The 55,235-nt window shown below is 65.6% G+C and carries 58 protein-coding genes, 1 tRNA gene and 1 riboswitch (2 of these 60 running past the window's edge); of the genes, 14 read left to right on the forward strand and 45 right to left on the reverse strand.

Annotation, left to right across the window (positions count from 1 at the left end; translation table 11 throughout):
• From ML401_RS33460 to ML401_RS33480, 5 genes are all read right to left on the reverse strand, one after another.
• Positions 1-9 carry the 5' portion of an MATE family efflux transporter gene (locus ML401_RS33460; protein ID WP_285808435.1) on the reverse strand. Its footprint begins 1,317 nt before the window's first position, so 9 of the gene's 1,326 nt are visible here — the first part of the coding sequence; the start codon lies at positions 7-9; its stop codon lies off the left edge, out of view.
• Between the two features lies 1 nt (position 10).
• Complete coding sequence (locus ML401_RS33465) at positions 11-745, reverse strand: MBL fold metallo-hydrolase (RefSeq protein ID WP_212065097.1); 735 nt, start codon at positions 743-745, stop codon at positions 11-13.
• A 21-nt stretch (positions 746-766) separates the two neighbouring features.
• Positions 767-1,072, reverse strand: coding sequence for a DUF6460 domain-containing protein (locus ML401_RS33470; protein WP_194404819.1), 306 nt, complete (start codon positions 1,070-1,072; stop codon positions 767-769).
• Between the two features lie 219 nt (positions 1,073-1,291).
• Entirely contained in the window at positions 1,292-2,953 is a 1,662-nt protein-coding gene (locus tag ML401_RS33475; RefSeq protein ID WP_285808436.1) for an ATP-dependent DNA ligase, read from the reverse strand.
• Entirely contained in the window at positions 2,950-3,987 is a 1,038-nt protein-coding gene (locus ML401_RS33480; protein ID WP_211416578.1) for a ligase-associated DNA damage response exonuclease, read from the reverse strand. The genes ML401_RS33475 and ML401_RS33480 overlap by 4 nt, the downstream gene beginning before the upstream one ends.
• Before the next feature lie 60 nt (positions 3,988-4,047).
• Between ML401_RS33480 and ML401_RS33485 the strand changes: the two genes are divergently transcribed.
• Together ML401_RS33485 and ML401_RS33490 are read left to right on the forward strand one after the other, a co-directional pair.
• Entirely contained in the window at positions 4,048-4,974 is a 927-nt protein-coding gene (locus tag ML401_RS33485) for a class I SAM-dependent methyltransferase (RefSeq protein ID WP_211415574.1), read from the forward strand.
• Between the two features lie 114 nt (positions 4,975-5,088).
• The gene (locus ML401_RS33490) at positions 5,089-6,318 is read left to right on the forward strand and encodes an ABC transporter substrate-binding protein (RefSeq protein WP_285808437.1); all 1,230 of its coding nucleotides are present in this window, start codon (positions 5,089-5,091) and stop codon (positions 6,316-6,318) included.
• Positions 6,319-6,415: 97 nt separating this feature from the next.
• Here ML401_RS33490 and ML401_RS33495 read toward each other — a convergent pair whose 3' ends face one another.
• The 11 genes from ML401_RS33495 to ML401_RS33545 form a co-directional block, all read right to left on the reverse strand.
• Entirely contained in the window at positions 6,416-7,267 is an 852-nt protein-coding gene (locus ML401_RS33495; protein ID WP_285808438.1) for an amidohydrolase, read from the reverse strand.
• Positions 7,268-7,270: 3 nt separating this feature from the next.
• Positions 7,271-8,248, reverse strand: coding sequence for an aldo/keto reductase (locus ML401_RS33500; RefSeq protein ID WP_259217947.1), 978 nt, complete (start codon positions 8,246-8,248; stop codon positions 7,271-7,273).
• 108 nt (positions 8,249-8,356) lie between these two features.
• Positions 8,357-9,289 (reverse strand): sugar-binding protein, encoded by a 933-nt coding sequence (locus ML401_RS33505; protein WP_211415570.1) that lies wholly within the window; start codon positions 9,287-9,289, stop codon positions 8,357-8,359.
• Positions 9,290-9,385: 96 nt separating this feature from the next.
• Positions 9,386-10,456 (reverse strand): ABC transporter permease, encoded by a 1,071-nt coding sequence (locus tag ML401_RS33510; RefSeq protein ID WP_259217949.1) that lies wholly within the window; start codon positions 10,454-10,456, stop codon positions 9,386-9,388.
• Positions 10,456-11,214, reverse strand: coding sequence for an ATP-binding cassette domain-containing protein (locus ML401_RS33515; protein ID WP_211415568.1), 759 nt, complete (start codon positions 11,212-11,214; stop codon positions 10,456-10,458). The genes ML401_RS33510 and ML401_RS33515 overlap by 1 nt, the downstream gene beginning before the upstream one ends.
• Positions 11,201-12,547, reverse strand: a complete 1,347-nt coding sequence (gene xylA / locus ML401_RS33520; RefSeq protein ID WP_285808448.1) for a xylose isomerase — start codon at positions 12,545-12,547, stop codon at positions 11,201-11,203. Before xylA ends, ML401_RS33515 begins: the two co-directional genes overlap by 14 nt.
• On the reverse strand, positions 12,548-14,002 hold the full coding sequence (xylB, locus tag ML401_RS33525; RefSeq protein ID WP_285808449.1) for a xylulokinase: 1,455 nt from the start codon (positions 14,000-14,002) through the stop codon (positions 12,548-12,550).
• Positions 14,003-14,083: 81 nt separating this feature from the next.
• Positions 14,084-15,124 carry a LacI family DNA-binding transcriptional regulator gene (locus tag ML401_RS33530; RefSeq protein ID WP_285808451.1) on the reverse strand — a complete coding sequence of 347 codons (1,041 nt, stop codon included), beginning with the start codon at positions 15,122-15,124 and terminating at the stop codon, positions 14,084-14,086.
• Between the two features lie 92 nt (positions 15,125-15,216).
• Positions 15,217-15,681 carry a GNAT family N-acetyltransferase gene (locus ML401_RS33535; RefSeq protein ID WP_212065086.1) on the reverse strand — a complete coding sequence of 155 codons (465 nt, stop codon included), beginning with the start codon at positions 15,679-15,681 and terminating at the stop codon, positions 15,217-15,219.
• A gap of 2 nt (positions 15,682-15,683) precedes the next feature.
• Complete coding sequence (locus ML401_RS33540) at positions 15,684-16,196, reverse strand: GNAT family N-acetyltransferase (RefSeq protein ID WP_285808453.1); 513 nt, start codon at positions 16,194-16,196, stop codon at positions 15,684-15,686.
• Positions 16,196-16,777, reverse strand: a complete 582-nt coding sequence (locus tag ML401_RS33545) for a helix-turn-helix domain-containing protein (RefSeq protein WP_194404833.1) — start codon at positions 16,775-16,777, stop codon at positions 16,196-16,198. Before ML401_RS33545 ends, ML401_RS33540 begins: the two co-directional genes overlap by 1 nt.
• 169 nt (positions 16,778-16,946) lie before the next feature.
• On the opposite strand from ML401_RS33545, the gene ML401_RS33550 reads away from it, so the two are divergent.
• Positions 16,947-17,939: an alpha/beta fold hydrolase gene (locus tag ML401_RS33550; RefSeq protein ID WP_285808455.1), complete on the forward strand. Its 993-nt coding sequence runs from the start codon at positions 16,947-16,949 to the stop codon at positions 17,937-17,939.
• A 5-nt stretch (positions 17,940-17,944) separates the two neighbouring features.
• Here the strand turns inward: ML401_RS33550 and ML401_RS33555 are convergent.
• Positions 17,945-18,018 (reverse strand) — tRNA-Gly (locus tag ML401_RS33555).
• A 174-nt stretch (positions 18,019-18,192) separates the two neighbouring features.
• Between ML401_RS33555 and ML401_RS33560 the strand changes: the two genes are divergently transcribed.
• From ML401_RS33560 to ML401_RS33585, 6 genes are all read left to right on the forward strand, one after another.
• Positions 18,193-18,771, forward strand: coding sequence for a methylated-DNA--[protein]-cysteine S-methyltransferase (locus ML401_RS33560; protein ID WP_285808457.1), 579 nt, complete (start codon positions 18,193-18,195; stop codon positions 18,769-18,771).
• A gap of 96 nt (positions 18,772-18,867) precedes the next feature.
• On the forward strand, positions 18,868-19,707 hold the full coding sequence (locus ML401_RS33565) for a helix-turn-helix transcriptional regulator (RefSeq protein WP_285808458.1): 840 nt from the start codon (positions 18,868-18,870) through the stop codon (positions 19,705-19,707).
• Between the two features lie 130 nt (positions 19,708-19,837).
• Complete coding sequence (locus tag ML401_RS33570; protein ID WP_285808460.1) at positions 19,838-20,197, forward strand: hypothetical protein; 360 nt, start codon at positions 19,838-19,840, stop codon at positions 20,195-20,197.
• 104 nt (positions 20,198-20,301) lie between these two features.
• Complete coding sequence (locus ML401_RS33575; protein ID WP_285808461.1) at positions 20,302-20,661, forward strand: VOC family protein; 360 nt, start codon at positions 20,302-20,304, stop codon at positions 20,659-20,661.
• A 146-nt stretch (positions 20,662-20,807) separates the two neighbouring features.
• Positions 20,808-21,209 (forward strand): SRPBCC family protein, encoded by a 402-nt coding sequence (locus tag ML401_RS33580; protein ID WP_211415558.1) that lies wholly within the window; start codon positions 20,808-20,810, stop codon positions 21,207-21,209.
• Between the two features lie 113 nt (positions 21,210-21,322).
• Positions 21,323-21,826 (forward strand): hypothetical protein, encoded by a 504-nt coding sequence (locus tag ML401_RS33585; RefSeq protein WP_285808462.1) that lies wholly within the window; start codon positions 21,323-21,325, stop codon positions 21,824-21,826.
• Here ML401_RS33585 and ML401_RS33590 read toward each other — a convergent pair.
• The 4 genes from ML401_RS33590 to ML401_RS33605 all read right to left on the reverse strand — a co-directional run bounded on the left by ML401_RS33590 (position 21,823) and on the right by ML401_RS33605 (position 26,250).
• Complete coding sequence (locus ML401_RS33590; RefSeq protein WP_285808463.1) at positions 21,823-23,268, reverse strand: MATE family efflux transporter; 1,446 nt, start codon at positions 23,266-23,268, stop codon at positions 21,823-21,825. The genes ML401_RS33585 and ML401_RS33590 overlap by 4 nt on opposite strands.
• Before the next feature lie 166 nt (positions 23,269-23,434).
• Positions 23,435-24,487 (reverse strand): hypothetical protein, encoded by a 1,053-nt coding sequence (locus tag ML401_RS33595; RefSeq protein ID WP_285808464.1) that lies wholly within the window; start codon positions 24,485-24,487, stop codon positions 23,435-23,437.
• Positions 24,488-24,591: 104 nt separating this feature from the next.
• On the reverse strand, positions 24,592-25,008 hold the full coding sequence (locus ML401_RS33600; protein ID WP_285808465.1) for a PAS domain S-box protein: 417 nt from the start codon (positions 25,006-25,008) through the stop codon (positions 24,592-24,594).
• Positions 25,009-25,113: 105 nt separating this feature from the next.
• Positions 25,114-26,250, reverse strand: coding sequence for a 2'-deoxycytidine 5'-triphosphate deaminase (locus ML401_RS33605; RefSeq protein WP_376717329.1), 1,137 nt, complete (start codon positions 26,248-26,250; stop codon positions 25,114-25,116).
• Between the two features lie 80 nt (positions 26,251-26,330).
• Positions 26,331-26,410, forward strand: a riboswitch (SAM riboswitch).
• A gap of 74 nt (positions 26,411-26,484) precedes the next feature.
• On the opposite strand from ML401_RS33605, the gene ML401_RS33610 reads away from it, so the two are divergent.
• Positions 26,485-27,672 (forward strand): O-succinylhomoserine sulfhydrylase, encoded by a 1,188-nt coding sequence (locus ML401_RS33610; RefSeq protein WP_194408487.1) that lies wholly within the window; start codon positions 26,485-26,487, stop codon positions 27,670-27,672.
• A 134-nt stretch (positions 27,673-27,806) separates the two neighbouring features.
• On the opposite strand, the gene ML401_RS33615 is transcribed toward ML401_RS33610, so the two are convergent.
• The 3 genes from ML401_RS33615 to ML401_RS33625 are packed head-to-tail and all read right to left on the reverse strand — an operon-like array spanning position 27,807 to position 30,853.
• Positions 27,807-28,805: an SGNH/GDSL hydrolase family protein gene (locus tag ML401_RS33615; RefSeq protein ID WP_194404866.1), complete on the reverse strand. Its 999-nt coding sequence runs from the start codon at positions 28,803-28,805 to the stop codon at positions 27,807-27,809.
• Between the two features lie 12 nt (positions 28,806-28,817).
• Positions 28,818-29,588: an SGNH/GDSL hydrolase family protein gene (locus tag ML401_RS33620; protein WP_211415552.1), complete on the reverse strand. Its 771-nt coding sequence runs from the start codon at positions 29,586-29,588 to the stop codon at positions 28,818-28,820.
• Entirely contained in the window at positions 29,588-30,853 is a 1,266-nt protein-coding gene (locus ML401_RS33625) for an OpgC domain-containing protein (RefSeq protein WP_194404868.1), read from the reverse strand. The genes ML401_RS33620 and ML401_RS33625 overlap by 1 nt, the downstream gene beginning before the upstream one ends.
• 236 nt (positions 30,854-31,089) lie before the next feature.
• On the opposite strand from ML401_RS33625, the gene apaG reads away from it, so the two are divergent.
• On the forward strand, positions 31,090-31,482 hold the full coding sequence (gene apaG, locus ML401_RS33630; RefSeq protein WP_028138966.1) for a Co2+/Mg2+ efflux protein ApaG: 393 nt from the start codon (positions 31,090-31,092) through the stop codon (positions 31,480-31,482).
• Positions 31,483-31,629: 147 nt separating this feature from the next.
• On the opposite strand, the gene ML401_RS33635 is transcribed toward apaG, so the two are convergent.
• From ML401_RS33635 to ML401_RS33645, 3 genes are all read right to left on the reverse strand, one after another.
• The gene (locus ML401_RS33635) at positions 31,630-32,649 is read right to left on the reverse strand and encodes an Hsp33 family molecular chaperone (protein WP_285808470.1); all 1,020 of its coding nucleotides are present in this window, start codon (positions 32,647-32,649) and stop codon (positions 31,630-31,632) included.
• A gap of 163 nt (positions 32,650-32,812) precedes the next feature.
• Positions 32,813-33,736: an ornithine carbamoyltransferase gene (gene argF, locus ML401_RS33640; protein WP_194404870.1), complete on the reverse strand. Its 924-nt coding sequence runs from the start codon at positions 33,734-33,736 to the stop codon at positions 32,813-32,815.
• Positions 33,736-34,941, reverse strand: a complete 1,206-nt coding sequence (locus ML401_RS33645; protein WP_259217963.1) for an aspartate aminotransferase family protein — start codon at positions 34,939-34,941, stop codon at positions 33,736-33,738. Before ML401_RS33645 ends, argF begins: the two co-directional genes overlap by 1 nt.
• Positions 34,942-35,398: 457 nt before the next feature.
• On the opposite strand from ML401_RS33645, the gene ML401_RS33650 reads away from it, so the two are divergent.
• The gene (locus ML401_RS33650) at positions 35,399-35,911 is read left to right on the forward strand and encodes a GcrA family cell cycle regulator (protein ID WP_014491301.1); all 513 of its coding nucleotides are present in this window, start codon (positions 35,399-35,401) and stop codon (positions 35,909-35,911) included.
• A 72-nt stretch (positions 35,912-35,983) separates the two neighbouring features.
• Here the strand turns inward: ML401_RS33650 and phoB are convergent, their stop codons facing one another.
• The 13 genes from phoB to ML401_RS33715 form a co-directional block, all read right to left on the reverse strand.
• A complete protein-coding gene (gene phoB, locus ML401_RS33655) occupies positions 35,984-36,691 on the reverse strand; it encodes a phosphate regulon transcriptional regulator PhoB (RefSeq protein ID WP_285808479.1) in 708 nt (235 codons plus the stop codon).
• Positions 36,692-36,728: 37 nt separating this feature from the next.
• Entirely contained in the window at positions 36,729-37,445 is a 717-nt protein-coding gene (gene phoU, locus ML401_RS33660) for a phosphate signaling complex protein PhoU (protein WP_194404872.1), read from the reverse strand.
• 11 nt (positions 37,446-37,456) lie between these two features.
• Positions 37,457-38,278: a phosphate ABC transporter ATP-binding protein PstB gene (gene pstB, locus ML401_RS33665; protein ID WP_211415548.1), complete on the reverse strand. Its 822-nt coding sequence runs from the start codon at positions 38,276-38,278 to the stop codon at positions 37,457-37,459.
• A complete protein-coding gene (gene pstA / locus ML401_RS33670) occupies positions 38,275-39,120 on the reverse strand; it encodes a phosphate ABC transporter permease PstA (protein ID WP_194404874.1) in 846 nt (281 codons plus the stop codon). The genes pstB and pstA overlap by 4 nt, the downstream gene beginning before the upstream one ends.
• Positions 39,121-39,124: 4 nt before the next feature.
• Positions 39,125-40,114, reverse strand: coding sequence for a phosphate ABC transporter permease subunit PstC (pstC, locus tag ML401_RS33675; RefSeq protein ID WP_194408488.1), 990 nt, complete (start codon positions 40,112-40,114; stop codon positions 39,125-39,127).
• A gap of 175 nt (positions 40,115-40,289) precedes the next feature.
• Positions 40,290-41,303 carry a phosphate ABC transporter substrate-binding protein PstS gene (gene pstS, locus ML401_RS33680; RefSeq protein ID WP_285808482.1) on the reverse strand — a complete coding sequence of 338 codons (1,014 nt, stop codon included), beginning with the start codon at positions 41,301-41,303 and terminating at the stop codon, positions 40,290-40,292.
• A 145-nt stretch (positions 41,304-41,448) separates the two neighbouring features.
• Positions 41,449-42,747: an ATP-binding protein gene (locus tag ML401_RS33685; protein WP_259217966.1), complete on the reverse strand. Its 1,299-nt coding sequence runs from the start codon at positions 42,745-42,747 to the stop codon at positions 41,449-41,451.
• A 42-nt stretch (positions 42,748-42,789) separates the two neighbouring features.
• The gene (locus ML401_RS33690; protein WP_259217967.1) at positions 42,790-43,848 is read right to left on the reverse strand and encodes a lysylphosphatidylglycerol synthase domain-containing protein; all 1,059 of its coding nucleotides are present in this window, start codon (positions 43,846-43,848) and stop codon (positions 42,790-42,792) included.
• 425 nt (positions 43,849-44,273) lie between these two features.
• Entirely contained in the window at positions 44,274-44,705 is a 432-nt protein-coding gene (locus ML401_RS33695) for a GNAT family N-acetyltransferase (protein ID WP_259217968.1), read from the reverse strand.
• Between the two features lie 11 nt (positions 44,706-44,716).
• Positions 44,717-45,622: a haloalkane dehalogenase gene (locus ML401_RS33700; RefSeq protein WP_259217969.1), complete on the reverse strand. Its 906-nt coding sequence runs from the start codon at positions 45,620-45,622 to the stop codon at positions 44,717-44,719.
• Entirely contained in the window at positions 45,619-46,209 is a 591-nt protein-coding gene (locus ML401_RS33705; protein WP_211415542.1) for a TetR/AcrR family transcriptional regulator, read from the reverse strand. Before ML401_RS33705 ends, ML401_RS33700 begins: the two co-directional genes overlap by 4 nt.
• A gap of 91 nt (positions 46,210-46,300) precedes the next feature.
• Complete coding sequence (locus ML401_RS33710; RefSeq protein WP_194404881.1) at positions 46,301-46,597, reverse strand: hypothetical protein; 297 nt, start codon at positions 46,595-46,597, stop codon at positions 46,301-46,303.
• Positions 46,598-46,599: 2 nt separating this feature from the next.
• Positions 46,600-47,994: an OmpA family protein gene (locus ML401_RS33715; RefSeq protein ID WP_211415541.1), complete on the reverse strand. Its 1,395-nt coding sequence runs from the start codon at positions 47,992-47,994 to the stop codon at positions 46,600-46,602.
• A 164-nt stretch (positions 47,995-48,158) separates the two neighbouring features.
• On the opposite strand from ML401_RS33715, the gene ML401_RS33720 reads away from it, so the two are divergent.
• A complete protein-coding gene (locus ML401_RS33720) occupies positions 48,159-49,217 on the forward strand; it encodes a polysaccharide deacetylase family protein (RefSeq protein WP_194404883.1) in 1,059 nt (352 codons plus the stop codon).
• A 252-nt stretch (positions 49,218-49,469) separates the two neighbouring features.
• Positions 49,470-50,270: an SDR family NAD(P)-dependent oxidoreductase gene (locus ML401_RS33725; protein ID WP_285808487.1), complete on the forward strand. Its 801-nt coding sequence runs from the start codon at positions 49,470-49,472 to the stop codon at positions 50,268-50,270.
• 83 nt (positions 50,271-50,353) lie between these two features.
• Here the strand turns inward: ML401_RS33725 and boxB are convergent, their stop codons facing one another.
• The 5 genes from boxB to ML401_RS33750 form a co-directional block, all read right to left on the reverse strand.
• Positions 50,354-51,805, reverse strand: a complete 1,452-nt coding sequence (boxB, locus tag ML401_RS33730) for a benzoyl-CoA 2,3-epoxidase subunit BoxB (RefSeq protein ID WP_212065071.1) — start codon at positions 51,803-51,805, stop codon at positions 50,354-50,356.
• 149 nt (positions 51,806-51,954) lie between these two features.
• Complete coding sequence (gene boxC / locus ML401_RS33735) at positions 51,955-53,643, reverse strand: 2,3-epoxybenzoyl-CoA dihydrolase (protein ID WP_285808490.1); 1,689 nt, start codon at positions 53,641-53,643, stop codon at positions 51,955-51,957.
• Positions 53,644-53,761: 118 nt separating this feature from the next.
• Entirely contained in the window at positions 53,762-54,286 is a 525-nt protein-coding gene (locus tag ML401_RS33740; protein WP_285808492.1) for a DUF309 domain-containing protein, read from the reverse strand.
• A gap of 18 nt (positions 54,287-54,304) precedes the next feature.
• Positions 54,305-55,123: an alpha/beta fold hydrolase gene (locus tag ML401_RS33745; protein WP_285808494.1), complete on the reverse strand. Its 819-nt coding sequence runs from the start codon at positions 55,121-55,123 to the stop codon at positions 54,305-54,307.
• Positions 55,124-55,218: 95 nt separating this feature from the next.
• Positions 55,219-55,235, reverse strand: partial view of a benzoate-CoA ligase family protein gene (locus tag ML401_RS33750; protein WP_285808496.1) — the 3' portion only. It continues 1,525 nt past the right edge of the window; 17 of the gene's 1,542 nt are visible here — the last part of the coding sequence; its start codon lies beyond the right edge, outside the window — the gene reads right to left on this strand; its stop codon occupies positions 55,219-55,221.

The following is a 55,235-nucleotide window of genomic DNA, read 5'->3' on the forward strand; positions in this document are numbered from 1 at the left end:
CGCGTGCATCTCAGAATACGAGGACCATGCCGTCTTCGGCGGCGAGATGCGCAATATCGTCCAGGCGCGAGAGCATGTCGTCGCTCATATGGGTGAGGACGAGGCGTTTTGCGCCGATGGCGGGCAGATGCTGTTCCAGGGTCTTCAGGCTGAGATGGTTCTTGACCACCTTCTCGTACATATAGGCTTCGGCGATGAAAAGGTCCGCGCCATGCGCCAGCGGAATGAGCGTCTCCGTCCATTCGGTGTCGGCGCTGTAGGCGAGCGTGCGGCCCTCGGCCTCGACGCGGTAGGCGAGGAAGGGGCCGCCGGACTCGCCGTGCACCACGGGGTACGGCGTCACCGTCACGGTGCCGAATGTCCGGCTTTGCCCGGGCGCGAGCTCGACGACATCGAGCTCGAAGCGCTGTTTTGTCTTCGATGAGTGCTCGAACAGCGCCTCCATGACGTCACGCAGCCGCCGCTCGATGCCTTGCGGGCCCGCGATCGTCAGGGGCCTCGTCCGCCGGGAGAATTGGGCGTCGAGCAGCAGGAACGGCAGCCCGGCAAAATGGTCGCCGTGGAAATGCGTGATGAGAATGAGGTCGATGTCGGCGCGATCAATCTCGAGCCGCTTCAGCGCCGGCAGAGCCGACGCGCCGCAATCGATCAGGAAGTTGGCCTCGCGCCCCGATATATGGAAGCAGGTATTGAGCCTGCCGCCGGAGCCGAAGGCGTCGCCGCAGCCGACGAAACGGAGTTGCATCGGCTGCGGACTCCCAATTCCTTACCGGCTGCGCGGCGCGCCGAACACGCGCGAGAGCAGCCAGATCGGGATCACGATGACCGCGCCAAGCAGGAAGTAGCGCCACAGCCAGTTGATGGTGTCGAAGCCGAGATCCCACAGCCGCTGGAACAAGAGGCGGATGCTATAAATGATGTTCCAAGGATCGAATCCGATCGCGGCGAGCACGACGCCGACCAGGATCGAGAGCAGGACCAGGCGGAACGCGACGGCCAGCGGCGAGCCGCCGAGAAAGCGGTTCAGGCCATCGCTGCGGCCGGCCGGCAAATCTCTGACGTCTTGGACCATCGCAAACTCCTCAAGCGGATTCGACCCCATTATAGGGCACGGCGAGGCAGATGGGGAACCCGCAAGGGCGCGTCAATCGGGTTACGGGAGTTTAATTCGGGCGAGCGGGCGAATTCGATGGTGATACGCTGCTCGCCGCGGGCTCTTTAGCCTCTCCCGCAAGCGGGAGAGGGAGCGCACCTCCGCCTTGGCGACAGTCGAGCCGGCTCATCACGCGCCTCACACCTCAATCTCCGCCGCCTCCGCCTTCAGCATCCGCTCCAGCGTCTCCAGCCGGTCCGCCTCCTTCGGCGGCTTGTCCCAGCGCAGGCGGCTGATGCGGGGGAAGCGCATGGCAACGCCGGATTTATGGCGCGGCGAGCGCTGCAGGCCTTCGAACGCGACCTCCAGCACCAGCCCCTTGTCGCCCTCGTGCACGACATGGCGGACGGGACCGAATTTCTCCGTGGTGTTGCGGCGAACGAAGCGGTCGATCTGCAGCAGCTCCTCGTCGGTGAAGCCGAAATAGGCCTTGCCGACCGGCACCAGTTCGTCACCGCCCTCGCCTGCCGTCCAGACGCCGAAGGTGTAGTCGGAATAATAGGACGAGCGCTTGCCATGACCGCGCTGCGCATACATCAGCACGGCGTCGATGATGTGAGGATCGCGCTTCCACTTCCACCATTGGCCCTTCGGACGGCCCGGCAGGTAGGGCGCATCGCGCCGCTTCAGCATTACGCCTTCGACGGCATCCGCGTCCTCACCGGCGCCGGCACTCGCGGGATCGGCGCGCGCGGCGGTCAATGCTTCCCAGCTTGCGAAGGGAACGGTCGGCGACAGATCGATGCGGGGATCGTCGAGTTTTGTGATGAAGGCCTCCAGCCGCTCGCGCCGCTCAGCGAACGGCAGCTCGCGCAGATCGTTCTCGTCGTCGCCGAGCAGATCGTAGGCGCGCAGATGGATCGGAAATTCCTTGATTAGCTTGGGCGAGACAACCTTGCGGTTGAGCCGCTGCTGCAGGACGTTGAAACTCTGCACGCGGCCCTCGCGCAGGATCAATAGCTCGCCGTCGATCGCACCCGGCAGCCGCAGCGACGGCACGAGATCGGGAAAGCTGCCCGTGATGTCCTCGCCAGTGCGCGAATAGAGCCGCGCGGTGATGTGGCCATGCTCGTCGCGCCCCGCAACCGCCTGCACGCGGATGCCGTCCCATTTCCATTCGGCGATGTAGTCAGCGGGATCGAGCGCGGCGAAATCGCTGTCCTCGATCGCATGCGCCAGCATCACCGGCCGGAACGGCGCGGGATCGCGGTTGACCGGTTTGTCGCCGCGGCCTTCCAACCAGGCGAACAGATCGAGATAGGGTGGTGCGAGGCCGGGCCAGATCAGCTCGACCTCATGCGGATCCTTGTCGCCGAGCGCGGCCGCCGCGGTCTTGGCGAGGCGCGCGGAGATGCCGATGCGAAGCGCGCCGGTGACGAGCTTCAACAGCGCCCAGCGCCCGGTCTCATCGAGCTCGTCGAGCCAGCGCTCGAGCTGCTTCGGCAACTCGGTCTTGCCGAGCGTGCGCAGCGTGGTGACGACTTCGGTGAGGGTTGGCGGCGGTGGATTGTTGTGCGCGGCAAGCTCGGCCTTCGGCCACATCAACGCCACCGTCTCCGAGAGATCACCGACATAATCGTAACTCAACCCGAACAGCACCTCATCCGTCCGCGACGCTATGAGGTCGCGGATCAGCGCCGGTTTCGCGTGCTTGAAGCTGAGCGCGCCGGTCAGCGCGGCCAGCGCGTAACCGCGGTCGGGGTCGCCGACCTCGCGGAAATAGCCGGTGAGCAGCCGCAGCTTGTTATTGCGGCCGGGCTCGTAGGCGAGACGGTCGAGCAGTTCGGCGAAGCGATTCATGCGTCGGCCTCGCCTGCGGCCGGCGCCTCGCTCTCCTCCTCGTCGCCATAGCCGACGAGATCGAGCGGCTGCGCTTTGAGGCCCTTGCTGCGGCACCAATGCACCAGCGCATCTTCCTGGCCGTGGGTGACCCAGATTTCGCCGGCGCCGGTGGCACCGATTGTGGCGGTGAGGCCATCCCAATCGGCATGGTCGGAGATCACCAGCGGCAGCTCGATGCCGCGCTGCCGCGCCCGGGCGCGTACCCGCATCCAGCCCGAGGCGAACGCGGTGACGGGATCGGGAAAGCGCCGCGTCCAGAGGTCTGATGTCGCCGAGGGCGGCGCCAGCGTGATGGTGCCGGCCAGCGCGGCCTTCTTGACGCCCTTCGCCGGCCTGAGCTCGCCGAGATCGATGCCGCGGCTCTGGTAGTAATGCGTGATCGTCTCCATGGCGCCATGCAGATAGATCGGCGCGTCATAGCCCGCTTGGCGCAGCAGCTTGATGACGCGCTGCGCCTTGCCGAGAGAGTAGGCGCCGACCAGATGCGCACGCTCCGGAAACAGCGCGACGGAAGCGAGCAGCTTCTTCACCTCGTCCGCCGCATCGCCATGCCGGAACACCGGCAGGCCGAACGTCGCTTCGGTGATGAAGACGTCGCACGGCACCAGCTCGAACGGCGTGCAAGTCGGATCAGGCGCGTCCTTGTAATCGCCGGAGGCGACGATGCAGGTCTCCTTGCAGGTGACGGCGATCTGCGCCGAGCCCAGCACATGGCCGGCCGGGTGAAACTTCACTTTGACGTCGCCGAGCCGGATCTCCTCGCCATAGCGGATGGCCTGCGTCGATCCGGCGAAATTCTCGCCATAGCGCAGCCGCATCATGTCCAGCGTTTCCTGCGTCGCCAGCACCGCGCCATGGCCGGCGCGGGCATGGTCGGAATGGCCGTGGGTGATCACGGCCCGCTCGACAGGGCGGACAGGGTCGATATGGAAGCCGCCGGGCTTGCAGCACAGGCCGGCAGCAGCTGGCAACAGGATGTCTTGGGGACGCATGCCTGCTATATAGGTTGCCACGACACATCTTCTACTCATCACCGCCTGCCCTGGTTCCTAATGCCGCTCCGCCTGTTCCTGACCTCCGGCGATCTCATGGCCGACCGCCGCTTCGAGTTCGCGCGCGACCTCCAGCTCAAGGGCGATCTGCCCGCGGCCGCCGACCTGATCGAGCAGGCGATCGAGCTCGCGCCGAACTTCACCTCGGCCTGGTTCACGCTCGGCGAGATCCGCCAGCAGCTCGGTGAGCGTGACAAGGCCATCGCGGCGTTTCGCGAAGCGCGGAGGTGCGACCCGGGGGACCAGCACGGCGCCGGCCTGCACCTGATGCGGCTCGGCGACGCCGAGATGGCGGAGATGCCCAAAGCCTATGTGCAGGCACTGTTCGACCAATACGCGCCGCGCTTCGAGCACGCGCTGATCAACGATCTCGGCTACCGCGCCCCCAGCATCATCTTCAAGGCGGTGCTGGCGGCGCGCGTCGCCGCCAAGAAGCCGGCCTTCTTCAAGCGCACCATCGATCTCGGCTGCGGCACCGGCCTCGCGGCCGCCGCCTTTGCCAAACAGGTCGACCATTTCATCGGCATCGATCTGTCGCCCGGCATGATCAAGGAGGCGCGCGCCACGGGCCTCTACGCCGAGCTCGAAGTCGCCGACATGATCGAGGGACTGCGCACCAAGAATGACGGATGCGCGAACCTCATCGTCGCCGCGGATGCCTTCGTCTATCTCTCCGATCTCGCACCGGTGCTGACCGAAGCCAGGCGCGTACTCGTCTCGGGCGGCGTGCTCGCCTTCACGCTGGAGACGCATGACGGCAGCGGCATCGTGCTCGGCGAAGGCCTGCGTTATGCCCACTCGGCGGAATATGTGCGCGCCGCCATCACCAGGGCTGGCCTGAAGCTGCTGACGCTGGAGCCGGCCTCGCCGCGCATCGAGAACAACGAGCCGGTGCGCGGCCTTGTCGTCGTCGCCGAGAAAACTTGAGTCTAGGCGCTAAGCCCGGCGATTTAAGCGTCATTGCGTCGCAAAGCTGCGACTTCCCACTTGCGAGCCATGCTGCGTTCCCAGCACAATGCGCGCACCAGGGAGAAAACAATAATGACGAAAAATCCATCGCGGCGCGATTTCAGCGCCGCCGCGCTCGCCACCATCGCCGCGTCCACCTTGCCCGCGCCTTATGTCTGGGCCGCGGAGAAGAAATACGACGCGGGCGCCAGCGACACCGAGATCAAGATCGGCCAGACCGTGCCGCATTCCGGCCCCGGCTCGCTCTACGGCGTGCTCGGGCGCATCGGCGAGGCCTATTTCCAGATGCTGAACGAGAAGGGCGGCATCAACGGGCGCAAGGTCAAGTTCCTGACCATGGACGATGCCTACAGCGCGCCGAAATGCGTCGAGGCGACGCGGCGCCTGGTCGAGCAGGAAGAGGTGCTCGCGCTCTACGGCTCGCTCGGCACCGCGCCGCAGACCTCCGTGCACAAATATTTGAACTCCAAGGGCGTACCGCAGCTGCTGCTCAACACCGGCGCGTCGAAGTGGAACAATCCGAAAGAGTTCAAATGGACGATGGCGGGCTTGCCGCTCTATCCGACCGAGGCGCGCATCCTGGCGCGGCACGTCGTCGCCGTGAAGCCGAACGCAAAGGTCGGCATTCTCTACCAGAACGACGATTTCGGCCGCGACTTCCTCGGTCCGTTCAAGAAGGTGCTGGCCGATGCCGGCGGCACCGCGCAGGTCATCATGGAGCAGACCTACGATCTGACCGATCCGACCGTCGATTCCCAGCTCATCAATCTCTCGAAGTCCGGCGCCGACGTCTTCTACAACATCTCCACCGGCAAGGCGTCGTCGCAGTCGATCCGGAAAGTCGCCGAGCTCGGCTGGAAGCCGCTGCAGCTGCTGTCCGCCGGCTCGACCGGCCGCTCGATCCTCAATGCCGCGGGCCTCGAGAACGCCACCGGCATCGTCGCCATCCGCTACAACAAGGAGGTCGGCCTGCCGAAATGGGAGAAGGATCCCGACGTGATGGCGTTCGAGGAACTGCGCAAGAAATACACGCCGGCGATCGATCCCGACAACACCATCGCCTTCGCCGGCTACGGCCAGGCCGTCACCATGGGCGAGATCCTGCGCCGCTGCGGCGACGACCTTACCCGCGCCAACGTGCTGAAGCAGGCGTCCAACCTCAAGGGCTTCCACTCGCCCTACTTCCTCGACGGCGTCACCTACGACTACACGGCCGAGGACTACACGCCGATGAAGACGCTGTTCATCTCCTCCTTCACCGGCAAGGATTGGGATATTTCCGACAAGCCGATGTCGGAATAGCACTCACCCGTCATGGCCGGGCTCATCCCGGCCATGACGGCCTCGGCTGAATGTTCAAATGCGATTGCCCACTCTCTAATAAATAAGGTGAGCACAGCTAACGCGCGATCGCCAATTGATACGCCTGCGCGGCGTTCACGCCAAAAGCCTTGTCCCGCACCTCCGGGCCAAGCTTCACCAGGCAGGCCTCCAACGCGCCCTTGATCTCGCCGTAGCTGCCCGCAAGCAGGCACACCGGCCAGTCCGAGCCGAAAATCAGCCTGCCCTCGCCGAAACAGCTCGCGGCGTGCGCGACGAATGGAAACAAGCGCTCCGCATCCCAGTCATTCCAGACCGCTTCTGTCGCGAGGCCCGAGATCTTGCACCAGACATTGCCGCAGGCCCCGAACGCCCTCATGCGGTCGAACCACTCGGAGCTACCGCCATCAGCGATCGGCGGCTTGGCCGCGTGGTCGAGCACGAAGCGCGCTTGCGGGAAGGCCTGCGCGGTTGCGATCGCGGCGGGCAGCTCGCGGCTGCGGACGAGGAGATCATAGGTGAGATCATGCGCGAACACCGCCGTGAGCCCGCGCTGGACATCCTCGCGCAACAGCCAATCGGGATCGGCCTCGTCATGCACCTGGTGGCGGATGCCGACGAGCTTGTCCCCGCCCGGCAAGCCGCGCAGCCGCTGCAGCGTGTCGCCCAGCGCGCCGTCCGTCAGGTTGGCCCAGCCGACGACGCCGATCACCGACGGTGTTTCATGCGCGATGCGCAGGAATTCCTCGGTCTCCTCCAGTGCTGAGCGGCATTGCACCACGATGGTGGCATCGATGCCGTTCGCCTGCAGCAGCGGCGCGAGATCAGCAGGACCGAACGCGCGGCGGATCGGCGTAAGCTCGTCCGCCGCCATCCAGGGATAGTCGGCACGTGCCGGATTCCAGAAATGCTGATGTGCGTCGATGATCATGGCTTATGCAGCGCCCGGCAGCGGCGCGCGGGCATCCACGAGGTTTCGCGCGCGCAGCTCCCGCCAGAAGGCTAGCGGCACCGTTTTCTCGGACATCGCGATGTTGTCGGCGACCTCGGCGGCATTGCGCGCGCCCATCACGGCGACGGTGACCGCCGGATGCGCCATGCAGAACTGCAGCGCGGCCGCCTTCAGCTCGGTGCCGTGCTTGCGGCAGAGCGCATCGAGCTCCAGCGCCCGCGCCACCAGCGAGGCATCGGCGTCCTGATAATTGAACTTCGCGGCGGTATGCGGATTGGCCAAAATGCCGCTGTTGTAGATACCGCCGAGCAGGATGCCGATGCGCTTCGCGGTGCAGACTGGAAACAGCGCATCCAGCGCGCCCTGGTCGAGCAGCGTGTAGCGCCCGGCGACCAGGAAGCAGTCGACCGGCACGGCCTCGGCGAAACGCGTCAACATCTCCGACTGGTTCATGCCCGCACCGATCGCCTTCACCGTGCCGTCAGCGCGCAGCCGCTGCAGCGCGCGGAAAGCTCCGCTAACGGCCTCGTCATAGTGATCGTCGGGATCGTGCACCAGGAGGACGTCGACGCGGTCGAGCCCGAGGCGGCCAAGGCTTTCCTCCACCGACCGCATCACGCCGTCATAACTGAAATCGAATACCGGCCGCTCGCGCGACGTGCCCTTGTAGTGCTCGTCCTCGGCGGCGCTGCCGTCCGGCGCGCGCAGCAGGCGACCGACCTTGGTCGAGATGGCGTAGGAGTTGCGCTGCTGCTGCCGCAGGAAGGCCCCTAGCCTCCGCTCGGCGAGGCCAAAGCCGTAGAGCGGAGCGGTGTCGAAGAAGCGCACCCCGGCCGACCAGGCGCGCGCAATCGTCGCTTCCGCATCGGCGTCGCTGACGGGGCTAAACAATCCGCCGAGCGGCGCGGAACCGAGCCCGAGTGAGGTGACGTCGAGCGGGCCCAGCCGCGAATGTTTCATTCCCATTGTCTTCCGCCAGTCTTCATTCCAACAATCCAGATCATCTCCCCCGCTTGCGGAAATCGCAAGCGGGGGAGGCACGCAGGAGCGCGGGGCTGGCGGACGCTCCTACTTCAACATTTGCGCGACGTTGTCCTTGGTCACGAGATCGAGGCCGGTGTAGACGATCTCCGGAACCTTCTCGCCCTTCTTGATGGCGAGCAGCGTGTCCATCGCCTTCTCGCCCATCTCGAACGGACGCTGGCCGACCAGCGCATTGGCATAGCCGTCGCGCAGCAGTTCGAGCTGCATCTTCAGCGTATCGGCGACGACCAGCGTGAACTTGCCGGAATCGATGTCCTTCTTGTTCCGGCTCGCGAACGCCTTGAAGCCCTCGGGAGCGAACATCGGCCAGCCGCCGATGGGAACGATGGCGGCGAGATCGGGCGTTGCGGTGCGCATGTCCGTCATCTGCTGCACCGCCAGCGCGGGATCGTCGTTGCAGAAGGTCGGGGAACCCGCGACCTCGGTCCATTTCGAGCCTTTCAGCGCCTCGCGAACGCCGTCGACACGCTCGGCGAGGTTTTTCGCGCCGGGGCCGCCCGAGACCATGGCGTACTTGCCGCCGTCCGGTCGCATCTTCACGAGCTCCTTGCCGAGCGCGACGCCGAACTCCTTGTTGTTGGTGCCGATATAGGCGATGCGCTTGGAGCCGGGCGCATCGGCATCGAAGGTGATGACGGGGATGCCGGCGGCGGTCGCCGCCTCGATCGACTTGGTCATGGCCGCGACGTCGGCGACCGAGATGGCGAGGCCGTCGACCTTCTGGGTGACGAAGTCCTGGATGATCTGCGCCTGCGTCGCCGGCTCGTGCTCGACCGGTCCCTTGTAGATGCACTCGATATTGCCGAGCTCCTTGGCGCGCTTCAGGCAGCCGTCGCGCGCGAAATCGAAGAACGGATTGTTCATCGCCTTGGGCACGATGACGAAGCGGTAGTTCGCGGCGAATGCCGGCGTCGCCATCATCGCAACGGCGATGCCGGCCAGAAGCAGTTTCCTCATTGTCTCCTCCACCCTTGTTTGGTGCCCGTCCTTTTCGAAGATCGTCCGGGAAGCGGACAGGCGGCGTTTTGTTTGCCTTCCCGAGATGACGTCATTTCAGCTCATCCGCGAACGGATACGGTCGACCAGCACGGCCAGAATGATGATCACGCCGACCAGCGTCTGCTGCCAATAGGAGGAGACCTGCGCCAGCACGAGGCCGTTGCGGATCACTTCCAGCAGCACGCAGCCGACGATCGCCCCGAGCGGGCCACCGATGCCGCCCGCAAGGTTTGCGCCGCCGATGACGGCCGCCGCGATCACGTTGAGCTCGTAGGAGGTCGCCATGTTGGCCGGCGCCGACCCGAGCCAGCCGGAGATGATGATGCCCTGCAGGCCCGCGGCGAGCGCGCAGATCACATAGACCTCGATCTTCACCCGCACGACCGGGATACCGGTCAGTTCGGCCGCCTTCTCGTTGCCGCCGAGCGCGAAGACGTGGCGGCCGAACGCGCTATGATGCAGCACCACCGCCATCGTCAGCGCAAGGATGACGAGATAGATGAAAGGCACGGGGACGCCGAGCACGTCGCCCGACGTCGCGGCGTAGAAGTAATCGGCATCCGGCCCGCCCGGGAAACTGCCGCGGCCGTTGGAGACGACATAGCCGAGGCCGCGCACGATCGAGAGCATGCCGAGCGTGGTGACGAAGGGCGACAGGCCGAGCACGGCGATGCAGAAGCCGTTGACGAGTCCGGCGATCAGCGCGACGCCGAGCCCGGCAAGGACCGAGACAAGCAGGATCAGCCCGGGCACGTTGGCCAGCACCGTCTTGCCGTCAGCCGCCATGTGCACCAGCGGCGAGCCGGGCGCCGACAGCTCGGTCATCACCATCGAGGTGATCATGGCGGAGAAGCACATCATCGATCCCACCGAGAGGTCGATGCCGCCGGTGATGATCACGAAGGTGACGCCGAGCGTCGCGACGGCGATGAACGAAAAGTTCTTCGCCACGTTCTGCATGTTGCCCTGGGTGAAGAAGTACGGGCTGGCGAAATGCATGATCACCAGCAGCACCGCGAGTGCGAGCAGCACATAGCCGGTCTGGGAGGCGAAGATGCCGCGCTGCCACCATTTGATCCGGCCCACATTGGTGAAGCTGATGGGAGATTCCATGGGCATGGCCATCACGCCGCCTCCTTCGCGCCGGTGATGAGAGCGGTGACTTCCTCCGGCGAGGTCTCGTGGATCGGCTTGTCGGCGCGCTTCTCGCCGCGGCGCATGACGATGACGCGATCGCACACCGCGAACACATCGGGCATGCGGTGCGAGATCAGCATCACGGCAACCCCCTGCTCCTTTAGCCGGTGGATCAGCCCGAGCACCTGCTCGACCTGACGCACCGAGATCGCTGCGGTCGGCTCGTCCATCATGACGAGCCGCGCATTGGAGAGCCTGGTACGCGCGATCGCGACCGCCTGGCGCTGGCCGCCGGACATCTGCTTGACGAGATCGTCGGGGCGCGTCTCCGAGCGCAACTCACCGAACAGCTCCAGCGCTCTCGCCGCCATCGCCTTGTGGTCGAGCAGAGCGATGGGTCCGAACTTGCGCTTCAGCTCGCGGCCGAGGAACACGTTGGCGGCAGCCGTCAGATTGTCGGCGAGCGCGAGGTCCTGATAGACGACCTCGATGCCGACGGCGCGGGCGTCGACGGGCCGGCTGAAATGGACCGCGCTGCCGGCGAAACGGATCTCGCCATGGCTGGGACGGAAATTGCCGGCGATGATCTTGACCAGCGTCGACTTGCCCGCGCCGTTGTCGCCCATCAGGCCGACGACCTCGCCGGGCTGGACCTGCAGATCGACACCGTGCAGCGCACGGATGGCGCCGAATTCCTTGCCGATGCCGGTGAGCTCGAGGACCGGTGTCGCATCAACCTGTGCCATCAGCGCTCCTCCAGACATGACGATTGACCAGGGATTCCAGATATTCCTGCCGACCCGAGCGCGGCTGCGGATCGAAGCCGGGCTGGAGCGCGCGGTCAGCGAGGTCGGCGAGCGAGCGCTGGCCGCCGAGAATCGCCCGGCCCTCGGGACCGGACCAGCCTTCGTACCGCTTCGCGAGCGGCGCGGTGAGAGCGCCGGCATCGAGCATGTCGGCGGCGGCGAGGAAGGCCCGCGCGCACGCATCCATCGAGCCGACATGGGCGTGAATGAGATCATCGGGATCGATCGACTGCCGCCGGATTTTTGCGTCGAAATTCAGCCCGCCCGAAGTAAAGCCGCCGCGGTTCAGGATCTCGTGAAACACCAGCGCCAGCTCCGGCACGTTCATCGCGAACTGATCGGTATCCCAGCCGAGCAGGTCGTCGCCACGGTTGATATCGAGCGAGCCGAACACGCCGAGCGCCTCGGCGAGCGCGACCTCGTGATGGAAGGAATGGCCGGCGAGGATGGCGTGGTTCTGCTCGATGTTGAGCTTGACGTCCTTGAGCAGGTCGTAGCGTTCGAGGAAGCCGTAGCAGGTGGCGACGTCGAAGTCGTACTGATGCTTGGTCGGCTCCTTCGGCTTCGGCTCGATCAGGATCGGGCCCTTGAAACCGATTCTGTGCTTGTGCTCGACGACGAGCGCGACGAAGCGGCCGAGCTGGTCGAGCTCGCGCTTGAGATCGGTGTTGAGCAGCGTCTCGTAGCCCTCGCGCCCACCCCACAGCACATAGTTCTGGCCGCCGAGCCGGTGCGTCACCTCCAGCGCGGCGCGGACCTGGCCGGCGGCATAGGTGAAGATCTCTGGGTCCGGGTTGGTCGCAGCGCCCGCCATGTAGCGGCGATGCGTGAATAGGTTCGCGGTGCCCCAGAGCAGGCGGACCTTGGCTGATGCCATCTTCGCTTCGAACAGATCAGCGATGGCGTTGAGATTGGCGACGGACTCGGCGAGCGACGCTCCTTCCGGCGCCGCGTCGACGTCGTGGAAGGTGAAGTAGGGCACATCGAGCAGGCGGAACAGCTCGAAGGCGACATCCGCCTTGGCCCGCGCCTGCGCCATTGCATCCGTGCCGTGGTGCCAGGGCCGCAGGAACGTCTCGCCGCCGAACGGATCGCCGCCGGGCCAGCAAAGCGAATGCCAATAGCAGACCGCAAAGCGCAAATGATCCTCGAGCCGGCGGCCGTGGACCATGCGATCCCTATCGTACCAGCGAAAAGCGGGGCCCTGTCCCGCGTTCTCGCCGGCGAAGGCGACGGGTGCGCTTGCATCGAAGAATTTGGCTGACGCGTTCACTTAATTCGTCTCCTTCAATGCGGGATAGAGCGCGCGCCATCGCCGATAGGCTTCGTCATAGGCCGCGGCGACGGAGGCGCGGGGCGTGAAGGTCGCGAGCCGCCGCGGGCGGGTGCAGACCGCCGAGGCGCTCTCGCCTGTCGCAGCGAGCCTGCCGAGCCTGGAGGCGCCGAGCGCCGCGCCCATCTCGCCCTCTTCGACCCGGTGAACGGGAATGCCGAGCACGTCGGCGCAGATCTGTGCCCACAATGGCGAGCGCGAGCCACCGCCGACGAGATCGAGCTCGGGAATCGGCCCGCTCGCCGCGCTGAGCGCCGCCAGATTGTCGCGCGCGGCAAAGGCGACGCCTTCGAGCACGGCTTGCACGATCTGGCTGCGACCGGTCGCACCGCGCAGGCCGACGAAGGCGCCGCTGGCAGAGGCATCGTTGTGCGGCGTGCGCTCGCCGTCGAGATAGGGCAGGAATTTGATCGGGCTCGGCGCATCGACAGATTCACCAAGCGGAGCCAAGAGCGCTGCGGCGGGCGTCTCCATCACCCCGGAGAGCCAGGCGAGCGACGCCGCGGCCGACAACATCACGCCCATCTGATGCCAGAGGCCTGGCAGCGCATGACAGAAGGCATGCACGGCCGACGTCGGCGCCGGCGCGAAGCGATCGGTGACGCGGAACACGACGCCGGACGTTCCCAGCGACAGGAACGCATCTCCCGGCGCGATCGCGCCGAGCCCGATCGCGCTCGCGGCGTTGTCGCCGGCGCCGCCCGCGACCACGACGGCTTTCCTCATGCCCCAGCGCTGCGCATAGTCCGGCGCGAGCGCGGCGCTCTCCGCACTGCCCTCGACCAGGCGCGGCATGTGGTGGAGATCGAGCCCGGTGGCGTGCAGCAGCAAGGCGGACCAGCGCCGCTGGCCGACATCGAGCCACAGCGTGCCGGCAGCATCGGACATGTCCTCGACCATCTCGCCGGTGAGGCGGTAACGCACATAGGCCTTGGGCAGCAGCACCTTTGCGACACGCTCGAAGATTTTCGGCTCGTGCCGCGCGATCCACAGCAGCTTCGGTGCGGTGAAGCCGGGCATCGCCAGATTGCCGGCGATCGCAGGCAGCGACGGACAACGCCGCTCCAGCACGGCGCATTCGGCCTGCGAGCGGCCGTCGTTCCAGAGGATCGCGGGGCGCAGCGGCTTGCCGTCCTCGTCCAGCAGCGTCGCGCCATGCATCTGGCCGGACAGGCCGATGCCGGCCACCTGCGCCACTTCGCGCGGATGGCGGCTGGCGAGATCGTCGACCGCGCCGATGGTCGCATCGACCCAGGAATCGGGGTCCTGCTCGGACCACAGCGGCGCCGGATGCGACAGCGCAAGCTCGCGCGTTGCCGTCGCGAGGATCGCGCCGGATTCGCTCACGAGCACCGCTTTCACGCCGGACGTGCCGATGTCCAGTCCGAGATACAAATCGTCCTCCTCATTGTCCATTGCGATGCGCGATCTTGACGTCGCGCTTTCCGTCACGGCCCGTTCGATAGCCGGCTGCCGCTAGGGCAGATTGTCCCGCATCACGATGTCGATCCTGATCTTCTCCTGCTCGCGCAAGATCGGCTCGCCGCGGGCGAGCGCGAGCAGCACGCGCACGGCGGCGCGCGCCTCATGTCCGGGGTTCTGCGAGATCGCGGCATCCATCACGCCCTGCAGCAGCAGGCGGCGCGTCAGCACGGTGACGTCGTGACCGACGAACACCACCTTGTCGCGGCCGGCATCGCTCAACGCCTTGGCGACGCCTTGCGTGCCGGCGCCGACGTTATAAAGGCCGACAATGTCGGCATGCTTGGCCAATAGCCGCGCCATCACCTGTTCCGAGCGGCCATCCTCGTCGCGCCCTTCCAGCACGGGCAGAACGCTGAGATCGGGGAATTCCGACGCCATCACCTGGTTGAAGCCGAAAATTCGCTCGGCATGGTCGCGCAAGCCCTGCGAGCCCGCGACGATCGCAACCTTGCCGGACTTTTGGCCGACCAGCCTTCCGACCAGCGCGCCGGCGGTGCGGCCCGCCGCGATGTTGTCGATGCCGACATAATGGTGGCGGCGCGACGACGGCACGTCCGACACCAGGGTCACCACCTTGGTGCCGGCATCGACGAGGTCGTTGATCGCGGCGCGAACGCTGGGGTGATCCAGCGCCACCACGGCGACGCCGTCGCAATCGCCCGACAGCGCCTCCAGCGAGGCCGCGAGCACCGATGGATCGAACACGTCGGTTGTAACGGTCTCCACGCTGAGGCGACGGGCCGAGAGCCAGGCGGACATCTCGCCGAGATAGGCCTCGATCTGCTGCATGAACGGGTTCGGCCCCGACGGCATCACGAAGGCGAAGCGGCGGGCGCGGCTGCGGGCGAGTTCGGCGGCGGCGACGTGGGGCTGGAACGAATTGCGCTCGATCGCCGCCTTGACGCGCCGCACCGTGTCGGGCCGCACGCCGGGCCGGTTGTGCAGGACGCGGTCCACCGTCGCCAGGCTGACGCCCGCCTCGCGGGCGATGTCCTTCAGCGTCAGCACCGTCGTGGTCAGGGTCTCGGCCATGGCTGAAGGCTAGCAGAGGTGTTTTGAGGTACGCAACTCATTTTGAGGGGCAGCAATGCGATTGTTGCCGGCTCGAGTCTTGGGTCCGGCAGTCACCCCTCGAGCAGGTCCAGCGTCAGGAACAGGCTGTTGGGATCCTCGGCATAGCCCTCGAACGGACCGCAGGGAACGAAGCCATGCGCCTGGTAGAGCGCATGCGCCGGCTTGAAATAGTCCCACGAGCCGGTCTCGAGGCTGAGCCGCTTCAGGCCCCGCGCGCGGGCCTCGGTGATGATGTGGCGGAGCATCTGGCCGCCATACCCGCGTCGCCGCGTGGTCTGGAGCGTGTGCATCGACTTCACCTCGCCATGGGTTGCCGAGAGCGTCTTCAGCGCGCCGGCGGCAACCAGCTGCTCGCCGTCCCATCCGGTCCAGAACGCGACGTCGCTGGCACGAAGACCGGCGAGATCGAGCGCATGCGCACTGCCCGGCGCGGTCTGCGCCCGCGCCGCCGTGACGTGATGATCGAGCAGCGCGATGACGCGGGGATCGAAGGTGTCGCCGGTCCGGATCTGCATGGTCAGGGCCTCACGCCGCTTGCAAGCTGCTTCTGCATGAAGACGAGATCGAGCCAGCGGCCGAACTTGCAGCCGACCTCCGGCATGCGCGCGACCTCCGCGAAGCCGAGCGAGGCGTGCAGCGCGATCGAAGCCGCGTTGGTGCCGTCGATGCCGGCGATCATGACATGCTTGTGCATGGCGGTGGCGCGCTCGATCAATGCGGCGACAAGACTGCGGCCGATCCCCGCCCTGTGGTGCCGCTCGTCGACATAAACGGAATTCTCCACGGTGTGACGATAGCCGGGAAAGGGACGGAAATCGCCGAACGAGGCGAAGCCGACGACATCCCTGCCCTTCATCGCGACCAGCACGGGATAGCCGGCGTCCTGTCGCGCGGAAATCCATTGACGCCGCGAGTCCAGATCGGATGGACCGTCGGTCCAGACCGCCGTGGTGTTGAGCGCGGCGTAATTGTAGATGGCGAGGATATCCTCGGCATCGTCCAGCGTAGCGTCCCGTACGATCAGCGACATCACATCTTCCCGTAGGAGGCGCCGCGCCGCGTGATGATGACGTAGCGCGCGTCCTGTTTGGTTTCGTTCTCGAAGGTCACCGCGCGCATCACGTCGAAATCCAGGCAGTCGCCCTCGCGCAGGCGCACCGTCTTGGCGTCGATGTACACGGCGATCGCGCCCTCCAGCATCAACAGCTGCTGGGTGAAGGCGTTGCGGCCCCAGGGGCTGTACGGCACCCGCGCGCCGGCCGGAAGGTCGACGACGATGATCTCGATGCCGCTCGCCGCGTCCGTCGGCGAGGCGTGCCGCCTTCGATAGCCGCTGTCAGGATCGCGCCAGTGCGGCTGGTCGGCAAGCCGCATCAGGCGCTCCGGCGGCTTCTCGGCGAGCGCGACGACGTCGCTGAGCGAGACGTCGAGCGCGGCGCACAGCCTGCCGAGCAGCGCAGCCGTGGCGCTGCTCTGCGCGCGCTCGACCCGCCCGATCATGGCTCGGCTGACACCGGAGCGCGTTGCAAGTTCGTTCAACGTCATCCCCGCCTGCGTCCGCAGCGTCTTCAAGCGGCGACCGATCGCACGGTCGAGTTTCTGCTGGTCCATGGCCCTCATCCCGACATCACCCGGCGCAGGGACCGCTTCCACCGGGCAAGATGAGCTTAAGGCGGGCAAGGCGGGCGTGCCGAGAGCGAGAGGCTAACATATTAGAATCTTTGCGCAGCCTGCAGGGCGGATTAGGATACGCCAGCCGCGATGACCGGGAGGCGATGACATGGGCGAGCCGACGCAGCGGACGATCAAGGCCAACGGTATCAGCCTCAACGTCGCCGAGCAGGGCGAGGGGCCAATGGTCCTGCTCTGCCACGGCTTTCCGGAAGGCTGGTACTCCTGGCGCCACCAACTCGACGCGCTGGCAGCGGCCGGCTACCATGCGGTCGCGCCCGACATGCGCGGCTATGGCAAGAGCGACCGGCCTGAGGCGATCGATCAGTATACGATCCTCCACATGGTCGGAGATCTCGTCGGCGTGCTCGACGCCTTCGAGGCGAAACACGCCGTCATCGTCGGGCATGATTGGGGCGCCACGATCGCCTGGCACACGGCGCGCCTGCGGCCGGATCGCTTTCGCGCCGCCGCCATCCTCAGCGTACCCTATCGGCCACGGAGTCCGGTGCGACCGACGAGTGTCATGCCGCAGACGGCGGATTCGCAGTTCTATCAGCTTTACTTCCAGGAGCCGGGTGTCGCCGAAGCCGAATTCGAACGTGATCCGCGCGCGACACTGGGCGCCATGCTCTATGGCGGCTCCGGCGAGGGAGCGGCGGCGATCCGCGCCAATGCCGAGCGTCAGGGGCGGACCGTCGGCGCCGGCATGGTCTCGCGCAAGGACGGGATACTGCCGAAGGTGCAGGTGCCGCTGCCGTCATGGCTGAGCGCCGCCGACCTCGACCACTACGGCGCCGAGTTTGCCCGCAGCGGATTTCGCGGACCGCTCAATTACTACCGCAACATCGATCGCAACTGGGAACTGATGGCGGCCTTCGAGGGCATGAGGGTGACGGTGCCCCCGCTCTTCATCGCGGGCGACCACGACATGGTCCTCGCTTTCCCCGGCAGCACCGAGCTTCTCGCCAACATGAAACAATGGGTGCCGCAGCTGCGCGAGATCAGGATGCTGCCCGGCTGCGGGCACTGGACGCAGCAGGAGCGGCCGGCGGAGGTCAACGCGGCGATCGTGGAGTTTCTGCGAAGCCTGTCGAACTAAGGGCTTGGAGCGGGCGAAGGGAATCGAACCCTCGTATGCAGCTTGGGAAGCTGCCGTTCTACCATTGAACTACGCCCGCGGATGCGCGAGGCCGCGCGCCTCTTGATTAGCCGAGACGGCGCCTTCCGCCAAGCGGTTTGGCGCGCCCGGCCGGGCGGTTGTTAACGCCCCAGTAAGATTCCAGGTGCGCCGGATTGTGGCGGTGTTATGATCGGATGTCTGGGGAGAGACGTGCACTGAGTGGGGCGTGTGCATGGTGGGGCGTGGCTATTCGATATTCGACACGGCCATAGGCCGCTGCGGCATCATCTGGAGCGGCACTGGCGTCGTCGCCGTGCAATTGCCGGAGGCGCGGGAGATCGACACCCGCCGCCGCATCTTCCAGGCCCATCCCGAGGCGCGCGAGCAGCGGGCATCCGAAAATGCCGAGCTTGCGATCGAGGGCATCACAGCCCTGCTGCAAGGCGGCGATCCCGATTTTTCCGAGGTCAGCCTCGATGCCGGCGGCGTGTCCGGCTTCAACCGGCGGGTCTACGAGTTCGCCTGCTCGATTCCGCGCGGCGAGACGCGGACCTATCACGAGGTCGCCAAGGCGCTGGGCGCTTCGGGCGCCGGGCATTCTGTGGCGCAGGCGATCGCGAAAAATCCCTACATGCTGATCGTGCCCTGCCACCGGGTGCTGGAGGCCGGCAATTACGCCGACCGGCTTTCGCCCTATGGCGGGGTGATCTCCAAGCGGCGGCTGCTGGCGCTGGAGGGCGCCCATCCCGTCGCCAGCAAGACGCTGTTCGAGGTGCTGCTGCCCGTTGCTCCGCCGCGCGCGCCTGGCTAAGGCGCGATCTCGATCGCACCTTAACTTTGGTTTTTTGGGCATGATCTTGTCGGACAACCGCTACACACTTGTCCGGATCATGCCTAGATAGGCGGCATGGACGCGACCACGCTGCTGACGACACAATCGATCACGGTCTGCGAGTTCCGCTGCGAAGCGGGACCGGACGACACGCCCTTTGCCGAATGCCGCACCGGGCATTCCATCGCCTATGTCCGCTCGGGCAGCTTCGGCTGCCGGTGCCGCGCCGGCTTCTTCGAGCTGGTGGCAGGCTCGATGCTGGTCGGCGCGCCCGGCGAGGAATACACCTGCACGCACGAGCATGTCAGCGGCGATGTCTGCCTGGGATTCTTCTTCAGCGAGGACATGGTCGATGCCCTGCACGGGCGGCGCGAGATCTGGCGGATTGGTGCCACCCCGCCGCTGCCCGAATTGATGGTGCTGGGCGAACTCGCCCAGACGGCTGCAGATGGCAACAGCGACATCGGTCTCGATGAAGTCGGCCAGATCCTGGCCGGCCGCTTCGTCGATGTCATCTCGGGCAAGCCGCGCAAGCCGGCCACGCCCAATGCGCGTGACCGCCGCCGCGCCGTCGAGGCCGCGCTGTGGATCGACGACAATTCGCATGACGAGGTCGATCTCGAACAGGCCGCCAAGCAGGCGGGCCTCAGCCCGTTCCATTTCCTGCGGCTGTTCTCCAGCGTGCTCGGCGTCACGCCGCATCAATATCTGGTGCGCTCGCGGCTGCGGCACGCGGCGCGGCTGCTCGCTGACGACGGCATCGCGGTCACCGAAATCGCCTATGACGTCGGCTTCGGCGATCTCTCCAACTTCGTCCGCACCTTCCATCGCGCTGCCGGGGTCTCGCCGACCAAATTCCGCCAGGCCTCGAAGGGCGCGCGCAGCATCTTCGCCGAACGCCTCGTCCTCAACTGAGACAGGTCCGCCGCCCTGCGGGGTAACAGTCTGTTGACCAGACGGCCGCGTCGCACTGGGCTTATCGCACGCCGCGCGATACTACAACCACAGAGCGAACAGGCGCTCTTTCAGTGCGGCGAGCCGGCAGATGAACAATGCTCCGAATGACGTGATTGCGGCCACATTGGTCGCGCTTGCCGTCGGCCTCGCCTTCATCGCCGGCTGCGCCATCTACTACGGCCGTCAGATCACCTCGCGCAGGATTCCGATGCAGTGGGGCACCGATGGTCGGCCGGCCTGGTTTGCGCCACGCTTCATCGGGCTCTGGTTCAGCTTCGGCGTCACGGCGGCGTTCTCCGCGTTCCTGCTCGCTCTCGCCCTGCATGACCCGCAAAAGCTGACGGCGCTGATCGTCGCAACGGTGAGTGTGATCGGAACCAACATGTGGGTTCAGGTCCATCACCTGAAACGCGTGATCCGGTGGCAATCGGAGGCGCGGGCGAGTTAGCCGAATGCCAAGCGCAAGATTCTCCAAGAATCGTCCGCCTCGTGCCGACTAGGTTCGTCTCCGGCGCGCGCCGTTTGCGGCGCGCATTGCAAATGGAGACGACCATGTACGACCACATCGGACTTCGCGTTGCCGATCTCGACGCCGCGACGCGCTTCTACACCGCGGTGCTGGCGCCGCTCGGCTACGTCCTGTGCTCGAGCGGCGAGGGTTATGCCGGCTTCGGGCCGCAGGGCGCGCCGGCGTTGTGGCTGCACCTCAACAAGGGCCGCAAGGCCGACGGCGCGCACATTGCGTTTCGCGCCGGGAGCCATGACGCGGTCAAGGCGTTCCACAGCGAAGGGCTGAAGAGCGGCGGCCGCGACAATGGCGGCGCCGGACCACGCAAGGATTACAGTCCGACCTACTACGCCGCGTTTTTGATCGACCCCGGCGGCAATAATGTCGAGGCGGTTTGTACGTGAGGCGCGACTTGAGGTGCCACATGCGCCGTCATTCCGGGATGGCGCGAAGCACCAGACCTCAGGTGCGCAATTGCGCACCGGGGAATCTCGAGAATCCGGGTTCGCGCTCCGCGCGCCCCGGAATGACCCCAACAACGGGAATTTCCATGGCCTCCATCCACAACGACATCCCCCTCTCCGCCCCCGCGCACGACGTCTGGGACGCGGTGCGCGACTTCGGTGCGCTGCCTGAACGGCTGGCGCCCGGCTTCGTCACGGCCTGCACGCTCGACGGCGACGCGCGCATCGTCACCTTCGCCAACGGTTCGGTGGCACGCGAAGTGCTGGTCGATTGCGACGACGCGCGGCGGCGCCTCGTCTATGCCATCAGCAACGAACGGCTGAAGCATTACAGCGCCTCGGTGCAGGTGATCGCCGACGGCGAGATGAGGTGTCGGCTCCTCTGGATCATCGACATGCTGCCGAACGAGCTTGCACCTTACGTTCAGGGTCAGACCAGGGATGCCGTCATCGCCATCCAGAAGGCGTTTCCGCCTGCCGCGGCCTGACCGCGCTCTGTGAGGTTTTTCACAGAGCTCCGCCCTCGCCGCCCGCAATCATGCCCGCGTGCGTCCGGTTGGCTCCGCTCTCCCGGCGGCGCTGCGCACGCGAGGAGCATGCCATGAGAGGTGCGGACAAGGTGATCTGCCAGGCGGCCGCCGTGCTGCTGCTGTTTTCCGTCGCGAGCACGCCGGCAAGGGCGCAGCTCGCAGGGTTCGGCGGCGGCGCCGGCGGCGAGGACATGATGACCCAGATGGCCCCGATGCTGGAGATGATGAAGGCGAAGATGGGCAAGCGCCGCTTCGCCATGATGATGCAAACCATGGGCCCGATGATGAGCCGCATGATGGAGAACGGCGGCGGCGGGCTCGGTGGCATGATGGGCGGCGGAGGCCTGGGCGGGCTGCCCGCCGGCAATTTCGGCGGCGGCTTCGGCGCGCCCAATTACGGCGGCTACACGCCGATGGGCGGCGGCGCCATGCCGGCCGGCTTCGGCGGGGGTGGCGACATCATGGGCATGCTCGGTGGTTCCGGTGGCGGCGACATGATGGCGATGATCCCGCAGCTGATGCGGCTCGCCAATGTCGGCGGCGGCAGCGGCCATCGCCGCCACAAGCGCCGCTAGTCTGCGGCACCGGACAAAGCTGGCCTGATCGCAGGCTTGCTCGCGCGCGGCCCCCAGCGCGTCAGCAGGACGCTGGAGGATGAGAGCAGGCCGAGCACGACCATCGAACTCGCGGCCAGCCAGAAAAAGCTCTGCGCGGTGGCGTCATGCGTCGACAGCCACCAGCCGGTTCCGGAGATGTAGACCAGCCGCGCCGTCTGCGCCAGCACCGGGCCGATCACCTTGGCCGCGCCTTGCGAGGAGAAGTACATGACCGTGGCGATGCCGAAAAAGGCGTAGAACGGTCCGACCGTCGCGAGATATTGGTGGCTCGCCGCACGCACGGCCGCGCTGTCGGTAAAGATGTTGATCCAGAGGTCGGGGAACATCGCAACGAGGCAGGCCGGTGCGCCGACGGCCACGAAGGCGGCCGCGCTGGCGATCCAGACGATGCGCCGGGCGCGCGCGATATTGCCTGCGCCGATCGCCATCCCGACCATCGGCACGCAGGCTATGCCGAACGAAAACGCGATCGAGGTCAGCAAGAATTCCAGCCGCGCGCCGATGCCGTAGCCGGCGAGGATCGTGGTGCCGAACTTCGCCAGCATGTGGGTGAAGATCGAGATCGTCAGCACCGATTGCAGCGGCGAGAAGCAGGCGATGGCGCCGACTTTCAGGATGTCGAAAAACATCGTCCATTGAATGCGCAGGCCGCGCAGCTTCGGCGTGACGCGCGCGCGCCCGGAGAACAGGTACCAGCCCATGATGCAGATGTTCATGGTGTAGGCGATCAGCGCGCCGGCCGCGACGCCGCGCATGCCGAACTGCGGTACCGGCCCGAGTCCGAGGCCGAGCGTGCCGCCGAGCACGATCTGCCAGGCCGCGGAGTTGAGGATCAGGAACGACGGCAGCTTCATGTTGCCGGTGCCGCGCAGCACGCCGGCCATGGTGTTGAGCAGCCAGGGCAGCACGGCGCCGCCGAAAAACACCTGCGTGTAGGCGATCGCATGCGTCAGCACGTCGCCGCGGCCGCCGAGCATTTCCAGCACTTTGGGTCCGAAGATCAGCATGCCCAGCATGAAGACGAGGCCGAAGCTGATGCCGATCAGCATCGCATGCGCGGCCAGCGTGCTGGCGCGTTCGCGGTCGCCCGCGCCGAGCGCGCGTGCAATGGCGGAGGCCACCGCGCCGCCCATGGCGCCGCCCGACATGGTCATGGTCAGGATGATGGTTGGGAACACCAGCGCCATCGCCGCCAGCGCCTCGACGCCAAGCCGGCCGATATAGGAGGTCTCGGCGATCACCGTGCAGGTGCCGGCCGAGAGCGCGATCGCGTTGGGCCAGGCAAGGCCAAGCAGCGTGCGCAGGATCGGCCCGTCGGTCAGCGCGCTTCGCACCGGCCGCGGCGGCGGCGGCAGCGGACGCTCTTGCTCATCGACCGGGATTTCGGCGATGTCGGACATGTCCTCTCCGGAGCACGGGCGCCCTTTGCGGCGCGGCAATGAACAGGCGTGCCAATAAATTTGTTCGCGCACAGGGCGCGGTGCGTCCTTGTTAGCACGGCACGGAGCGATTCCTCCTGCGCCGGATGCAGGCGTGCCCTGCGGCGGCGTATTTCAATAGGTGGAGCTAATCGATCGTCCAGACCAGCGGCGGACGACCGCCCGCCGCCGGGCGCACATGCACGCCGATATGCCGCCCGCATCCCGCAGCCAAGCCTTCGAACAATCCCTCCAGCACCCCAGCGCAAGCGGGATGATAGTCCGAGACGTCGTCCATCAGCTTCCAGCTTTGCTGGCGGATTTCGAAGCTGCCTTCAGACGTCGTACTCTCAGCCGTGTCGTCCTGCGCAGCAAACAGCGCGTTCAGGAACGAGGCGAATTCACTCGCCCCGCCGCGGCCCATGGCCAGCGCGGCCGCGACCTCGTCGAAATATTGCATGCCGATCAACTTGCCGGTGAGGTGCAGCAGATAGCCGGCATCTTCGGGACCGAACAGCTGCACCATCACGGGCGCGGCGGTGCGGACATATTCCATCGCGTAGTTGCGATAGGCCTTCTCCAAGCGCGGCTTCGGCCAGCTCGCCACGGGAAGCGCCGGCGCAGTCTTCGCATCGAACAAGGGCGCTTCCAGGTGACGCGCGAACACGAGCCGCTGGTCCAGCTCGAGCGGGTGATCGTATTGATGGTAGTAGCCCTCCAGCCCGTCCTGGCCGTCGACGCTCTGCTTGGTGCAGACGAAACCGAGCCTGAGATCTCCGAGGGCCGCGCCATTGTTGGCGTGCCAGCCACGCAGCATCGCACGGGACACCTCGCCCGGCACGCCGCAGATCGCGGTGCCCTTCCAGATCCAGCGCGGCGGCGGATAGCGGATCCAGGCCTTGGCGTCGCTCTCATACATGTACTCGACATACACGCCGCCGATCCAGTTGGAGAGGTAATGATATTGCGCGGCCGCGACCGCCGGCGGCAGATGATCGAGCCCGAGCTTCTTCAGGCCCGGCAGGAAGCGCTCCTGCTGCTGGCGACGAAACACGCGGAAGACGAACTCGGCGGCGTCAGCCGTGCCGCGCCGCGTGACGACGGTGAGGATGAGCCCGGTGAAGTAGGCGTGATAGAGCTCGGCAACCGCGCGCCAGCGCTTCCATTGGGCTTCCTGCGCGGCGTCTGAGACGGCGGTCATGTTCACTCCCGATCATGATTTCGATCGAGTGTGTCACCGCACCCCACGGCAGGCAACATGACGGCCGCGCAGGGCGCCCTGCGCGAGCGCCCGCCAATTCCGCATCACGAAGTTTGCGGCGGCGTCTTGGCTGCGCGCTCACGCTCGACCCGTTCGGTGACGTCGCGCGCCATCGCCACTGATCCCAGCACGTTGCCGCCGGAATCCCGCACCAATGCGAACGTCATCTCGATGTAGAGCTTGCGTCCGCTCTTGTGCAGCGCGCGGGTCAGCGTCGGCTTGCCCGCAAGCTTCACGCTGCCGCTCGCGAGCGCGGCCTCGAAACCTTTCCAGTGCGCGGCGCGCAGATGTTCGGGAATGATCAGGTCGAGATTCTGGCCGAGCGCTTCCGCGGCGGTGAAGCCGAACAGGGCCGTCGCTGCACCGTTCCACCGCATGATCGTGCCGGACCGATCCGAATAGATCAGCGCGTCCGCGACGTTCTCGGCAATCTTTGCGTCGAGTTCGGATGGATTGCTCATCTCGTCACCTCGTAGTCCGGATGGAGCGGAGCGCAATCCGGGATCGTGCCACAAGCGAGACTGTCCCGGATGACGCTTGCGCTCCATCCGGGCTACAGGATCGCGCTACACCCGGAAATGCTTCGATAGTTTGAGGCCCTGGGCCTGGTAATTGGAGCCGATGCGCTGGCCGTACATCGCGTCGGGGCGGGCCAGCATCTTCTCGTAGACGAGGCGACCGACGATCTGGCCGTGCTCGAGGATGAACGGCACTTCGCGCGAACGCACCTCCAGCACGGCGCGCGAGCCCAGCCCACCGGCGCCGGCATAGCCGAAGCCGGGATCGAAGAATCCGGCATAATGCACGCGGAATTCGCCGACCAGCGGATCGAATGGCACCATCTCCGCGGCGTAGTCCGGAGGCACCTGCACGGCTTCCTTCGACGCCAGGATGTAAAACTCGCCGGGATCGAGGATCAGGCTGCCGTCGGGACGGGCCGAGATCGGCTCCCAGAAATCTTCCACCGCGTAGCCGGAGCGGCGATCGACGTCGACGACGCCGGTGTGGCGCTTGGCGCGGTAGCCGACGAAGCCGCTCGCCTTCTCGCCGGAGAGGTCGACGGAGACAGCGACACCGCCCGACAGATCGGCATCGTCGACATCGACGAGACGCTTAGTGGCGTGCAGGCCGTCGAGCTCGTCGGCGTTGAGGATGGCATCGCCGGTGCGGAAGCGCACTTGGCTGAGGCGCGAGCCCTCGCGGACCAGCACCGGAAACGTCTTCGGGCTGATCTCGGCATAGAGCGGACCGTGATAGCCGGCGCCGATCATGTCGAAGCGGCGGGTGCCGTCGGCGATGACGCGGGTGAAGACGTCGAGCCGGCCGGTCGAGCTCTTGGGGTTCGCGGCCGCGACGATCTCCGGCGGCAGCGCGAGGCTTTCCAGCAGCGGCACGATGTAGACGCAGTTGGTCTCCAGCACCGCACCGTCGGCGAGGCTGAACTCGTGCAGCTTCAATTCGTCGATGCGCTCGGCGACGGTTGAGCCGGGACCGGGCAGGAAGCTGGCGCGGACGCGATAGGCGATGTCGCCGAGGCGCAGATCGAGGCTCGCCGGCTGGATCTGGCTCTCGACGAAATCATAGGCGGGCAGGATGAGCCCCGCCTCCGCCATCGCCGCGATCATGCGGTCGGGCAGGATACCATTGGCGTCGGGCGCGACCGTGAACGTCAACCGGGGGTCCTCATCAGGGGTCAATTGCATCCGGACATGCCGGAAATACAAGTCTTTTACGGCTATCCGATGGACGCCTTGACGGAAAGGGCATTGCGGAATATGAGCATCACTTATCCCGTGGTGATTTGAGCCGGCCGGCTTGCAGCCACGTTAAATAAGTCGCTAAACAGGCCGGGGACCTCTGTGATCCCGGCCCGTGGAGATATCCAGGCCGGTTTTTTTGTGACCGTCTTCGACGAGACGGTCATGTCGGAGGGTCCTATGTCGAAGTCGCCTGCTGCTTACCGCCCCGAAACCCGCCTGGTCCATTCCGGCACCCTGCGCTCGCAATATGGCGAGACGTCGGAGTCGCTGTTCCTGACCCAGGGCTACGTCTACAACAGCGCCGAGGAGTGCGAGGCGCGGTTCAAGGGCGAGGATCCGGGCTTCATCTATTCGCGCTACTCCAATCCCACCATCGCAATGTTCGAGCGCCGCATGATCGAGCTCGAGGGCGCCGAAGCCGCCCGCTCGGCGGCGACAGGCATGGCCGCGGTGACGACCGCGATCCTGGCGCCGCTCAAGGCCGGAGATCACGTGGTGGCCTCACGGGCGCTGTTCGGCTCGTGCCTCTACGTCGTGCAGGACTTGTTGCCGCGCTATGGCATCGAGACCACGCTGGTCGACGGGCTCGACCTCGACCAGTGGCAGCGCGCATTGCGACCGAACACCAAGACGTTCTTCCTGGAGAGCCCGACCAATCCGACGCTGGATGTGCTCGACATTCCCGGGATCGCCGAGATCGCGCACAAGGGCGGCGCGCGGCTCGTGGTCGACAACGTGTTCGCAACGCCGATCTGGCAGAGCCCGCTCGCGCTCGGCGCCGACGTGGTGGTCTATTCCGCGACCAAGCATATCGACGGCCAGGGCCGCTGCCTCGGCGGCATCATCCTGTCCTCGGAAGCCTTCATCGCGGAACACATCCACAATTTCATGCGCCAGACCGGGCCGTCGATCTCGCCGTTCAACGCCTGGGTCCTGCTCAAGGGTCTGGAGACGCTGGGCGTGCGCGTGCGCGCGCAGACCGATACCGCCTCGCGCATCGCCGAGGTGCTGGCGAGCCATCCGAAGATCGCACGGCTGGTCTATCCCGGACGCGCCGATCATCCGCAGGCGGCGCTGGTGAAAAAGCAGATGCGCGGCGGCTCGACGCTGGTCGGCTTCGAGGTCAAGGGCGGCAAGGCTGCCGCGTTCCGCGTGCTCAACGAGCTGAAGCTTGCGCGGATCTCGAACAATCTCGGCGACGCCAAGAGCCTCGTCACGCATCCGGCCACCACGACGCATCAGCGCCTGAAACCGGAAGACCGCGCCGCGCTCGGCATCGGCGAAGGTTTCATCCGCTTCTCGGCAGGCCTGGAGCATCCGGACGATCTGATCGAGGATCTGACGGCGGCGCTGGAGAAGGCGTGATCGCTTGGTAGGGCGGGTTGGCCGAAGGCGTAACCCGCCGCTTCCGTTTCCGCACAGACAGACAATGGCGGGTTACGCCGAGCAGATGCGCTTCGCGCATCTACAGGGCTAACCCCGCCCTACGCGCCGTCTTTTCACATCGGCCGGTACGTCCGCACGTCCGCCGGCACGTTCACGCCGAGCCTGATCTGGCCGACGGAGCGGATGATGTCGTCGCCGAGCAGCTGCGCGAAGCAGGCATAGCCCCAATCGTTCATGTGCAGGCCGTCGGCGATGACGAAGCTCTCGACCGGGATCGATTGGTTCTCGTGCCAGTCGCGCATCACCTCGAAGCGCGGAAAGATGCCGACGTGACGCAGCTCGGCGACCTTGCCGAGCAGGTGCACCATCTTGCCGGCACTCTCCTTGCGCTGGTTGACGGCGGGCGAATATTGCGGATCGACCAGCACGATGTCGGCGCCGCCCGCGGCCTGGATGCGGCTGATGCCGTCCTCGACCAGTTTTGCGGTCTCGCCGGGATCGAGATTGCGCAGCACTGCGTTGGTGCCGACCTGCCAGATCACGAGATCCGGATGCACGTCGATCACCTGCGTCTGGAGGCGCTTCATCATCTCGGGCGCGTCCTCGCCGCCGACGCCGGCATTGACGACGGTGATGTCCGCGGTCGGATAGTGCCGGCGCAGCTGCGCGGCGAGCCGGTTCGGATAGTTGAACTCCGGCGAGCTGGCGCCGAAGCCTGCGGTCGACGACGAGCCGAACGCGACGATGAGGACGGGCTTGCCCGCAACGAGCTTGCCCGCGACATGCGGCAGCGAGCCCATCGCCTTCGCGCCGCCCTTGTTCGCGTCTTTGGGCGGCAGGCAAGGCACGCGGCTGAAAATATCGGCGGCGGATTTGGCGACCTGCTTCACCTTGTCGATGGCGCGCGACGTGACGCCGCGCTGCTCCGGTGAGGTCACCGCAACGGTGGTCTGCGAGGGCGAGGTGGGGGCGGGATCAGCCGATTGCACTGGCGCGGGCGTCGCCTGTGCGGTCTGCGCATGCGATTGCGAGGCCGGCGCCAGCAACAACAGCGCTGCTGCCGCAGGCGCGGTCAGCCATGCCGTCAGACAAAAAGGGCGAAGAGAACTCATTAACGCTAGACCTCAATTTTGCTGCTGGGCCGGCTCCAGATGGGCAGCGTCGATCACGAACTGTGCCAACGCCCGGCCGAGGCAATCATGAACCTGTTTCGCCAGCTCGGGCCCGCGGGACGGGCTGAACAGGTCGAATTGACCCTGGTCATTCCACTGCCGCATGATCGCGAAACGGTCGAACAGCGGAATATCATGCTCCTGGGCCACCACGCGCATATTATCGAGAAATGGTTGGGCCGAGATCATCGTTTCGGTGCGCGGGCTGTACTGCAAATTCATCAAGACGACGTCGGTCCCTGCCTTTTGCAACGCAACAACCCCAGAGGTCACGGCGCTGCGGAATTCATCGGGATCGATGGATCGGATGGCGTCCACGGTCCCGGTCTGCCAGACCACCAAAGTAGGCGTTTTTGCTTCCATCAGCTTAACGAAGGTCGAGGCGGTCTCCTCGGCCGTCTTCTTGCTCTGTATTTCTACGGAGACGTGCACCACCTCCGACGCCGGCAGCTTGTCCTTGAGGATCGCCTCCATGCGCGCGGGATAGGAGCTGCTCTCCGAGGACGGAATCGTGGTCGAACGGCTGCCGATGACCAGGATCTCGAGCGGCTTGCCGGCCTTGACGGCGTCGGCGACCTTGGGAAGCTGACTTTCGCTGGTCAGCAAATAGGACGGCAATTCGCACGCGGCAGGTACGGCAGGCGCAGCATCGCCCGCGCGCGCCACAGGCGCGGCGAGGCTACCGCATAGCAGGATCAGGCTCAGGAGAACCTTCGCCTTCATCAGCCCCCTCCCGCCAGATCGGCGTTGCCGACGGCGTTTTTGGTTTTCGCACCGCTCTTGTCAGCCACGCGCTTGTACCACGAAATCACCCAGGCCACGCCCCACATGATCAGCACCCCGGAGAGACTAATCAGCGCATGCATGGCTGCCCCGCCGGAGACTTCGGCGAGAATGAAATGGCCGGCAAAGGCCAGGAAGACGCCGAGGCAGAAAATCTCGAGGGAGTGCTGCCCGCATAGAATCAATGGTCGTAGCCAGCGCGATTTCAAGCCCGGCCAATCCCGGGGTAGGAAGCGCACGGTGAGCGCCGCCAGCGCCAGGAAATGCGTGAAGCGCAGCACGTCGAGATCGGTCTTGTCGATCGGGTACATCCACTGCTCGATCCGCTTCGGCATGAACTGGGAGAGCTGCGGCACGTACCAGGTCAGCGTCACGTAGAACGCCGCGACGAGATAGGCGATCGAGATCCACATCGTCACCGGCGAGGCCAGGATACGGGACATGCGTCGCGCACCTCCGAGCGCGCACCATGCACCGAACACGAACAACAATTGCCAGGCGAAGGGGTTGAAGGCCCAGAAGCCGTTCGGATAGGCCGACAGGTAAAGGTCATACTCCCAGGTCACCGCGTAGAGCACGACCGAGAGGCCGAGCGTGACGTCGGGCCGCCATTTCATCGACCACAGGATCAGCGGCAGCGCCATCATCAGCACGATGTAGAGCGGCAGCACGTCCATGTTGACGGGGCGGAAACGCAGCAGCAGCGCCTGCACGATGGTGACGTCGGGCTGCTTGAGGAAATCCATGATGCCCATCTCTTCGGTGTAGAGCGGGTTCTCGAAGCTGGTCGCGACATAGGAGATTTCGGCGAGGAAGATCGTGAACAGGAAGACGTGGGCGACGTAGATCTGCCAGACCCGGCGCAGGATGCGCGCGGTGGCGATGACGAAACCGCTCTCCAGCATCGCCCTTCCATAGACGAAGGCGGCGGTGTAGCCGGAGATGAAGATGAAGATCTCGGTGGCGTCGCTGAAGCCGTAATTGCGGATCGTGAACCAGGTCAAAAGGCTGGGCGGCAGATGGTCGATGAAGATCAGCCACAGCGCGAGCCCGCGGAACAGGTCGAGCCGGAGCTCGCGCTCGCCGATTGCGGGCAGCGTGATGGCCGGCGCCCGCAGGCGCGGCTTCGCCTCCGCAGGCCTACTGTCTGCAGGCTTGGCGGTTCCCGCGATCGTCGATCCCGTTACTTGGTCGGCAATGGTCATCGGGGCGCAAAAACCCTTCCGCAAATCGCGACGCCTGAAGGAGTGTACCGGTCCGGTCGCACTCTCGCAAAGCGGCCGGATCACATGGGGGTCTCCCGAAGGTGTTTCCCTGCAAGGGGATGTCCTGCGGGGGTTTCCCTCAGGGGTGTCATTCCCTTCGAATTCTGGCGGGACGATGTCGCCAAACCCGGCCGCGGCGTTTGGTTCCGGCGGCCGATTTCGGTATGGTGGCAGCCATGTACCGCGCCGTGACCCGCCACATCGAAGTGACCGTCGAGCCGAACTTTGTTCCGGAGCAGTCGTCGGCCGACCGCTCCCGCTATTTCTGGTCCTACACGATCGTCATCACCAATTCGGGCGAGGAGACCGTGCAGCTCAAGACGCGGCACTGGATCATCACCGATGCCTCCGGCCGCCAGCAGGAGGTGAAGGGCGAGGGCGTGGTCGGCGAGCAGCCGATCCTGGCCCCCGGCGAGCGCTTCGAATACACCTCGGGCGTCCCGCTCTCGACCGCCTCCGGCTTCATGACCGGCCGCTACCAGATGGTCAGCGAAAGCGGCGAACGCTTCGAGATCGACGTGCCGGCGTTTTCGCTGGACAGCCCGGACAGCAAGCGGGTGTTGAACTAAGGGGCCGGTTTCGCAGGTGCCGCAGGGTGGGCAAAGCGACTTGTCCGCCGTAGCTCGAAGAGCGAAGGCGTGCCCACGTATCGTTCGCAACCGAGAGAGCTTGTGGGCACGGCGCAAATGCGCCTTTGCCCACCCTAGGAGAGCTCGCTACGCGTCTTCCACGCCCGCTTCGTGCGGGGTGAACTGATACACCGAGCTGCAGAACTCGCAGGTCACGACCACCTTGTCGTCCTTGACCATCGCAGCACGATCATCCGGCGAGAAGCTCTGGAGCATCGAAGCGACCGCATCGCGCGAGCAGGAGCACTGTGCCTTGAGAACCATCGGATTGAACACGCGCACGCCGCGCTCGTGGAACAGGCGGAACAGCAGCCGCTCGCCGGAGAGCTCGGGATCGATCAGCTCGACGTCCTCGACGGTCTCGATCAGCGAGCGTGCCTCGACCCAGGCATCGTCCTCGGCGACGGCATGCACCTCGATGCCGTCAGGAGCATCGCCGGGATGTAAATCGGCCTGCCGCGCGCGCTCCGGCGCCTTCGGCAGAAACTGCATCAGCATGCCGCCGGCGCGCCAGCGATGCTTGCCGCCATCGGCGGAGCGCCACTCCTCGCCGACCGCGAGGCGCACGCGCGTCGGGATCTGCTCGGAGCGCAGGAAATATTCATGGGCGGCGTCTTCCAGGGTGCCGCCGTCGAGCGCGACCAGACCTTGGTAGCGGCTCATGTCAGGGCCCTGATCGATGGTCATGGCGAGATGACCGTGGCCGAGCAGCGCACCGGAATCCATGCCAGATTTCTGGGCTTCCCCAAGGCGCGCGGCATCGAAGCGCGCATAGGCGCGCAGGCGATCCGGCGCCTGATAGTCCACCACCAGGAAGGACACCGGACCGTCGGTCTGCGCCTGCAGGATGAAGCGGCCCTCGAATTTCAGCGCCGAGCCGAGCAGCGTGGTCAGCACGATGGCCTCGCCCAGCAGCTTGCCCACGGGCGCGGGATAATCGTGCTTGGTGAGAATGTCGTCGAGCGCCGGGCCTAGCCGCACAAGGCGGCCGCGTACGTCGAGCGCATCGACCTCGTAGGGCAGCACGGCGTCATCGATCGGAATCGAAGATGGCGCGCGAACCGGACCTTCGGGCCCGGCTTTCATGTCAGGGGATTGGGAAACCATGGCGCATTATCTGGGGTCGGTCGATGCAAATTGAAAGAGGCATGCCCGCATTCCTCACGGAACGACGGCTCGCGTAGCCCGGATGGAGCGCAGCGTAATCCGGGAGATCTTTCCGCGCGTTGAGAACCCGGATTTCGCTGCGCTCCATCCGAGCTACAAGAAGCTACTTCACCGCGTCAAAGCACCAGGCCAGAATGCCTTTCTGCGCGTGCAGGCGGTTTTCGGCCTCGTCGAACACGACCGATTGCGGGCCGTCGATCACCTCATCGGTGACCTCCTCGCCGCGATGGGCGGGCAGGCAGTGCATGAACAGCGCATCCGGCTTGGCCAGCGACATCAGCTTGCCATTGACCTGATAGGGCTTGAGCACGTTGTGGCGATGCTCGCCTTCCTTGTCGCCCATCGACACCCAGGTGTCGGTGACGACGCAGTCGGCGCCCTTCACGGCGGCCTCGGGATCGGTGCCGAGCATGATCGGCGCGCCCGTCGACTTGATGAAGTCGCGCATCGCCTTTTTCGGCGCGAGCTCCGGGGGCGTCGCGACATTGAGCTGGAACTTGAAGCGCTCGGCGGCATGCGCCCAGGACGCCAGCACGTTGTTGTCGTCGCCGGTCCAGGCCACCGTCTTGCCCTCGATCGGGCCGCGATGCTCCTCATAGGTCATGAGGTCGGCCATCACCTGGCAGGGATGCGAGCGCCGCGTCAGGCCGTTGATGACGGGCACGGTGGCGTTGGCCGCGAGCTCCAGCAGCGCATCGTGGTTGAGGATGCGGATCATGATGGCGTCGACATAGCGCGACAGCACGCGCGCGGTGTCGGCGATGGTCTCGCCGCGGCCGAGCTGCATCTCGGCGCCGGTGAGCATGATGGGCTCGCCGCCGAGCTGGCGCATGGCGACGTCGAACGACACCCGCGTCCGCGTCGAGGGGCGCTCGAAGATCATCGCCAGCGTCTTGCCTTCGAGCGGCCGCACCGGCTGCTGCGCCTTCTGCTTGGCCTTCATGGCGCTTGACGCCGCGAGCATGCGCTTGAGCTCCGACAGCGGGAGCTCGTTGATGTCGAGGAAATGCTTCGGGGACTTGCTCATCAGCTTGCCCGCTTGGTCTGGCCGGCCGCCAATGCGGAGCAGGCACGCTCGAGCCTGATGACGCTGTCCTCGATCTCGGCTTCGGTGACGATCAGGGGCGGCAGGAAGCGCACGACATTGTCGCCGGCGCCGACGGTCAGCAGCTTCTCGTCGCGCAAGGCGGCCACGAGATCGCCCGAGGGCACGACGGCCTTGATGCCGATCAGGAGGCCCTCGCCGCGCACTTCGCTGACGATGTCGGGGTGACGGTCGATCACGGAGGCGAGCTTCTGCTTGAGCAGCAGCGACATCTTCTGCACGTGGTCGAAGAAGCCTGGCTTGAGCATGACGTCGAGCACGGCGTTGGCCGCGGAGATCGCCAGCGGATTGCCGCCGAAGGTCGAGCCGTGCGAGCCCGGCCCCATACCGGCCGCCGCATCCGCGGTCGCCAGCACCGCGCCGATCGGGAAGCCGCCGCCGAGCGCCTTGGCCAGCGACATCACGTCAGGCGTCACGCCGGTACGCCTGTAGGCAAACAGATCGCCGCTGCGGCCCATGCCGGTCTGCACCTCGTCGAAGGCGAGCAGCAGCCCCTTCTCGTCGCAAAGCTGGCGCAGCGCCTTGAGGAAATTGGGAGGTGCCGACCGCACGCCGCCCTCGCCCTGGATCGGCTCGATCAGGATGCCGGCGGTGTTGGGGCCGATCGCCTTCTTGACGGCTTCGAGGTCGCCATGCGGCACCTGGTCGAAGCCGTCCATCGGCGGTCCAAAACCTTCGAGATATTTTGCAGAGCCGGTCGCAGCCAAGGTCGCCAGCGTGCGGCCGTGGAACGCGCCTTCGAAGGTGATGATGCGGTAACGTTCCGGATGGCCCTTGGAGAAGTGATGATGGCGGACCAGCTTGATCACGCCCTCCAGCGCCTCGGCGCCGGAATTGCAGAAGAACACGAAGTCCGCAAAGCTCTCGTTGCACAGGCGCGCGGCGAGCTTCTCGCCGTCCGGGCTCTGGAACAGGTTCGACATGTGCCACAGCTTCGTCGCCTGCTCCTGCAACGCCTTGACCAGCGCGGGATGGGCGTGGCCGAGCGCGTTCACAGCAACGCCCGAGGTGAAATCGAGATAGCGATCGCCATTGGTCGCAATCAGCCAGCAGCCTTCGCCGCGCTCAAAACCGAGGTTGGCCCTGGCGAAAACGGGGAGCAAATGCGGGGCTACGCTGTTAGTCATGACGGTCACTTGATGTTGCGGACGGTGTGGGGCGTGCATTGCGCAACGCACCATTGACCGGCCCGGAAAACGAAACGTGCCGCCTTTTAAGGGCGGCACGCGGGACTATCTTAGGCCTGGTGAAACGGGTGTCAATGCCGCCCGAAAGCCTCGGGAAACGCAGATTCCGTAGTCTTGCGGTGGCGATTTTGCGGGTTTTACACCACGGAACATGTGGAAGCGAGTCGGCGGACTCTTGCGCGTGAGTCACGCCATATTGTAGCGTTTGGGCTGTCAGATACGACATCTCGTGCAGCAGTTCTGATCCCAAGAGTCCTCATGTACCGGCGTAAACGTTCGGGCGCGAGTAGCGCGCCCGGCGAGCCTTAAGGGATTCTGACGGCACGGGTTTTTGAGGCTTAGGCATTCGCCGCACGGACCGCCAGGATGGCAGAAGCGCAGCGAGGGAAAGGGTGCAATGACGGTTTTGACCTGGTCCGACGATCGCGTCGAGCAGCTGAAAAAGCTCTGGGAGGCCGGATTGTCGGCCAGCCAGATCGCAGCAGAGCTCGGCAATGTGACCCGCAATGCCGTGATCGGCAAAGTGCACAGGCTCGGCCTGTCCGGCCGCGCCAAGAGCCCTTCGTCGGCCGCGCCGCGGCCGCGCAAGGCACGCCCGGCGCAGCACATGATGCGGGTGACCCGCCCCATTGCGCGCGGCAACACCGCACTGGCGCAGGCCTTCGAGGTCGAAGTCGAGGCCGAACCGGTCACCTACGACAACGTGGTGCCGATGAGCCAGCGGCTGTCGCTGCTCGAGCTCAACGAGGCGACCTGCCACTGGCCGGTCGGCGATCCCTCGAGCCCGGATTTCTTCTTCTGCGGCGGCAAGGCGCTGTCCGGCCTGCCCTACTGCGCCCAGCATTCGCGCGTGGCGTATCAGCCGGCAGCGGATCGCCGGCGCGCACCGGCGAAGCCGGGCCCGCGGTAAACACGGTCTTAGGCATCGAGACGAAAAAGCGCGTCAGCTGGCGCGCTTTTTGTTGGATTACGGAAGCAGGTCCTACGTCTGCTCAGCCTTCGCAAAGCGATCATCCAGCGCGTAGCCGGCGCCGCGGACGGTGCGGATCGGGTCCTGCTCGCGGCCGAGATTGAGCAGCTTGCGCAGGCGGCCGATATGGACGTCGACGGTACGCTCGTCGATATAGATGTCGCGGCCCCAGACGCTGTCGAGCAGCTGCTCGCGCGAGAACACGCGGCCGGGATGCTCCAGGAAGAACTCCAGAAGCCGATATTCGGTCGGGCCGAGATCGATCGGGCGGCCCGAGCGCGCCACGCGGCGCTTGTCGCGATCGAGCTCGATGTCGCCATAGGCCAGCACGGTCGCGAGCCGCTCGGGGTTGGCGCGCCTGAGCAGGCCCTTCACGCGCGCCAAGAGCTCCGGCACCGAGAACGGCTTGACGATGTAGTCGTCGGCGCCGGTCGCAAGGCCGCGCACCCGCTCGCTCTCCTCGCCGCGCGCGGTGAGCATGATGATCGGCAGCTGCTTGGTCTCGGGCCGGGTGCGCAGGCGCCGGCACAGCTCGATGCCGGAGAGGCCCGGCAGCATCCAGTCGAGCACGATCAGATCGGGAATGTGCTCCTTGAGGCGGGTGTCGGCGTCGTCGCCGCGCATCACCGTCTCGACGTCATAGCCGTCGCCTTCGAGGTTGTAACGCAGAAGCTCGGTGAGAGCTTCCTCGTCCTCAACCACCATAATGCGTGCGCCCATGGTGTCGTCGCTCCTTAGGTCTTCGGATATCAAGTCTTCAGGTATTCGGGACCGTCGTGGCGAAGGTCGTCATGTCGCCCTTCGGCCGCTTGTCGGTGATCGCCTGGCCCTCGATCATGTAGAACACGGTCTCGGCGATGTTGGTGGCGTGGTCGCCGATCCGCTCGATGTTCTTGGCGCAGAACATCAGATGGATGCAGAACGAGATGTTGCGCGGATCCTCCATCATGTAGGTGAGGAGCTCGCGGAACAGCGAGGTGCAGATCGCGTCGACTTCCTCGTCGCCCTTCCACACCGCCATCGCCGCCGGCAGATCGTGCGCGGCATAGGCATCCAGCACCGACTTGACCTGCTGCTGCACGAGGTCGGTCATGTGCTCGAGGCCGCGGAACAGCTTGAGCGGATGGAAGTCGGTCTCCAGCGCGGCGACGCGCTTGCCCATGTTCTTGGCGAGGTCGCCGATGCGCTCGAGGTCGGTCGCGACGCGCATGGCGCCGACGATCTCGCGCAGATCCACCGCCATCGGCTGGCGGCGGGCGATAGTGAGCACGGCGCGTTCTTCGATGCGCTTCTGCAGCGCGTCGAGATCGGCGTCGATGGTGACGACGCGCTGGCCGAGCGCGACGTCGCGGCGGATCAGCGCGCCGACGGAATCGACGATCATGCGCTCGGCGATTCCGCCCATCTCGGCGACCAGGCGGGTGAGCTCCTGGAGGTCAGTGTCGAAAGCCTTTGCGGTATGTTCAGAACCCATGTTGCGTCTCCTCAGCCGAACCGGCCGGTGATGTAATCCTGCGTACGCCGATCGCTCGGCGACGTGAAGATCTTGCTGGTGTCGTCGAACTCGATCAGCTCGCCGAGATACATGAAGGCGGTCTTGTCGGAGACGCGCGCCGCCTGCTGCATGTTGTGGGTGACGATCGCGATCGTGTAGTTCTCGGACAATTCCTGGATCAGCTCCTCGACCTTGGCGGTCGAGATCGGGTCGAGCGCCGAGCAGGGCTCGTCGAACAGGATCACTTCAGGCCGCACCGCGACGGTGCGGGCGATGCACAGGCGCTGCTGCTGGCCGCCGGACAGCGACAGGCCGGAGGCGTTGAGCTTGTCCTTGACCTCGTTCCACAGCGCGCCGCCGCGCAGCGCCTTCTCGACCCGGTCGTCCATCTCGGACTTCGAGATCTTCTCGTAGAGGCGGATGCCGAAGGCGATGTTCTCGTAGATCGTCATCGGGAACGGCGTCGGCTTCTGGAATACCATCCCGACCCGGGCGCGCAGCAGGTTGAGGTCGAGCTTGGGATCGAGGATGTTGGTGTGGTCGAGCAACAGCTGGCCGGTGGCGCGCTGTCCCGGATAGAGGTCGTACATCCGGTTGAAGATGCGCAGCAGCGTGGACTTGCCGCAGCCCGACGGGCCGATGAAGGCCGTGACGCGATTGGCGCCGAGCGTCAGATTGATGTTCTTCAGCGCGTGGTGCTCACCGTAGTAGAAATTCAGGTTGCGCGCGGTGACCTTGGCTGGCGCCTCGGGCAGCGGCTGCGAGCCGGGGTGAACGCTCGGCGCGCTGACGGAAACAGAGATTTCACTCATTTTGCAGTCCTCTCGGCGCCGATGATGCGGGCGCCAATGTTCAGGGCAAGCACGGTCAGGGTGATCAGCAGGGCGCCGCTCCAGGCGAGCTGCTTCCAATAGGCGTAGGGGCTCTGCACGAAGTTGTTGATGGTGACTGGAAGGTTCGCCATCGTCTTGTCCAGGCCGAGACTGAAGAACTGGTTCGACAGCGCGGTGAACAGCAGCGGCGCCGTCTCGCCGGCGACGCGCGCGGTGGCCAGCAGCACGCCGGTGATGAGGCCGGAGCGCGCCGCGCGATAGGCGATCCGCTTGATCACCAGCGAGCGCGGCAGGCCGAGCGCGCTGGCGGCTTCACGCAGCGGGTTCGGCACCAGCAGCAGCATGTCCTCGGTGGTGCGCACCACGACCGGGATCACGATCACGGCAAGCGCCAGCGCGCCCGCGATCGCCGAGAAGCCGCGCATCGGCACCACCACCGCGCCGTAGATGAACAGGCCGATGATGATCGAGGGCGCCGAGAGCAGGATGTCGTTGATGAAGCGGATCACCGAGGTCAGCTTGTCGTTGCGGCCGTACTCGGCGAGATAGGTGCCGGCGAACAGGCCGAGCGGCGCGCCGATGCCGACGCCGAGCACGGTCATGATGATCGAGCCGACGATGGCGTTGCGCAGGCCGCCCTCGGTCGAGCCGGGCGGAGGCGTGTCTGCGGTGAAGAGCTGAACGTTCAGGCCCGCCACGCCGTTGTAGAGCAGCGTGATCAGGATCAGCGCGAGCCAGGTGACACCGAAGGCGGCGGCCGCGAAGCAAAGACCGCGGATGATGAAATCCTTGCGGCGGCGGCGTGAATAGATCGGATTCATGGCGCTAGTTCCCCGCCTTCTTTTCCAGCCGCATCAGCATCAGCCGCGCCGCCGCGAGCACGAAGAACGTCAGCACGAACAGCAGCAAGCCGAGCAGGATCAGGCCGGACTGATGCAGGCCGTCGCTCTCGGCGAATTCGGAGGCGATCGCCGCCGAGATCGTGGTGCCCGGGGCGAAGATCGACGACGAGATGCGAAACGAGTTGCCGATAATGAAGGTCACCGCCATGGTCTCGCCGAGCGCGCGGCCCAGCGCCAGCATGACGCCGCCGATGACGCCGACGCGGGTGTAGGGGATCACCACGCTGCGGACGACTTCCCAGGTGGTGCAGCCGACGCCGTAGGCGGCTTCCTTGAGGACCGGCGGCACCGTCTTGAACACGTCGACCGAAATCGAGGTGATGAAGGGCAGCACCATGATGGCGAGGATCAGCGCGGCGTTGAACAGGCTGAGATAGGACGGGGGACCTGCGAAGATCGCGCCCAGCACGGGGACGCCGTCGAAGATCCTGATCATGAAGGGCTGGAAGGTGTTGGCCAGGAACGGCCCCAGCACGAAGAAGCCCCACATGCCGTAGATGATCGACGGGATTCCGGCGAGCAGCTCGATCGCCATGCCGATCGGGCGGCGCAGCCATTGCGGGCAGAGCTCGGTGAGGAAGATGGCGATGCCGAGGCCGACGGGAATGGCGATCAGCATCGCGATGAAGGAGGTGACCAGCGTGCCGTACATCGGCCCGAGCGCACCGAGCACCGGCGGATCGGCGGACGGCGCCCAGCGCTGCGTCCACAGGAAGGAGAGGCCGTATTCCTTGATCGCCGGGAACGCGCCGACGATCAGCGAGATGATGATGCCGCCGAGAATGAGCAGCACAGAGATCGCGGACAGCCGCGTGATCCAGTAGAAGGTGACGTCGCCGAGCTTGAACGCGCTCAAGGCCTTGGCGCGGTCATACGGTCCGGCGTCGTCGATTACATCGCTCTGAACGGCCATTTCTGCCACGCCGATCCCCTGTACCAAAGACTACACTTTTTTGTTGGTCTTGTGCCCCGGATGCGGTGCAGCGCGTAGCGGTGCGCCGCCGATCCGGGGCCTAGCGTTTGTGGGTCCCGGCTCTGCGCCGCAACGTTTCACGTTGCAGCGCGTGCGGGACACGAGAGGAGAGCGCTTAGCTCTTGATCTCGGCAGCCCAGGTCTTCTCGATCAGCTGGACGACGCTGTCCGGCATCGGGATGTAGTCGAGCTCTTCAGCCGCCTTGCCGCCGTTCTTGAAGGCCCAGCGGAAGAACTTGATGGCTTCCTGCGAGGCCGCCTTGTCGGTCGCGGACTTGTGCATGAGGATGAAGGTCGCCGCGGTGATCGGCCACGACTTCTCGCCGGGCTGGTCGGTCAGGATGACGTAATAGCCGGGCGCCTTGGCCCAGTCGGCGTTGGAGGCGGCCGCCTGGAAGGCTTCGACGGTGGGCTGCACCAGCTTGCCGGCCTTGTTGACGAGACCGGTGTAGGTCAGCTTGTTCTGCTTGGCATAGGCGTACTCGACATAGCCGATCGAGTTCTTGGTCTGGCTGATGTTGCCCGACACGCCTTCATTGCCCTTGGCGCCGACGCCGACCGGCCACTCGACCGCGGTGCCCTCACCGACCTTGCTCTTCCAGTCCGCGCTAGCCTTGGAGAGATAGTTGGTGAAGTTGAAGGTGGTGCCCGAACCGTCCGAGCGGCGGACGACGGTGATGGCTTCCGAGGGCAGCTTCGCGCTCGGATTGAGCTTCTTGATCGCGGCGTCGTCCCATTTGGTGATCTTGCCGAGATAGATGTTGGCCAGCGTCTCGCCGTCGAACACCAGCTCGCCCGGCTTCACGCCCTCGAGGTTGACCACGGGAACGATGGCGCCCATCACCGTCGGCCATTGCACGAGGCCGTCCTTCTCGAGCTGCTCGGCCTTGAGCGGCGCATCGCTGGCGCCGAAGGTCACGGTCTTGGCCTGGATCTGCTTGATGCCGCCGCCGGAACCGATCGACTGGTAGTTCAAGCCATTGCCGGTCTCTTTCTTGTAGGCGTCAGCCCACTTCGAATAGATCGGGAACGGGAACGTCGCACCGGCGCCGGTGATGTCGGCGGCAAGCGCCACCGTCGTCGATGCGGCGACCAAGCCGGCAGCGACGATCGTTCTGAGGAAATTCATGCTGGTCTCCATTGGGGGGAGCGAAGCGCCATCCGCGCCCGATCGCGCTCCCCGCGCCGCCCCCTTTAGGAGCGGTCGGCTGTGCTTTTACGAAGGTTTCGTGACAGTCGGATGACACCAGCAAGCAACTGAAATCGCTCGCGTTTCAGGTCGATGCGGGAGTCTTGATCTGGGGAAAACAGGCGGTGAAAGTAGCGCCCTGCTTGGGCACGCTTTCGATCAAAAGCCGGCCGCGATGGCGGTTAAGGATATGTTTCACCAGCGATAATCCGAGCCCGGTTCCACCCTGCAAGCGGCTGTCGCCGACGTCCACGCGGTAGAACCGCTCGGTCAGCCGCGGCAGGTGCTCGGGCGCGATGCCGGGGCCGAAATCGCGCACCGTGATCCGGATTTCCTGAGTTCCGTCAGTGGCCGCGGCGGAGGTCAGCGACACGATGACGCGTCCGCCAGAGGCGCCGTATTTGAGCGCGTTCTCGATCAAATTCTCGAACAGGCGGAGCAGCTCCTCGCGGTCGCCCGCGATCATCACCGGCCCATCCGGCAGATGAATCTCGACCTCGACCTGGCGCTCGCGCGCCAGCGGCTCGAGCCCGTCGGCGACCTGGCGGATGATCGGCAAGAGATCGACCAGGGTGTCGGGGCGGACATGGGCCGACAGCTCGACCCGCGACAGCGACAACAGATCGTCGATCAGGCGCGCCATGCGGGTGGCCTGGTTGTGCATGATGCCGAGGAAGCGCTCGCGCGCCTTTGGATCGTCCTTGGCCTGGCCCTGCAGCGTGTCGATGAAGCCCGACAGCGCGGCCAGCGGCGTGCGCAGCTCGTGGCTGGCATTGGCGACGAAGTCGGCGCGCATCTCCTCGACCCGGCGCAGCGGCGTCTGGTCGTGGAAGGTCATCAGCATGCATTTGTCGGTGCCGCCGAAGCTGGTCGGCACCGGCACCGGCGTGATCGTGAGCTCCAACCAGCGATCGACCGGGACATGGTCGAGATAGGTCGCGCGCCGCGGCTCGGAGGTCGCGATCGCCTCGCGCAGCGCCGTGATGATCTCCGGCGAGCGCAGCGCGAACTGGGCGAGCTCGTTCCGGCGCAGCGCCGGCGCGAGCTGGGCGGCGGCGGCATTGAGGTGGATGACGCGGCCGGCACGGTCGAGCAGTACCGCCGGATCCGGCATGCCGGCGACGACCGCGGCCACCGCCGCGCTCTCGACCGGATTGATGCGCCTGACGTCGTCGCGGGACGCGGCGGGATCATGCAGGCGCCACGGGATCAGCGCAGCGGCGGCGATGCACAGGAACACGATCGCGGCGTGCAGCACCGACAATTCGCCGAGCGAGACGATGACGGACAGCGCCAGCGCCGCGGCGATCAGGATGATCGTCGAGTGCCGCAGCCGGTCGGACCAGGGCTGGGTGGAGGGAGAAGATGGGGCGTCGATCGCCATCGGGGCGGACTTCTCCTAAAGGGCCTGTCCTGGACTCTGGTCCTAAGATTTGGCGCCGTCGCTACGCTCTCTCACGTAGGCGGCTTCACGCGCCGGACCGGGGTCGAGCTTGAGCGCCGCCTGCTGCAGGCGCTTCGATCGTGCGCCGATGATAACTTCGCGAAACGTCAGCAAGATTACAGAGATGACGAAGGGCGAGAGATAATAGAGGACGCGGAACAGCAGCATGCCGCCAAGCAGCTCCTCGCGGTCCATCTGCCAGAGGCCGACCAGCATGGCGGCGTCGAACACGCCGAGCCCGCCGGGCGAATGGCTGGCGAAGCCGAGCAGGGTGGCCGAGACGAAGATCACCGCGACGACCACGAAGCCGAGATTGGGCTCGTCCGGGACCAGCACGTACATTGCGAGCGCGCAGAAGCCGAGATCGATGATGCCGATCGCGATCTGCAGCAGCGTCAGTGGGCCGCCCGGCAGCACCACGGTCCAGGGCCCGCGGCCGACCACGCGCGGCTGGGTCCAGACCCAGACCACGTAGCCGACCAGCCCCGCGATGATCGCCAGCGCCAGCGTCCGGTTCAGCCATGGCGGCAGCTGATCGATCGAGGCGGCGGCCTCGGGATGATAGGAGATGCCGAGGCCGAGCACGGCGGCATTGCCGAGCCAGAAGGTCAGGCCGGCGAGGAAGCAGATCTTGGCGACGTCGATCGCGTTCAGCCCATAGGCCGAATAGATGCGATAGCGCACCGCGCCGCCGGTGAAGACGGACGCGCCGACATTGTGGCCGATGGAATAGCTGGTGAAGGCCGCAAGCGCGTTGATGCGATAGGGCACATGGGCGTGGCCGATCGCGCGCACGGCGAACAGATCGTAGAAGGTCAGCGTGAAATAGCCCGCGGCGACGAACAGCGCCGCCATCGCAATCTGGCTCGGCTCGGTGCTCTTGATCGCTTCGAGGACCTCGTTGAAATCGATGCCGCGCAGCATGTGGTAGAGCACATAGCAAGCGATGCCGATGACCGCGACGCTGATCACAACGCCAAGCTTATGCAGGATTTGCTTCTCGCGCAGAAACGATGTCGCCCTGCGTATGGCTTCCAGCATCTAGACCTCGAACAACGCTTCAGCGGCCAGAACGGCCGGCGGACAGGACGGCGCACAGGCACACGACGACCCCTCGCCGCCGGCTCCGGCATCGCGCATGCCCCCCGCCCCTCCACTAGCGCGTTTTCGGGCGGAGTGGAATTCGCCAATTCGAACAAAAACACGTGCCTTCAATATTTTAGGCAGGGTTATGGGCTCCTGATGCACGGTTTGACGCCTTCGGCGGCAAGGCTTGACGCGAATCTCCCTGGCAATCCTGCGCAGACGCCGTGAAGTTTTGATGATTTCGGCCGCACATTGTTCCGTCACGCCTTAAGCCGAAATCAATCTATGGACGGCGCCCCCCTGTTGAAAGAGGGGGCAATCCCGGCCTCGTTCACGGGTTGTCCGATGCGCCGGAAGGTCGCGGCCTCCCGTGCCCAGCCTCAAGGCGCGGTCAAATAGCCGCGGCCATGGGCTGCGGCCTGATCCTCGAAGATCGCCATGGCCGTGGTCATCCGCCAGAAGCCCAGGCGTTCGTAAAACCCCTCCTTGCCCGGCACGGCATAGAGGATGATCTTGCGATGGCCGCGGCAATGCGCAAGCAGACGCTCGATGATGTCGCGGCCGAGACCCCGCCCCTGACAGTCCGGGTGCACGGCGATATCACAGAGATAGGCGCAGTCGCGGCCGTCGGCCAGCACGCGCCCTGCGGCCACGAGGCGGCCACCCTCCCTGGCGAAGGCGCGAAACATGCTGTTGCCGAACACCAGCGCAAGATCGCCCGGCTTCTTGTTGCCGAGCGGGGCAATGCGATAGAGCTCGGAGAGCTCGTCCCAGTCGATCCCGGCGAGGTCGTCAGCCCAGACAATCGACATCGCGTCCTCCGTCAGGCCGCAAGCTGGGGACGTACTGCTTCGATGCCGGCGATCCAGCCGGCAATTGAGCGGCCGATCGCGTCGGGGTGATCCTCCTGAAGGTAATGCCGGCCGGGCCCGAGGCGGACGAGCGCGCAGTGCTGCAGCGAGGCTGCGAACGTCTCGGCAAATCTTGGAGCGACGACGGCCCCCGGCTCGCCTGCGAACAGCAGCTTCGGATATGTGGACGCTTTCAGCGACGCATGCGCCGATTGCAGCGCCTGAGCAACATCGGCGGGCTCGCCGGCGATCGGCAATTCCCGAGGGAACACAAGAACGGGACGGCGGCTCTCCGGCGTCGGAAACGGCGTGCGGTACGGCGCCATCTCCTCTTCGCTCAATGTGCGCATGATGCCGCCGGGCAGCACGCGTTCGACGAAGGCGTTGGCCTCCAGGATCATGGCCTCGCCCTCGCCCGGCGTCCTGAATTTGCGGAACGTCTCGCGCGCGGCATCGACCTGGTGGAAATCCTGCCAGGTCGGCATCGGCCGGATGAACTCCATGAAGGCGAGGCCGCGCACGAAGGCCGGCCGGCGCGCGGCGAGATGAAATGCCAGCGCCGTGCCCCAATCCTGCGCAACGAGATAGGCCGAGGCGATGCCGAGCTGCTCGATCAGCGCGTCGAGATAACGAACGTGGTCGAAGAAGCGGTAGGCGATATCGGGCTTGCCGGACTGGCCGAAGCCGATCAGGTCGGGCGCGATGCAACGCGCCACGGGGGACACCAACGGCAGGATGTTTCGCCAGATATGCGACGATGTCGGATTGCCGTGAAGGAAGAGCGCGACCGGCGCGTCCTTCGGGCCTGCCTCACGATATGCCATCGTGCTCCCCAGCACGGCGACGGTGCGGATCTGGATCTCGGCTTGCTGGCTCATGTCGACTCCTTGAAGACGGTTTTGAAGGCGATGGTCTTGAAACGCTCGAGCGCCTGGGGCGTGCGGTCGACCTTCATGCGCAGGATCGCGCCCTGCCAGGAGGCGAGCAGGAAGTCGGCAAGCTCCTCAGGCTCGAATTCGGAAGCGATCTCGCCGCTGCGCTGCGCCTCGCTGATGCAGGCCGCGAAGGGCAGGCGCCACTCGGCAAATATCTCGGAAAGACGGGTGCGCAGTATCTCGCTGCTGCCGGCCGCCTCGAGGCTGAGATCGCCGATCAGGCAGCCGCGGCCAAAACCGTCGGCCTCGAGCCGTCCGGTGATGATGTCGAGATAGCGCTTGAGCCGCGCCCGCGGCGTCAGCGAGGCGTCATCCAGAGCCTCCGCCACCAATCCCTTCGTGATCTCGAAATAGCGATCCAGCACCTCCGAGGCGAACGCCTCCTTGGAGCGAAAATGATTGGTGAAGGAGCCCTGCGGGGCACCCGCCGCTGCGGTGACATCACGCACGCTGGTGCCGTGATAGCCGGTCCGGAACATGACCTTAAGGCCGGCGTCGAGGATGGCGTCTTTAAGCGAAGGCTTGGGCATAACGAAATAATACGTACGTACGTATTATTGTCAAGCGGGTCTTTCGCGTGCTTCGTGGCGTGCCGATCGGAGGGCGAACCTGGGGCGGCGGTTAGCCGGCCCGCATGCTGCGCGCCACCACGCGGTCGCGCAGCCAGGCGCCGATGGTGCAGCCGACGAGGTAGCAGGCGAACATGATCAGGCCGAGGTCGAGCCAATAGCCGAAGCGGCCGGGGACGACATGGGCGAGCGAAGCCGCGACCAGGGCCGCGGCGAGCGCGGCGAGCCAGCGCGCGGTCACCTTCGATGTGCCGTTGCCGCGCTGGACCACCGAGATCCAGCCCATGCAGAAGCCGAGCAGCACCGAGCCGATCAGCCAACCCAGATGGAACGAGACGAGATAGGGCATCGTCACCTCACCAGAAATTCGATGCGGCGGTTCTGCGCCTTGCCGTCGTCGGTGTCGTTGCCGGCAACGGGCTGCGTGCTGCCATGGCCGACCGCGGTGAAGCGGCTGGCGGGCAGGCCGGCCTTGACCAGATAGTCGATCACCGCCTGCGCGCGCTTCTCCGAGAGAGCCCGGTTGAAGCCGTCCTCGCCATCCGCATCGGTGTGTCCGGCGACCTCGACATTCGTTGTGGGGCAGCGCAGCGCCGTCTCGATCAGATGATCGAGGATGGCGGCGGAATCCGGATCGATGTCGGCACGCTTGGGCGCGAAGCGGATCTTGCCCTTGGCCAGCAGGTCCGTGAACAATTGCTGGCACACGGTGCCGTCGACCGGCCCTGCCGCGGGCTTCACGGTGATCTCCGGCTTGTATTGCCAGTTCTTCGGGAAGTCCTTGCCGAGGCCTGCACGAATGTCGTTGGCGGCCCCCTCGTAGAGGGCATCGCCCGACAGCTTCACCTCGCGATCGGACACAACGAGCGTGCCGGTCGACAGTCGTGACAGCGCGCCGAGCGCTGCGACCACGGCGGTGTTGAACGAGCCGGGCGCGCCGAGGCTGGCCTTGAGATTGTCGACGACCTTTTCGGTGAAGAATTTTCGCGCGGCGCTGGTCGCGATCGCCGCGTGGATGGTGTTGTCGGGGACGTAGCCGGTCAACGTCACGGTTGCGGCGACCGGGTCCTTGTAGGCCTGGAAGATGTAGGGCGGCGCCTTGACGTCGTTGGCGGCGACAGAGAAGCCCTCGGGCAGGTTCTTCAGCGCGGCTGCGATCGCTTCACGGCCGCCGAGCTCGCGCGCCATGCCCGACAGATTGACCTTGGTGTCGGTGATCGTGATCTTGCCGTCCTTGAGCTTGCCGATCTGGTCCAGTAGCAGCATCGCGGCCGCTTCGAAGCGCGGCGGCGCGCCGCGCGCCAGGCCCATCTGGTCGGCCACCTCGGCGCCGCCGACCTCCTTGCGGGCTGCCTCGGTCAGTCGGCCCTTGATCGCCGGCAGGGGCGCGGAGCCCGACAGCGTCACCCGCACCACGTCGCGCTCGGCGTTCCAGACGAACGGCTGGGCTTCGGGAACAAGGCGAGTCCGGTCGTCGACCAGGCGCACGCCGGGGACGGTTTCGACCGCCGTCACGGCATCGCGGCGCCCCTCCTCGGAGAAGGCGTCGGCGACCAGGCTGACGTCGCGACCGTCGACCGCGATCCGGGTCTTGTCCAGAACGGTCCCTTTCAGCGCGGCCGAGCTGCGGGCCGAGAGGTCGGCTTCGACCGGTAAGGTATTATTCCAGGCCGCAAATCCCCACATGACGGCCAGGGGAATCAACCCCGGCCACCATTTGCTGGCCCACCTGAAAAGCTTCTGCATTCGACGACCCGAACTCTGGAAACGGAGACAAAACAAACCCTTGGCAGGCTGTCAAACCGGAAATGGCGCCCTGCCGGGGGCACGGGTCGGACAATCGGAATAACTTTTTCTTCAAGGGTTCTTCCGTAAGTTGAAAGCGGAATGCCAGAGTCCGCCAGCCGGTCATGAAACAACTGCGTAACAACGTCATCCGCGCCGGGCTGGGAGCACTTTACTTCAGCGGGGCGCACCACCTCTTGCGCCCGCTTTTGTCGGGCGTCGGCGCTATTTTCATGCTGCACCACGTGCGGCCGGCCAGCGAGGCCGCGTTCCAGCCGAACCGGCATCTCGAGGTCACCCCCGAATTCCTGCGCGCGACGCTGTGCCATTTGCGCTCGCGCGACATCGACATCGTCACCATGGACGAGCTGCATGAGCGGCTGGTGCAGGGCCGGTTCGACCGCCGCTTCGCCGCCTTCACCTTCGACGACGGCTATCGCGACAATCTGGACCATGCGCTGCCCGTGCTGCGCGAATTCAACGCACCGCTGACGGTCTATGTCGCGAGCGATTTTGCCGAAGGGACCGGACGGCTGTGGTGGGAGGCGCTGGAGGCCGTGATCGCCAAGGCCGAGCAGATCGACGTCAAGATCGGCCATTCTGCACTGCGGCTCGATGCGACGACGCCCGCGGCCAAGCAGGCCGCGTACGACCGCCTGCACGACTGGCTGCGCGCGCTGCCGGGCGAGCATGACCTCAAGCGAGAGATCGAGGCGCTCTGCACGGCATACGGCGTCGACATGGCCGCGCTGTGCCGCAGCCTCTGCCTGTCCTGGACCGAGCTGAAGACATTTGCAGCCGATCCGCTGGTCACGATCGGCGCGCATAGCGTCAGCCATTGCAATCTCGCCAAGCAGGCGGAAGACATCGCCGCACAGGAGCTGGCCACCAGCCGCGCGCGGATCGAAGAGGCGCTCGAGCGCCCCGTGCTGCATCTCGCTTATCCCTATGGTGACCGCGAGGCCGCGGGCACGCGCGAATTCGGCCTGGCCGCGACGGCCGGCTTCAAGACCGCGGTGACGACGCGGCCCGGCATGCTGTTCGCCGAAAATGCCGGCCAGATGACGGCGCTGCCGCGCGTCTCGCTCAACGGCAACTACCAGGACGCTCGCATCCTGCCGGTGCTGACCTCGGGCGCCGCGACCGCGATGTGGAACGGCTTCCGCCGCATCGCGGCGGCGTAGGCGCGCTCCAATCCCCCGCCGTCGTCCCTGCGAAAGCAGGGACCCATACCGCGGAATTTATCGATCTCGGTTGGTCGCAGTCCCGATCGACGAATCTTCGCAAACTGCTCCCTGGGGTTATGGGTCCCCGCGTGCGCGGGGACGACATCGAGTGAGTCGAAGCGCCTTCCCGCCACACTCGCATATCATCAGCCCCTTCCTTGACTCCCCTCTCCTCCCCGCCCAAAACAGCGCCAAACCAAGGGAGGCCTCATGTTCAACGACCTGTTTTCGCTCAAAGGCCGCGTCGCGCTGGTGACCGGCGGCTCGCGCGGCATCGGCAAGATGATCGCGGCGGGATTTCTCAGCGCCGGCGCCGCAAAGGTCTACATCACCGCGCGCAAGGCCGGACCGTGCGAGGCGACCGCAAAGGAGCTCACCGCGCAATATGACGGCGAATGCATCGCGTTGCCGATCGACATCTCCACCATCGAGGGCTGCGAGAGGCTCGCCTCCGAGATCATCAAGCTGGAGCCGAAGCTCGACATCCTCGTCAACAATGCGGGCGCGGCCTGGGGCGCGGAATTCGACGAATTCCCCGAAAGCGGCTGGGACAAGGTGATGGACCTCAACGTCAAGTCGCTGTTCTTCCTGACCAAGGCGCTGGCGAAGCCGTTGCGCGCGGCCGCAAGCGCGGAACGTCCGGCGAAGGTGATCAATATTGCCTCGGTCGACGGCATCTTCGTCAATCCGAGCGAGACCTATTCCTACGCCGCCAGCAAGGCTGCGGTGATCCATTTGACGCGGCGCATGGCGACCAAGCTGATCAAGGACAATATCAACGTCACCGCGATCGCGCCGGGCGCCTTCAAGTCGGACATGAACCGCGCCGCGCGCGACCATTCCGACGAAGTCGCCAAGCGCATCCCGGCGCGGCGCATCGGAAGCGACGAGGACATGGCGGGGGTGGCGATCTATCTCGCCTCGCGCGCCGGCGATTACGTGGTCGGCAACACCATCGCGGTCGACGGCGGCGTGGTGTATGCGAATGCGGGGCTGGAGATCGCGGGGTAGGCTTGAATGCGAATGGCGAGTAGCGAATGGCGAATAGACACTCGTTCTCTATTCGCTACTCGCCATTCACCATTCGCCGCTCCTCACGACTCGATCTTCACGTACTCGAAATCGCCCGGCTTGTTGTCGATGCCGACTTTCGGCGGCGAGATCCAGGAAGCGTACTTGCCTTGCTCGGTGACGGGCTGCATCAGCGAGGTGATGAAGTCGCCGTCGGCGGTCGAGGGCAGCCACTCGTCCTTGCGCTTGGCCCAGGTGGCGTCGTCGATCAAAATGCCGTCGGGCGTCGCATGCACGTCCTTGAACTCGCCGATGTGGCGGTGGAAGGCGACGTTGGGCAGCTTGAGCTGGAACTGATACCCCGAGGTCGAGATCACCTTGTTCCAGCGCAGCATGCCCTTGACGCAGTCCTGGCTGTAATCGTCGCGCAGGCGCATGTTGAGCGCGGTCAGCGCGGGCTCGTCGACCAGCTTGATCTCGCCGTCGATCAGCTTGAGCACCGGATAGGTGGAGTTCTTGAGCTGATGATCGTCTTCGATCTGGGTCTCGTGATAGCGGCCCTTGATGCCGGCGTTGAAGGCATTGGCCGCGTTGGTCGAGACTTCCGAGCCGAACAGATCGAGCGACAGCGTGTAGTGCAGGTTCAGCTTCTTCTGGATGGTCGGCAGGTCGATCACCCCGAGCGCGCGCACTTTCGCGATGTCGGTGGGATCGGTGATACCGGCCTCTCGCATCGCGTCGCAAGTGCGCTGCACGACGCGGGTGATGCCGGTCTCGCCGACGAACATGTGGTGCGCTTCTTCGGTCAGCATGAAGCGGCAGGTGCGCGACAGCGGATCGAAGCCGGACTGCGCCAGCGAGTGCAGCTGCATCTTGCCGTCGCGGTCGGTGAAGTAGGTGAACATGAAGAAGGACAGCCAGTCCGGTGTCGCCTCGTTGAAGGCGCCCAGCATGCGCGGCGCGTCGGCGTCGCCGGAGCGGCGACGCAAGAGATCATCGGCTTCCTCGCGGCCGTCGCGGCCGAAATATTTCTGCAGCAGATAGACCATCGCCCAGAGATGGCGGCCTTCCTCGACGTTGACCTGGAACAGATTGCGCATGTCGTAGAGCGAGGGCGCGGTCTTGCCGAGATGGCGCTGCTGCTCGACCGAAGCCGGCTCGGTGTCGCCCTGGATCACGATCAGGCGGCGCAGCATGGCGCGATGCTCGCCCGGGACTTCCTGCCAGGCAGGCTCGCCATAATGCTCGCCGAAGGGAACGACGCGGTTCTCTTCCTGCGGCGCAAGCAGAATGCCCCAGCGATATTCGGGCATGCGGACATAGTCGAACTTGGCCCAGCCGCGCGGATCGACCGAATAGGCGGTGCGCAAATAGACCAGCGATTCCTGGAAGCCTTCCGGCCCCATATCGCTCCACCAATCCATGTAGCCGGGATGCCAGCCTTCCAGCGCTTTGAGCACCTGGCGGTCTTCGGCGAGATTGACGTTGTTGGGAATCTTGGTCGAGTAGTCGACGTTCATGATGTTCATGTTCATGGCCGTGCTCCTTGATCGGTCTCGTGTCCCGGACGCAGTGCGGCGCGAAGTGCCGCACTGCTGAGCCGGGACCTATTGTCTGGTCCGTCTGGGTCCCGGTTCTGCGCAGCGTCACTTTGTGCCTTAGCGCGCCCGGGACACGAAGGTGGTTACACTCGCGTCATATCGAATTTCGGCTTCTGGCCGCTGCCGTAGCGGCGCAGCGCGCCTTCCTCGCCGACCGCGTTGGGGCGCTGGAAGATCCAGTTCTGCCACGCCGTGAGGCGCGCGAAGATCTTTGATTCCATGGTCTCGGGGCCGACGAAGCGCAGGCTCGCTTCCATGCCGGTGAGGCTGTCGGGCGAGAAGCTGGCGCGCTCCTCCAGGAACACGCGGACCTCGTCGTCCCAGTCGATGTCGTCGAGCGCGAAGGTGACGAGGCCGAGCTCCTCGGCCTGTTCGGCGTCGAGGCTGGTGCCGAGCGTGGCTTCCGCGCGCTCGACGTCGGACGGATCGGCCTGGAAGCGCGATTGCAGCCGCGTCAGGCCATGGCTCATCGGATAGGGGCCGAAATTCATCGCGGAGAGCTCGATCGACGGCGGCGGACGGTTGTCGCCCTGGCGCGTGCCGATCAGCATGTAGGAGCGGTCGGCGGCGAAGACGAGCTCGGCGAGCGTGCCGGCAAAGCAGGAGCCCGGCTCGACCAGCGTCACCAGCGTGCGCGAGGTGACGTCGATGCGCTTGAGCACGCGCTTCCAGTAGTGCCTGATCTCGTTGACCAGCCAGTGCGCCTTGTTGGCTTCGAGGAAGGCATCGGCTGCGAGCACATGAGCACGGTCGCCATGGCTCTTGAACACCAGCATGGCGATCTCGAGCTCGTTGATGCGCAGATGCAGGATGGCATCGTCGAGCTCGCGCGCCACCTGCAGCGGCCAGAACGAGGCGCCCTGCGCCATCATGCCGTCGATGTCGGCGGGCGGCGCGGCTTCGGAGGCCTTGATCGAGATGGTGGCGATGCGGGCGGCGCGGTCGATGTCGACGGTGACGAAGCCGTAACGGATGCTGTTTTCGTCAATGACGCGCTTGAGCGGCGTCAACGCGATACCCTTGCCGCTGCCCTTGCGCTTGGATTGGCCCGCGAATTCCCTGGCACGCTCGGCGATCCTGGCCTCGAGCTTGGAGTTCGGCGCGATCTCGTCGACGAGGCGCCACTGCACGGCGCGCTTGCCCTTCACGCCTTCCTCGATGGTGCAGAAGAAATCGGCGTGGTCGCGGCGCACCTTGCGCTTGTCGACGACGCGGGTGAGACCGCCGGTGCCCGGCAGCACCGCGAGCAGCGGCACCTCGGGCAGCGCGACGGCAGAGGCGCCGTCGTCGGCGAGAATGATGTGGTCGGTCGCGAGCGCCAGCTCATAGCCGCCACCGGCGGCGGAGCCGTTCACCACGGTGATGAAGCGCTGGCCGGAATTCTCGGACGAATCTTCCATGCCGTTGCGGGTCTCGTTGGTGAACTTGCAGAAGTTCACCTTGTGGGCATGCGTGGAGCCCGCGAGCATGCGGATGTTGGCGCCGGCGCAGAACACGCGGTTCTTGGCCGAGCGCATCACCACGACCTTCACCTCGGGATGCTCGAAGCGCAGGCGCTGGACCACGTCCGCCAGCTCGATGTCGACGCCGAGGTCATAAGAGTTGAGCTTGAGCAGATAGCCTTCGAACAGGCCGCCATTCTCGTCGACGTCCATGGTCAGCGTGGCGACGTCGCCATCGACCGCCAGCTTCCAGTGCTTGTAGCGGGACGGTTCGGTCTGGAAATCGATGAATGTCGCGCCGCCTGCGAGGCGCCGATCTTCCCCGGCCATGGGTCATCCCTGAGCTTGATTATGCATTTTCGCCGTAGCGTTAGATGCACAATAGTGCATCTTTTCGGTCGCGTCTAGCCCTTAACAGGGATCACATGCATTTTGTTTCATGGAGGGCTTAAGACCGCACGGTCGCTCCGAGTGCGATACAATCCGCCTTGGAGAGGCTTGGACGGTCGAGCTTGGCCGCCAGCTGCGCGATCAGCGCCACGACCGGAAAACTCTCGACGAAGCCGTCGCCGCCCGTGGCCGCCTTGCGCGAGTTCAAGCTGCGCAGCTCCGCCAGCGCATCGCCGAACAGGCGCGCCGCCGAACGCGACTTCTGCATGCGCAGCCGCAAATTCGCGTTGGCGATGTGGATGCAGGCGCGCAGCAGAACGCGCTCGCGGCCGCCTTGGGGCGCCGCGGCCCACACCGCCTCGAGCACCTCCTGCGCCTCCCAGAAATAGCCGCGGTCGTTGAGCGCGAGGCCGTAGCGCAGCGCCGGATGCCGCGCCGGCACGTGGCCGCGGAAGGCCGACGGCACCAGCGCCTTGGCCATGTCCAGCGTGTCGGAATCGGCATCGGACGCGCCGGTCTCGCCCGGCACATGGGCCCATTGCGGCCATGGCAACGGACCGGTCACATGTGAAGGCACATTCATGGATGTGCCTCCGCATGGTCATGCGGCGTGCACCTGAAGTCCCTGATCGTCGCGCAGGGCCGCTTTTGCAAATTGCTCAATCGCGTCAAGCGTCGCCCCCGGCGCTTCACGATGCGGGGAATGGCCCGCCTCTGAAATGACTTTAATATCGACCGGACAATAGCACTCTTCCCGGGCGATTTCGAGCTGGCGCAATGTCCCATATTGGTCGTTCGCGCCCTGCAGGATCAGGACGGGGACGCGGATATAGGCGAGGTATTCGGAGATGTCCCAACCGCGGAATTCCGGATCGAGCCAGGCGCCGTTCCAGCCGTAGAAGGCGTTGTCGACGTCCTTGTGCCAGCGCGCCAGTTTCGCCCTGAGGTCGGCGGTCTCGAACGTCGTCTTGATCGCCGCGATGGATGTCACCGAAATGTCCTCGACGATGAAATGCGGTGCGATCAGCGCAACGCCCTGAAGGCGGTGATCCTGGTGTGAACCGGCATAGATCGCCGCGATCGAGGCGCCGTCGGAATGGCCGAGCAGAAGGCCGCGCTTGAAGCCGATTGCGTCGAGCACTTTCGGCAACACGTCGAGCGCTTCGCGCTGCATGTAATCGAGCGGCCGCGGCAGCGTGACCGGGCTCGACTGGCCGTAGCCCGCGCGCGAATAGGCGAAAATGCCGGCGCCGGTGGCTTGCTGAAGTCTTTCCGGGAAATCGCCCCAGAGCCCGACCGAGCCGAGGCCTTCATGCAGCATGACGATGGTGGGTGCATCCGCGGCTTGCGGCGCGAGCCATTTGTATTCGAGGCTGGCGCCGTCGATGCTGAGGAAGCCGGTGGGGAAAAGATTGGTCATGGCGTCACTTTTCTTCGCAATGAGCAGAAGGCGCTTCCGCGCACTCAGTCGTCCAGCGGCGTTTGCGGTGCCCGCCCGACATGGCATCTGCGATTTCAATTCGCCCCTTCGC

Source organism: Bradyrhizobium sp. 62B (genome assembly GCF_030272265.2).
GTDB lineage: Bacteria > Pseudomonadota > Alphaproteobacteria > Rhizobiales > Xanthobacteraceae > Bradyrhizobium.

Coding starts and splice junctions, on each gene's coding strand:
- ML401_RS33465 (WP_212065097.1), bottom strand. CDS start 745: ATGCAACTCCGTTTCGTCGGCTGCGGCGACGCCTTCGGCTCCGGCGGC.
- ML401_RS33470 (WP_194404819.1), bottom strand. CDS start 1,072: ATGGTCCAAGACGTCAGAGATTTGCCGGCCGGCCGCAGCGATGGCCTG.
- ML401_RS33475 (WP_285808436.1), bottom strand. CDS start 2,953: ATGAATCGCTTCGCCGAACTGCTCGACCGTCTCGCCTACGAGCCCGGC.
- ML401_RS33480 (WP_211416578.1), bottom strand. CDS start 3,987: ATGCGTCCCCAAGACATCCTGTTGCCAGCTGCTGCCGGCCTGTGCTGC.
- ML401_RS33485 (WP_211415574.1), top strand. CDS start 4,048: ATGCCGCTCCGCCTGTTCCTGACCTCCGGCGATCTCATGGCCGACCGC.
- ML401_RS33490 (WP_285808437.1), top strand. CDS start 5,089: ATGACGAAAAATCCATCGCGGCGCGATTTCAGCGCCGCCGCGCTCGCC.
- ML401_RS33495 (WP_285808438.1), bottom strand. CDS start 7,267: ATGATCATCGACGCACATCAGCATTTCTGGAATCCGGCACGTGCCGAC.
- ML401_RS33500 (WP_259217947.1), bottom strand. CDS start 8,248: ATGAAACATTCGCGGCTGGGCCCGCTCGACGTCACCTCACTCGGGCTC.
- ML401_RS33505 (WP_211415570.1), bottom strand. CDS start 9,289: ATGAGGAAACTGCTTCTGGCCGGCATCGCCGTTGCGATGATGGCGACG.
- ML401_RS33510 (WP_259217949.1), bottom strand. CDS start 10,456: ATGGCCATGCCCATGGAATCTCCCATCAGCTTCACCAATGTGGGCCGG.
- ML401_RS33515 (WP_211415568.1), bottom strand. CDS start 11,214: ATGGCACAGGTTGATGCGACACCGGTCCTCGAGCTCACCGGCATCGGC.
- ML401_RS33530 (WP_285808451.1), bottom strand. CDS start 15,124: ATGGCCGAGACCCTGACCACGACGGTGCTGACGCTGAAGGACATCGCC.
- ML401_RS33535 (WP_212065086.1), bottom strand. CDS start 15,681: ATGCAGATCCGGACCGGCGACACCTTCGATCCCCGCGTCATCGCGCTG.
- ML401_RS33540 (WP_285808453.1), bottom strand. CDS start 16,196: ATGTCGCTGATCGTACGGGACGCTACGCTGGACGATGCCGAGGATATC.
- ML401_RS33545 (WP_194404833.1), bottom strand. CDS start 16,777: ATGGACCAGCAGAAACTCGACCGTGCGATCGGTCGCCGCTTGAAGACG.
- ML401_RS33550 (WP_285808455.1), top strand. CDS start 16,947: ATGGGCGAGCCGACGCAGCGGACGATCAAGGCCAACGGTATCAGCCTC.
- ML401_RS33560 (WP_285808457.1), top strand. CDS start 18,193: ATGGTGGGGCGTGGCTATTCGATATTCGACACGGCCATAGGCCGCTGC.
- ML401_RS33565 (WP_285808458.1), top strand. CDS start 18,868: ATGGACGCGACCACGCTGCTGACGACACAATCGATCACGGTCTGCGAG.
- ML401_RS33570 (WP_285808460.1), top strand. CDS start 19,838: ATGAACAATGCTCCGAATGACGTGATTGCGGCCACATTGGTCGCGCTT.
- ML401_RS33575 (WP_285808461.1), top strand. CDS start 20,302: ATGTACGACCACATCGGACTTCGCGTTGCCGATCTCGACGCCGCGACG.
- ML401_RS33580 (WP_211415558.1), top strand. CDS start 20,808: ATGGCCTCCATCCACAACGACATCCCCCTCTCCGCCCCCGCGCACGAC.
- ML401_RS33585 (WP_285808462.1), top strand. CDS start 21,323: ATGAGAGGTGCGGACAAGGTGATCTGCCAGGCGGCCGCCGTGCTGCTG.
- ML401_RS33590 (WP_285808463.1), bottom strand. CDS start 23,268: ATGTCCGACATCGCCGAAATCCCGGTCGATGAGCAAGAGCGTCCGCTG.
- ML401_RS33595 (WP_285808464.1), bottom strand. CDS start 24,487: ATGACCGCCGTCTCAGACGCCGCGCAGGAAGCCCAATGGAAGCGCTGG.
- ML401_RS33600 (WP_285808465.1), bottom strand. CDS start 25,008: ATGAGCAATCCATCCGAACTCGACGCAAAGATTGCCGAGAACGTCGCG.
- ML401_RS33605 (WP_376717329.1), bottom strand. CDS start 26,250: ATGCAATTGACCCCTGATGAGGACCCCCGGTTGACGTTCACGGTCGCG.
- ML401_RS33610 (WP_194408487.1), top strand. CDS start 26,485: ATGTCGAAGTCGCCTGCTGCTTACCGCCCCGAAACCCGCCTGGTCCAT.
- ML401_RS33615 (WP_194404866.1), bottom strand. CDS start 28,805: ATGAGTTCTCTTCGCCCTTTTTGTCTGACGGCATGGCTGACCGCGCCT.
- ML401_RS33620 (WP_211415552.1), bottom strand. CDS start 29,588: ATGAAGGCGAAGGTTCTCCTGAGCCTGATCCTGCTATGCGGTAGCCTC.
- ML401_RS33625 (WP_194404868.1), bottom strand. CDS start 30,853: ATGACCATTGCCGACCAAGTAACGGGATCGACGATCGCGGGAACCGCC.
- apaG (WP_028138966.1), top strand. CDS start 31,090: ATGTACCGCGCCGTGACCCGCCACATCGAAGTGACCGTCGAGCCGAAC.
- ML401_RS33635 (WP_285808470.1), bottom strand. CDS start 32,649: ATGGTTTCCCAATCCCCTGACATGAAAGCCGGGCCCGAAGGTCCGGTT.
- argF (WP_194404870.1), bottom strand. CDS start 33,736: ATGAGCAAGTCCCCGAAGCATTTCCTCGACATCAACGAGCTCCCGCTG.
- ML401_RS33645 (WP_259217963.1), bottom strand. CDS start 34,941: ATGACTAACAGCGTAGCCCCGCATTTGCTCCCCGTTTTCGCCAGGGCC.
- ML401_RS33650 (WP_014491301.1), top strand. CDS start 35,399: ATGACGGTTTTGACCTGGTCCGACGATCGCGTCGAGCAGCTGAAAAAG.
- phoB (WP_285808479.1), bottom strand. CDS start 36,691: ATGGGCGCACGCATTATGGTGGTTGAGGACGAGGAAGCTCTCACCGAG.
- phoU (WP_194404872.1), bottom strand. CDS start 37,445: ATGGGTTCTGAACATACCGCAAAGGCTTTCGACACTGACCTCCAGGAG.
- pstB (WP_211415548.1), bottom strand. CDS start 38,278: ATGAGTGAAATCTCTGTTTCCGTCAGCGCGCCGAGCGTTCACCCCGGC.
- pstA (WP_194404874.1), bottom strand. CDS start 39,120: ATGAATCCGATCTATTCACGCCGCCGCCGCAAGGATTTCATCATCCGC.
- pstC (WP_194408488.1), bottom strand. CDS start 40,114: ATGGCCGTTCAGAGCGATGTAATCGACGACGCCGGACCGTATGACCGC.
- pstS (WP_285808482.1), bottom strand. CDS start 41,303: ATGAATTTCCTCAGAACGATCGTCGCTGCCGGCTTGGTCGCCGCATCG.
- ML401_RS33685 (WP_259217966.1), bottom strand. CDS start 42,747: ATGGCGATCGACGCCCCATCTTCTCCCTCCACCCAGCCCTGGTCCGAC.
- ML401_RS33690 (WP_259217967.1), bottom strand. CDS start 43,848: ATGCTGGAAGCCATACGCAGGGCGACATCGTTTCTGCGCGAGAAGCAA.
- ML401_RS33695 (WP_259217968.1), bottom strand. CDS start 44,705: ATGTCGATTGTCTGGGCTGACGACCTCGCCGGGATCGACTGGGACGAG.
- ML401_RS33700 (WP_259217969.1), bottom strand. CDS start 45,622: ATGAGCCAGCAAGCCGAGATCCAGATCCGCACCGTCGCCGTGCTGGGG.
- ML401_RS33705 (WP_211415542.1), bottom strand. CDS start 46,209: ATGCCCAAGCCTTCGCTTAAAGACGCCATCCTCGACGCCGGCCTTAAG.
- ML401_RS33710 (WP_194404881.1), bottom strand. CDS start 46,597: ATGCCCTATCTCGTCTCGTTCCATCTGGGTTGGCTGATCGGCTCGGTG.
- ML401_RS33715 (WP_211415541.1), bottom strand. CDS start 47,994: ATGCAGAAGCTTTTCAGGTGGGCCAGCAAATGGTGGCCGGGGTTGATT.
- ML401_RS33720 (WP_194404883.1), top strand. CDS start 48,159: ATGAAACAACTGCGTAACAACGTCATCCGCGCCGGGCTGGGAGCACTT.
- ML401_RS33725 (WP_285808487.1), top strand. CDS start 49,470: ATGTTCAACGACCTGTTTTCGCTCAAAGGCCGCGTCGCGCTGGTGACC.
- boxB (WP_212065071.1), bottom strand. CDS start 51,805: ATGAACATGAACATCATGAACGTCGACTACTCGACCAAGATTCCCAAC.
- boxC (WP_285808490.1), bottom strand. CDS start 53,643: ATGGCCGGGGAAGATCGGCGCCTCGCAGGCGGCGCGACATTCATCGAT.
- ML401_RS33740 (WP_285808492.1), bottom strand. CDS start 54,286: ATGAATGTGCCTTCACATGTGACCGGTCCGTTGCCATGGCCGCAATGG.
- ML401_RS33745 (WP_285808494.1), bottom strand. CDS start 55,123: ATGACCAATCTTTTCCCCACCGGCTTCCTCAGCATCGACGGCGCCAGC.